45 protein-coding genes and 3 pseudogenes (1 of these 48 running past the window's edge) are annotated in these 57,671 nt (G+C 40.4%); 4 read left to right on the top strand and 44 right to left on the bottom strand.

Annotated elements, in window-relative coordinates:
- Positions 1–294 precede the first annotated feature (294 nt).
- The 7 genes from EV146_RS21695 to EV146_RS21725 form a co-directional block, all read right to left on the bottom strand.
- Positions 295–1,605, bottom strand: coding sequence for a 5-methylcytosine restriction system specificity protein McrC (locus EV146_RS21695; protein WP_132010693.1), 1,311 nt, complete (start codon positions 1,603–1,605; stop codon positions 295–297).
- Complete coding sequence (locus EV146_RS21700) at positions 1,602–3,323, bottom strand: AAA family ATPase (protein ID WP_132010695.1); 1,722 nt, start codon at positions 3,321–3,323, stop codon at positions 1,602–1,604. Before EV146_RS21700 ends, EV146_RS21695 begins: the two co-directional genes overlap by 4 nt.
- A gap of 99 nt (positions 3,324–3,422) precedes the next feature.
- Positions 3,423–4,502 (bottom strand): DNA adenine methylase, encoded by a 1,080-nt coding sequence (locus tag EV146_RS21705; RefSeq protein ID WP_132010697.1) that lies wholly within the window; start codon positions 4,500–4,502, stop codon positions 3,423–3,425.
- A 26-nt stretch (positions 4,503–4,528) separates the two neighbouring features.
- Entirely contained in the window at positions 4,529–6,400 is a 1,872-nt protein-coding gene (locus tag EV146_RS21710; RefSeq protein ID WP_132010699.1) for a TaqI-like C-terminal specificity domain-containing protein, read from the bottom strand.
- A 417-nt stretch (positions 6,401–6,817) separates the two neighbouring features.
- Positions 6,818–8,131 (bottom strand): DEAD/DEAH box helicase, encoded by a 1,314-nt coding sequence (locus EV146_RS21715; RefSeq protein WP_132010701.1) that lies wholly within the window; start codon positions 8,129–8,131, stop codon positions 6,818–6,820.
- Between the two features lie 280 nt (positions 8,132–8,411).
- Positions 8,412–9,725 (bottom strand): McrC family protein, encoded by a 1,314-nt coding sequence (locus tag EV146_RS21720; RefSeq protein WP_132010703.1) that lies wholly within the window; start codon positions 9,723–9,725, stop codon positions 8,412–8,414.
- Positions 9,726–9,737: 12 nt separating this feature from the next.
- Positions 9,738–12,767, bottom strand: coding sequence for an AAA family ATPase (locus EV146_RS21725; protein WP_241994007.1), 3,030 nt, complete (start codon positions 12,765–12,767; stop codon positions 9,738–9,740).
- A 1,190-nt stretch (positions 12,768–13,957) separates the two neighbouring features.
- Here EV146_RS21725 and EV146_RS27990 point away from each other — a divergent pair.
- Positions 13,958–14,908 (top strand): HNH endonuclease, encoded by a 951-nt coding sequence (locus EV146_RS27990; protein ID WP_132010705.1) that lies wholly within the window; start codon positions 13,958–13,960, stop codon positions 14,906–14,908.
- A gap of 362 nt (positions 14,909–15,270) precedes the next feature.
- Here EV146_RS27990 and EV146_RS21735 read toward each other — a convergent pair whose 3' ends face one another.
- Positions 15,271–15,762, bottom strand: coding sequence for a DUF559 domain-containing protein (locus tag EV146_RS21735; protein WP_132010707.1), 492 nt, complete (start codon positions 15,760–15,762; stop codon positions 15,271–15,273).
- Positions 15,763–16,367: 605 nt separating this feature from the next.
- On the bottom strand, positions 16,368–16,955 hold the full coding sequence (locus EV146_RS21740) for a hypothetical protein (protein ID WP_132010709.1): 588 nt from the start codon (positions 16,953–16,955) through the stop codon (positions 16,368–16,370).
- A 700-nt stretch (positions 16,956–17,655) separates the two neighbouring features.
- Here EV146_RS21740 and EV146_RS21745 point away from each other — a divergent pair.
- Positions 17,656–17,856, top strand: coding sequence for a hypothetical protein (locus EV146_RS21745; protein ID WP_132010711.1), 201 nt, complete (start codon positions 17,656–17,658; stop codon positions 17,854–17,856).
- Between the two features lie 101 nt (positions 17,857–17,957).
- Here EV146_RS21745 and EV146_RS28420 read toward each other — a convergent pair whose 3' ends face one another.
- The 4 genes and pseudogenes from EV146_RS28420 to EV146_RS28250 all read right to left on the bottom strand — a co-directional run bounded on the left by EV146_RS28420 (position 17,958) and on the right by EV146_RS28250 (position 19,663).
- On the bottom strand, positions 17,958–18,152 hold the full coding sequence (locus EV146_RS28420; RefSeq protein WP_373566081.1) for a hypothetical protein: 195 nt from the start codon (positions 18,150–18,152) through the stop codon (positions 17,958–17,960).
- Between the two features lie 672 nt (positions 18,153–18,824).
- Complete coding sequence (locus EV146_RS28425) at positions 18,825–19,169, bottom strand: Ldh family oxidoreductase (RefSeq protein WP_132010713.1); 345 nt, start codon at positions 19,167–19,169, stop codon at positions 18,825–18,827.
- Positions 19,169–19,475: pseudogene (locus tag EV146_RS28430) on the bottom strand (Ldh family oxidoreductase). The gene EV146_RS28425 and the pseudogene EV146_RS28430 overlap by 1 nt, the downstream one beginning before the upstream one ends.
- A gap of 17 nt (positions 19,476–19,492) precedes the next feature.
- Complete coding sequence (locus tag EV146_RS28250) at positions 19,493–19,663, bottom strand: Ldh family oxidoreductase (RefSeq protein ID WP_132010719.1); 171 nt, start codon at positions 19,661–19,663, stop codon at positions 19,493–19,495.
- Between the two features lie 298 nt (positions 19,664–19,961).
- On the opposite strand from EV146_RS28250, the gene EV146_RS21770 reads away from it, so the two are divergent.
- Positions 19,962–21,209, top strand: a complete 1,248-nt coding sequence (locus tag EV146_RS21770; RefSeq protein WP_132010721.1) for a YopA family protein — start codon at positions 19,962–19,964, stop codon at positions 21,207–21,209.
- An 831-nt stretch (positions 21,210–22,040) separates the two neighbouring features.
- Here the strand turns inward: EV146_RS21770 and EV146_RS21775 are convergent.
- The 25 genes from EV146_RS21775 to EV146_RS21895 form a co-directional block, all read right to left on the bottom strand.
- On the bottom strand, positions 22,041–23,084 hold the full coding sequence (locus EV146_RS21775; RefSeq protein WP_132010723.1) for an Ldh family oxidoreductase: 1,044 nt from the start codon (positions 23,082–23,084) through the stop codon (positions 22,041–22,043).
- 46 nt (positions 23,085–23,130) lie between these two features.
- Entirely contained in the window at positions 23,131–23,484 is a 354-nt protein-coding gene (locus EV146_RS21780) for a Rieske (2Fe-2S) protein (RefSeq protein ID WP_132010725.1), read from the bottom strand.
- 15 nt (positions 23,485–23,499) lie between these two features.
- Positions 23,500–24,582 carry an amidohydrolase family protein gene (locus tag EV146_RS21785; protein ID WP_132010727.1) on the bottom strand — a complete coding sequence of 361 codons (1,083 nt, stop codon included), beginning with the start codon at positions 24,580–24,582 and terminating at the stop codon, positions 23,500–23,502.
- A complete protein-coding gene (locus EV146_RS21790) occupies positions 24,579–25,592 on the bottom strand; it encodes an NAD(P)H-quinone oxidoreductase (protein ID WP_241994008.1) in 1,014 nt (337 codons plus the stop codon). Before EV146_RS21790 ends, EV146_RS21785 begins: the two co-directional genes overlap by 4 nt.
- Before the next feature lie 101 nt (positions 25,593–25,693).
- The gene (locus EV146_RS21795) at positions 25,694–26,056 is read right to left on the bottom strand and encodes a DUF3870 domain-containing protein (RefSeq protein ID WP_158287167.1); all 363 of its coding nucleotides are present in this window, start codon (positions 26,054–26,056) and stop codon (positions 25,694–25,696) included.
- Positions 26,057–26,098: 42 nt separating this feature from the next.
- The gene (locus EV146_RS21800) at positions 26,099–26,863 is read right to left on the bottom strand and encodes an SDR family NAD(P)-dependent oxidoreductase (RefSeq protein ID WP_158287168.1); all 765 of its coding nucleotides are present in this window, start codon (positions 26,861–26,863) and stop codon (positions 26,099–26,101) included.
- A gap of 11 nt (positions 26,864–26,874) precedes the next feature.
- The gene (locus tag EV146_RS21805; protein WP_132010733.1) at positions 26,875–28,380 is read right to left on the bottom strand and encodes a tripartite tricarboxylate transporter permease; all 1,506 of its coding nucleotides are present in this window, start codon (positions 28,378–28,380) and stop codon (positions 26,875–26,877) included.
- A 12-nt stretch (positions 28,381–28,392) separates the two neighbouring features.
- A complete protein-coding gene (locus tag EV146_RS21810; protein WP_132010735.1) occupies positions 28,393–28,839 on the bottom strand; it encodes a tripartite tricarboxylate transporter TctB family protein in 447 nt (148 codons plus the stop codon).
- A 56-nt stretch (positions 28,840–28,895) separates the two neighbouring features.
- Positions 28,896–29,894, bottom strand: a complete 999-nt coding sequence (locus EV146_RS21815) for a Bug family tripartite tricarboxylate transporter substrate binding protein (RefSeq protein WP_158287169.1) — start codon at positions 29,892–29,894, stop codon at positions 28,896–28,898.
- A 21-nt stretch (positions 29,895–29,915) separates the two neighbouring features.
- Positions 29,916–30,695: a fumarylacetoacetate hydrolase family protein gene (locus EV146_RS21820; RefSeq protein ID WP_132010739.1), complete on the bottom strand. Its 780-nt coding sequence runs from the start codon at positions 30,693–30,695 to the stop codon at positions 29,916–29,918.
- A gap of 263 nt (positions 30,696–30,958) precedes the next feature.
- A complete protein-coding gene (locus EV146_RS21825; protein ID WP_132010741.1) occupies positions 30,959–32,119 on the bottom strand; it encodes a M20 family metallopeptidase in 1,161 nt (386 codons plus the stop codon).
- Entirely contained in the window at positions 32,101–33,057 is a 957-nt protein-coding gene (locus EV146_RS21830; RefSeq protein ID WP_132010743.1) for a phosphoglycerate dehydrogenase, read from the bottom strand. Before EV146_RS21830 ends, EV146_RS21825 begins: the two co-directional genes overlap by 19 nt.
- A gap of 14 nt (positions 33,058–33,071) precedes the next feature.
- A complete protein-coding gene (locus EV146_RS21835) occupies positions 33,072–34,442 on the bottom strand; it encodes a hypothetical protein (RefSeq protein ID WP_132010745.1) in 1,371 nt (456 codons plus the stop codon).
- Positions 34,443–34,987: 545 nt separating this feature from the next.
- Positions 34,988–35,635 carry a sulfite exporter TauE/SafE family protein gene (locus EV146_RS21840; protein WP_132010747.1) on the bottom strand — a complete coding sequence of 216 codons (648 nt, stop codon included), beginning with the start codon at positions 35,633–35,635 and terminating at the stop codon, positions 34,988–34,990.
- A gap of 391 nt (positions 35,636–36,026) precedes the next feature.
- Positions 36,027–40,040: a glycosyl hydrolase gene (locus EV146_RS21845; RefSeq protein WP_132010749.1), complete on the bottom strand. Its 4,014-nt coding sequence runs from the start codon at positions 40,038–40,040 to the stop codon at positions 36,027–36,029.
- Positions 40,041–40,340: 300 nt separating this feature from the next.
- Entirely contained in the window at positions 40,341–40,505 is a 165-nt protein-coding gene (locus EV146_RS27220) for a hypothetical protein (RefSeq protein ID WP_158287170.1), read from the bottom strand.
- A 448-nt stretch (positions 40,506–40,953) separates the two neighbouring features.
- Entirely contained in the window at positions 40,954–42,717 is a 1,764-nt protein-coding gene (locus tag EV146_RS21855; RefSeq protein ID WP_132010751.1) for a Rieske (2Fe-2S) protein, read from the bottom strand.
- A gap of 486 nt (positions 42,718–43,203) precedes the next feature.
- The gene (locus EV146_RS21860; RefSeq protein WP_132010753.1) at positions 43,204–44,571 is read right to left on the bottom strand and encodes an MFS transporter; all 1,368 of its coding nucleotides are present in this window, start codon (positions 44,569–44,571) and stop codon (positions 43,204–43,206) included.
- A 53-nt stretch (positions 44,572–44,624) separates the two neighbouring features.
- Positions 44,625–45,380: a 2-dehydro-3-deoxy-D-gluconate 5-dehydrogenase KduD gene (gene kduD / locus EV146_RS21865; RefSeq protein WP_132010948.1), complete on the bottom strand. Its 756-nt coding sequence runs from the start codon at positions 45,378–45,380 to the stop codon at positions 44,625–44,627.
- Between the two features lie 12 nt (positions 45,381–45,392).
- Positions 45,393–46,403 (bottom strand): zinc-dependent alcohol dehydrogenase, encoded by a 1,011-nt coding sequence (locus tag EV146_RS21870; RefSeq protein WP_132010755.1) that lies wholly within the window; start codon positions 46,401–46,403, stop codon positions 45,393–45,395.
- Positions 46,404–46,590: 187 nt separating this feature from the next.
- On the bottom strand, positions 46,591–47,844 hold the full coding sequence (locus tag EV146_RS21875) for an enolase C-terminal domain-like protein (RefSeq protein WP_132010757.1): 1,254 nt from the start codon (positions 47,842–47,844) through the stop codon (positions 46,591–46,593).
- Positions 47,845–47,948: 104 nt separating this feature from the next.
- A complete protein-coding gene (locus tag EV146_RS21880) occupies positions 47,949–48,653 on the bottom strand; it encodes a FadR/GntR family transcriptional regulator (RefSeq protein ID WP_132010760.1) in 705 nt (234 codons plus the stop codon).
- Between the two features lie 647 nt (positions 48,654–49,300).
- Positions 49,301–50,482: a (R)-mandelonitrile lyase gene (locus EV146_RS28330; RefSeq protein WP_132010762.1), complete on the bottom strand. Its 1,182-nt coding sequence runs from the start codon at positions 50,480–50,482 to the stop codon at positions 49,301–49,303.
- Positions 50,483–51,130: 648 nt separating this feature from the next.
- Positions 51,131–51,538 (bottom strand): cupin domain-containing protein, encoded by a 408-nt coding sequence (locus tag EV146_RS21890; RefSeq protein ID WP_132010764.1) that lies wholly within the window; start codon positions 51,536–51,538, stop codon positions 51,131–51,133.
- A gap of 81 nt (positions 51,539–51,619) precedes the next feature.
- A complete protein-coding gene (locus EV146_RS21895) occupies positions 51,620–52,483 on the bottom strand; it encodes an aldo/keto reductase (RefSeq protein WP_132010766.1) in 864 nt (287 codons plus the stop codon).
- Positions 52,484–52,820: 337 nt separating this feature from the next.
- Here EV146_RS21895 and EV146_RS21900 point away from each other — a divergent pair, with 337 nt between their 5' ends.
- Positions 52,821–53,369, top strand: a complete 549-nt coding sequence (locus EV146_RS21900; RefSeq protein WP_132010768.1) for a TetR/AcrR family transcriptional regulator — start codon at positions 52,821–52,823, stop codon at positions 53,367–53,369.
- A gap of 385 nt (positions 53,370–53,754) precedes the next feature.
- On the opposite strand, the pseudogene EV146_RS21905 reads toward EV146_RS21900, so the two are convergent.
- From EV146_RS21905 to EV146_RS21930, 6 genes and pseudogenes are all read right to left on the bottom strand, one after another.
- Positions 53,755–54,203 (bottom strand): annotated as a pseudogene (locus EV146_RS21905) (cyclophilin-like fold protein).
- Positions 54,204–54,379: 176 nt separating this feature from the next.
- Positions 54,380–55,075: a DUF4405 domain-containing protein gene (locus tag EV146_RS21910; RefSeq protein WP_132010770.1), complete on the bottom strand. Its 696-nt coding sequence runs from the start codon at positions 55,073–55,075 to the stop codon at positions 54,380–54,382.
- Between the two features lie 85 nt (positions 55,076–55,160).
- Positions 55,161–55,922: a cytochrome P460 family protein gene (locus EV146_RS21915; RefSeq protein WP_132010772.1), complete on the bottom strand. Its 762-nt coding sequence runs from the start codon at positions 55,920–55,922 to the stop codon at positions 55,161–55,163.
- Between the two features lie 420 nt (positions 55,923–56,342).
- A complete protein-coding gene (locus tag EV146_RS21920) occupies positions 56,343–56,861 on the bottom strand; it encodes a cyclophilin-like fold protein (protein ID WP_199232703.1) in 519 nt (172 codons plus the stop codon).
- A gap of 92 nt (positions 56,862–56,953) precedes the next feature.
- The gene (locus EV146_RS21925; protein WP_132010774.1) at positions 56,954–57,532 is read right to left on the bottom strand and encodes a DapH/DapD/GlmU-related protein; all 579 of its coding nucleotides are present in this window, start codon (positions 57,530–57,532) and stop codon (positions 56,954–56,956) included.
- Between the two features lie 83 nt (positions 57,533–57,615).
- Positions 57,616–57,671, bottom strand: a pseudogene (locus tag EV146_RS21930) (PQQ-dependent sugar dehydrogenase) (its annotated part continues 124 nt past the right edge of the window); the annotation flags it as partial.

Consider the following 57,671-nt stretch of genomic DNA (forward strand, 5'->3'; position numbering starts at 1 on the left):
TTGTTTAAAATCCACTTTGGAGTCCTCCTTGGTTAACTAAGTTAGGGGTCATTTCGCCACACGATTTGACACCCCGCATCATACCAAGAGGGCTCCTTTTATTTCATGTCCCCGAAAATCCTTCTAACAGGAATGCTCCTTTTTTACCTTTTGTATATATTATAAACTAAATTCAGCTTGAATTCTGTCTTTCTGTGTTCCCTTAATACACATTCCTTAAAGCTTTTTTCTCTAAAAATTTTTATAAAAAACCATAAAATACAATAGTTAACAAATAAATAGGATAATAATTTTTTACCCACAAAAATGAAGAGTGTCTAAATCATCACTAAATTTTTTTACTAATGTGTTTAAACCATTAGCTAAAGCAAGTTTGGTTATATCCACAAAAATTACTGATACTACTTTCGGGAAACCGTCTCCTTCAATATTATATATGAGCGTATCCTCATTACCATTTTGAGGTAATGGATACACAAGTGAGGCGAGCTTACAATGGGTAACACGGGAACCAGCCATTACTTGGTACACATCATTGTTTTTGGGTTGTCTAGACCAAATTTTATATTTAGCATCAAGGAGGAATTTAGTACACTCCTTCTGTAAAATACGAATGTCCGGTGAAGTGTCAATTTTGTTTATCGCTCTTGTCGGAACTTCCCTACTTGCCAGTTGCATTAATGTTATTGGTTTATCAGAATATTGATATTTCTTACTTCTTAAGCAATATGTTCTAATAATAAGCTTCACTAGGTTTTCGAAAATTTTGGCTGAATCCCATAAAAAGCCCCTTAATTCCAGTTCTCCTGTATTATGTTCTAAGCTTTTATTTTGCAATATAAGCTTAGAAAGGTCCAATGCACCACTTAGATAACTATATTGTGGTGGAAGAAAAGTATTTTCTATTTGAACTATGCTTGGTATTTGGTAAGAAGCGTCGATTGAATTCCCCAAATCTGATAATCGTATCGCTAACTTAGAAGAATAGACTGTTTTTGACAATTCTATAGCTGCTGATTTTAGAATCTGATTAATGATGTTTTCTGTTGTATATTCATCATATTTGCAAGGGATTAAATGTGGCTTTAATAAGTGATTAATAAATTGGGTGGAATCATAGGAACCTCTGTAATAAGGAATCCTTTCCCGCGTTTCCTTATATGAACGAGGAAGGCCTATATTAATACCCTGTTCTAATGAGAATAAAAAAGTTTCAGCCATTAGATCTGGTAAGAACGCTTCGGATTGTTTTGACGAAGTAAATTTATTGTCAAAAAACTTTTCTTGGTTTAATAATATTAGCGCTCTAGTTAAAGCCACCCTCCAATCACTTGTTTTTTCTTTACCTATTAAAAATTTAGGTACAACTTCAATATGTAGATTATTCATTTTAATAAAACCTGTAATTCCCTTTGCATAGAGATAAAGTATACACTCAGTTTTAACTACTTCAAATGGTGCAAAAGATAAATTTAACTTTTTCTTCCAAGCAGCACTCAAATCTATAAACTCATTATAAACATTAGATGCTTCGTCTTCACTAGACAAAGTTATAATGAAAGGATCTTTACCATACTCCTCTAAAAGAATAGTTTCTTTACTCATGTTGCTAAAAACCTCATTATTTTTGCTATCTTATCTTTATCTTTTATTTTTTTTATTTTCCCTTTTTCAATAACTGAAATAGGACTACCGTTTTTTTCTCTAAATTTATATGGATAAAAATTATAAAAAGATGTATCGGACATAGCTTCCTCAATTTTCAAGAAATCAATTATCTTTTCTTGTCTATTTGCGAACCTCTCGAATAATTGAGGTAATATTAACCCATCCCAAGATGATGCTAAGCTATTAAACCCTTCTTCTTCCCCATCAGTATCTCCAACATTTAAAATGTATGCATGTCCCAATTCAAAGTCTAATCCTAACATTTCTGCAATAAAATCATTTACCCGCTTTAACAATAGATAAGCTGTTTCTTTTGCACTCCAATTATCTGGTTTTGTAATATCCAATGCATTTATGTTTATTTTAAATCGTTCTTCTATGAAGGGATAATCTGGCCCAAATTCAATTTTTTTAAATCTTCTTGCTAAGGCAGTATCTAAAGGAGCTACCGCGCGGTCAACTGAGTTCATACTAGCAATTATATAAATTGGAAAAGGCAAGTAATAAGGGAATGGTATTTCTAATTTACTACCATCGACTAAAATGACTTCTTCTGTTTTTTCTCCGTTCACTTTAAGTTCAGGAAGGGGAATTGGAAGTTTCATTGTATTGGGATTACCACTACTATCTATAGCCCTTTTATCTGCTTCTAAAAAGGTGAGAAACTGACCAAAAATCCTTGAAACATTCCCTCTATTCATTTCATCAATAAATAAAATACCTCGGTCATATTGACCTTTAGGACTAATACTGATAGCCATGTCCATAAATGTACCTAGTTTAGGTTTTAGGGTAAAGCCTCCAGCAACTGGCTCCATCTGCTTACCTATTACAAACTCCTCATAATTAAAGTTTTGATGAAATGTTAACCACTCTATTCTATTATTACCTTGGAATTTTTTTAAAGGGTTATCCTTTAATACAAAAGGATTAACTGCATCGTGTGTAAAAATTAATGAATCTGCAATTGGCTTTTTCATATTTTCCCATAACCATTGCATCGCAAATGTTTTCCCTGTTCCTGGAGGCCCATATAGTAGAACGTTTAGATTAGTTTCGAGTTCATCTAGTATTTCTGCTATGTATTCAGGGATTTGAGAACCATCATCATTAAAGAAAATAACCCCAGTTCTATTGCCAATAAACATTTGCTCAAGTCCTACGCCCGTTGGCCAAGAATGTGGAATTGTACTACTATTTATAAAGCCAGCATGATATTCGCCATCAATAGTTCTAACTATGTAGATTTGTAAATCATCTGCATTTGTAACCGAGGATGCACCCTTTGCCCCACTTGGCATTTGTGGAAATCCATTTATTGTATTATCCCAAGCTGGATGCCGATTTTGATGTATAGCTTGATTAGTTAATCTATAATCCTCTCTATTTGACCTTGGGTCAAATTCAATCTGAGAGCTTTTATCGGGCTGTCCAATAGTATCAGCAGTAATAGTAAAAGTACTTCTACCCTTGTGATCTAAAAGTTTGGGCGTTTCTACTCCAAATTTCAGAAATTCCATTAACCTTGCATGATCTATAGCTAAATTTAGCCAGGTTTGTCCTCCTCCACCTTTTAATGACCCTTTATCTCTATCAATATTATACAGGTCACTTGGTAATATTTTTTTATAAAAAATCGCATCAATAAATTTCATATTTTCTCTCCCTAAGAATTAAGTGGTAAAATCTTCCCATTCCAATTATACCTTTTAAATAACTTTATCCAAAACAAAAAGCTAAGGAATTGACCCACCTTAGCTTTTTTTTCTCACCCAAAACAAATATTCATTTATCTCGTTTTTTAATTTGCTTTTGTTACTTCTAAATCTTTTATAGGTAAACTTGCGTAAACTTACTTCTCCAAATTCAGAAAATAGTTCAATTAATTCATCTGCTGATAATAGTCCATCTTCACTATAACTAATTAAGAAATTAGGACAATCCATTTTAGAAAATATTTGCCTAAATGAATCCCTAATTTTTACCTTAGAACAAAAGTTAGAATATTGGTCGCGCCAAGGCCTTAACCCGCTGACTCCTGCTGCTTCGGGTTCGTCCCCCCTTGCTATTGTTTCTAATATATGATAGTTCGCTGCATATTGTCTTTTCATATAAGGCGGATCAATATAACATAAATCAGCTTTTATAATTGATGCAAGTTCCTCTGCGTAACCTTTATAAACTGTGTGGTCACCTGCATTGTTTTGTTGTGAAAATAAATTTTGTTTGTAACTTGGCTCCAATACGAAATTATCTAAGGCAGATTTTACTATATTGGAATGAAAATGGCCATATGTTCCTGATATATTTGCCACTGGATTTACACTTAAAATAACATCATGTTTTATTAATGCCAATTCTTTTTCATTAATTAGGTTTTCAGCATCCCATTCATTTATTTTTTTTATTATAGAATCAATTTTTTTTGCATTTTTGCTTGTAAAATACATCCGCGGAGCTTCACCATTAGCCGGCTTTCCTTCTGGAGAAAACTCCTTAAAAAAGTATCCTTCTATTGGTTCAAGAGTATTTAAAAGATCAATCACCGCTTCGTACCTTAACTCTCTAGGAACACTTTTTAGTAAAGATTCTTTTTGAGTCAACTTTGCAAAATCAGGTTGTTCATCGATTAATAAATTGACAATAGCATGATAGTACGAATATGTCATTATATCTGACGCAATAACATTGTAACCTTCATTCTTTAATGCAAGAGATACACTTGCAGTTCCACACATAATATCTGCTACAGTTCCTTTAGAGCCAATTATTTTTTTTACATCATTAAGAATTTCATGAGTTAACTTTGTTTTGTTTCCTATATAGCGGTACATATACAATTACTTCCTTTTTCTAATTTCTAGTAGGCTTTCTTAGGTGTTATGACTGTTCCATCCGGTAGGGTTAAAGCACTTATAGCTTTTAGCTGTTGTGCGTTTTTTATCGTTTCATTTATAATCATACATTCCTCTTCACTCAAATGATACAAACCTGCTACTAGCCTTTCTATCTCAAGGTCTAATTCGATATCATATGAATCTAACTTTAAGAGGTTGCTTACAGCAATGTGTATAGCAGTTGCTTGTTTTACTTGATGTTCAGATTTTAAATTGATTTTGGGAACAGGTAATTGCTTGATTATTTTTTGAGTAATATAAGCGTGGGATTTCCACTCATTGTCTCCATATTTTTTAAGGTAGTAATACAACATAACTCTAGAATTTAATACACCCAATAAATATTCATGCGAGAAAGCATTACTGTTATTCTCATTAATTTTAAAATGGAAAACAGTTTGAGTTGTTAAATATCCCGTATTATCATATGAAGCGTTTATCCCAACTCCTGTTTTTCTTATTATAATTTTAGGTGATAATATTTTTTCCTTTTGTTTATAATTAATCCCTGGAACTCCAGTCTTTATATAATGTGTTGGTTTGATATTATATCTTTTAACATCTTCTCCAGCAACCAGCGGAACCCAAGAATCATTCGGCACCTTCGAAACAATATATTCAATATTCTCGTTCCCTAAATTAATTAGTGCCCCACAGTTTTCACACTGTACCTCATCCACTACTTTTCTTGGTTTTGGTCTATAATGCTTACAAGTTGAACATTCTATAACAGCACCTTTTTTTGATAGCTCTACACCCCGACCTGTGGAGAGTAATTCCCAGTTGAGTTTATCCTTTTCAATTTTTTTTAAAATATTTTCCTCTTCATTTCTAACATCAATATCAAATCTATACTCTGAATCCGAATAGAACCTGGATTGTTTTACAGAGTGTTCCAATTTTGCTTCCGCTACACTCAGATCTAAATTTTCTCTTAATACCTCATTGCGTATACTCTTGTTTAATCTAATGCATTTGGTTATTGAATCTTTACTAGGTTTTTTCTTCTCCAATATTATTACCACGCAAGCTCTATAAACATTGGGAAAGAACCCTTCGCCAAGCCTAGTAATCATTTTTATCTCTGTATTTTCTAATAAAAATTTACGTAACCTTTGATGTTCAGGCAAAAAAATAGAATCCGGCAATATAAAAGCCATCAATGCATTATTAGCGACAATACTTATACTCATTTCTATGAAGAGTTCATAAATGTCAAATTGTCCTTTGGCAAGTGTATATCCATATTTCTCTAAAAAATCACGGCTATGTTTGACGTTTGCTCCCCATGGCGGGTTAGCTATTGATGCATTTATTTCAAAAAATGAATTATCACTTAATATTCTATCCCAACCTTCCGAAAACTTAGTTCCGCTTAAAGGAAGGATAGCATCAAAATTTAGGATTTTGTGATTTCTTACAAAAAAATGGTTAATTTGGTTAAGTTTTTTATTCGCATCGCTAACGGCATCAGAATCAATGTCTACCCCTAATGTGTAAAGGTCCTTAGTTAAATTTAAGCTTTTTAAGGACACCTTTTCTATTTTTTCAATTTCATCAATAACGACCTCATAAATTACTTTTTCAAAAGCCGATAGTAATGAACCATCGCCACAAGCTGGATCCAACACCCGTTGTTTTAATAATTTATTTATGACATAATACTTTCTATTTAAGATTGTTTCTTTTAGATTTCCTTCAAATACCTTAACAGCTTCTTGTTCATATTTTTCTTTCAGAAAACGAACCAGAACCTTTGCGACATACAATGCTAAACTGTCGGGAGTGTAAACTGCTCCTAATTCACTCACTTTATCGATTAATTGGTTCGGCATACACTTTACCCCCCGTTACTATAAATGTTTTTACAACTTTACTATTATATAATAAATCGACAATTAACGCACATATGTTTCATTATTGATAATAATTGACAATATGCAAACATCATAACGTAAATATTGTTTTGGATATCCAGAATTCTCCCTTAAAAAAGACATTATAATGTCCTTTGCTTGTGAAACTTAAGACTTTCCGTTAGCTTAGGATAAGCAGATTTTATTGTGATTCATTTCTTGAGCAGAGATATATTTTGAAATAAGGAATATTTATTTTGTAAACCACTCTTAAATGTATTTTACAAAAACCATATAAAAAGGAAATTGCCTTAGGGACAATCTCCTTTTCTTCACATTAACAAAAATATCGTCAAACTGAGTTCATGTTTTCACGAAGGTTATGAGAAAAATATGTTATTTCTTTTTTTGTATTCGTCTTTCTCGCTTTTTAATTTTATCTAATTCATTTTGCATCTTTTTCTTATAACCTGGTTTAACCTTTTTAGGTTTTTGTACTAAACTTCGTGTTTTTTCATCTATGTCGTTAGTTTGCTTTTCACGTTTCTTTCTTTTATTTCTATCATCCAGAACAATCCATTCATTATTTTTAATATCAACATGCTTAAATTGAATACCCATTTTTTCAAGTTTGTTCAATGCATCCTGATCCGATTGATCATAAATGGTTAAAGCTGTTCCTGAATATCCTCCTCGGGCTGTTCTTCCCACCCGATGGATATAAAAATCTAAATCGGAAGGTAACTCGAAATTAATTATATGACTTACCCCTTCAATATCAATCCCACGGGCTGCAAGATCAGTTGCAATTATAAATTGAAAATCCAGATTTTGAATTTGCTTCATGATTCTCTTTCGATCTCGTGGAGAAAGATTTCCATGAATCCTGCCAACTTTTAGGCCTCTCGCAAGAAGAGCATCAGCCAACTCGTCTGCTTTTTTCTTTGTATTCGTAAAAACAATAGCTAAATATGGATTAAACAAATTCAATGCTTTGTATGTTAGTTCAACTTTATCTCTGTGTCTTGAAGGTAATAAAGAATGAGTAAGATACGAAGCTGAAACCTGCTGAGGTTCAACATGAATATAATTTGGGTTTTCCATATACTTTTTTAAAAATGGTTTAAGCTTATCTGGAATGGTTGCAGAGAAAACATACATTTCTAGATCACTTGGCATTTTACTAGCTACCTTATCTACATCCAATATAAATCCCATATCAAGCATCAAATCAGCTTCATCTACTACAAGCATCTGTGCAGTATGAACAAATAATGCTTTTTCTTGGACTAAGTCATTAATCCTCGAAGGTGTTCCTACGACAATATGTGGTTGAATCTTAAGTTTCTCAATGGAACGAGCTTTATCAGTTCCTCCAATATAACAACGAGTAACAATTTCCTCATCGTCATTACCATATTCTGTTATCTTAAGGATTTGATGATATATCTGATTAGCTAACTCACGTGTAGGTGCTGTTATTACTGCTTGAACTTCTTTTTTAATTGGATCAATTTTTTGCAAAATAGGCAGTATGTAAGCGAAGGTTTTTCCAGTCCCCGTTTGGGATTGGCCGATTGCACTTTCCCTTCTTAATACAATCGGAATCACCTTCTCTTGAATTTCTGTCGGTTTTTGATAACCCATATCCTCGATTGCGTTGATTATAAAGTTTTTCAAGTTATACTTTCGAAATTGTGAACCTGTCATATTGTAACTCCTATCAGTTCTTATTTAATTCCATTCTGCCATTATAACCAATAGAAATAGTTATAGCGAAAAAATAAAATCGCATGCTCGTAATATTTTTAATTATAGTTGAATTATATTGGGGGTACTCAAACCCTTACAAGAAAACGGTCATGACCTTAGCCAAACAGTCAGAGAGATGACCAGGAGGCTACAACTCCACACAGAGGAGGGAGGGGAATATATGCACCGTATGCGAGATGGAGAGAAGTAAGAAGTAGCTGAAATATATTTAGCCCACCTACTCCTCCAGTGTTACTCCCATTATCAACTTCTCCCTCAAAGTCCTAAGACTGTCTTCAATATTCGTGACATCAACAAAAAACAAGCTCACCTTGGTTTCGACTCTATGGTTCTGGTGATAAGATTCAAAGCTAATTTCGGCGTCCTGTATTTCCTCGTTTACTGGGTATAGCAACCAGATCTCCGGTGTATTGTATTTCTTAGAGTATGCAAACATCTGATACATATCTGCTTGTGAGATTCCGTAATTTTGCCTAGGTTCGTTGGTTAGTAACTTCCATTTTGTATCTAAAACAATCGTACTCTGATCCTGACGTGTTATTACAAGATCCGGTCGCAAGGCAAATTGTCTCGGACGATTAAATAAATAATGCCCTTTATCCTGGGTGGATACTTCCCATGGAAGGTCAGCTAATGCTCGCTTTAGATTCTTAGCGACATAAGCTTCAAAGACTTTCTCCATTGGGAACAGGAGCGCTCTTGCTGTCGTATGACCAGAAAACGTCGTAAAGCTTTGATCTAATAGAAAAACCTTTGACCAGCGTATTAGCATTTCGTAATTCTTTGTGTTGCGATCGATGACAACACGGGAAAAATCCTTTGTATAGTTCTTAGAAGGTTCAACCATTTCAAAATGAGGGAGCAACTGCCTAATACCTTTGATGTTAGTGGAACTAGTTGATAATTTTTGCAATTTTAATAATGTAGCCTTAATTAATCGATTCTCAGCCCGATTAGCATCAAATTCATCATAGCTCATATAAAATTGTTCTTTATGAACCATATTTTTCTTAATTTGCTCCCGAACGATTAACTTTCCTTTATAATAGTTCAAGTTATCCTTAACTGGTATATAGGCTGAACTAAACCCTTTTTTGACTAGGTTACGCACTTCATGTATGTACATATTGATAAATATCTCATAAAGATTCATTTTATCCATCTTTAAATTAGAATCGTTAAATACCTTGCTCGGAAAGTCTTTCATACTCCTTAGCATACGTATAAAAGTCTTTTTTATATCCTCCAAGTTACTTGAGAAAACTTTCGGAAGAATCTGGACCTGAAACCCATTGCTCATTTGAATTAGTCCTACATAGTTTTTCGCCTGGATCACCTTGCCAACATGGCGCCGTAGGCTAATTTTCAAAAAGTCTATCGCATCAGCTTGGTCGTCCTTACTAAAAGCCAATATAAAGTTTTCAAGTTCATTAAAGGTTTCTTGATTTAAATACTTATAATGAGGATCGTTTCGATAATCCTCATTACAGGTTATGGACTCAAACTCACGAACTTCCAACAGCTTGTCCATTTTTTCACCACTTTAATAGATTAGTTTGTAACTTTCTGACTGATAAAAAGCATCCGTTTGAATTAAATATTTCTTTTCAGGTAAGTCAATATCGAGATTACCCTTGAACACTTCTTTTATCTTGAGGTCTGTATCCAAAATAAATTTATACGCGGGATTATCCTTAGCGTTATCTCCTAACACAAGTTGAACTTTACTATAATCCTCGTAAAAATACTCTTGGAGCAAAGGGATGATTGCATTCAAAAAGATACCTGCAAGGTTTTCTACCGACGGATCCTTTGCTAAAGAGGTAAAGTAGGCATGACCAATGGTATGCTCGCGGTCATATAAGTACTCAATACGTTCATTTATTGTTTTTAACATTTTCGGCACATCGATTCCTTCAATATTCTCGATATTTAAAGCCTTCAGGACGTTCTCATCTGGCATCATTTCAATGAACTTGAACCTTCTTCTTAAAGCCGTATCCATCAAAGCAATCGATCGATCGGCCGTATTCATCGTACCAAGGATGTAGACATTATTCGGAACGCCAAATTCATCTCCGGTATAAGGAAGAAGCGCGGTTGCAGCCTCGTCCTCTCCAATTCTTTTCGTTGGTTCAATTAAGGTAATTAATTCCCCAAATATTTTTGAAATATTTCCACGGTTGATTTCATCAATAATAAAAACGTAAGGGTCCTTATTTTCCTCCACGTTAATTTCGTGACTCTGAGTGTACTTCTCAATCAAAGAGGTCACCTTTTTCAGCTCCATCTTTCGTAGTGGATAGACGGTTTTTCGATCTAACTTTGTCTGCTTGTTGAGTTCGTAAATATCCTCAGCAATATTGGTTTTAATCCACTTTACTTTTCTCGTCCTTGGATATTTTTCATAGGATGGATCGTATTGATAAGGTCCCGTGATTACGCCAATGGCGTCAATTGATGTGTTGCTTCTTTGGATTAAAACAAGGTCTCCTTCCTGCATTTCCTCCTGAAAATTTAATAAAATTCGTCTTTCTTTATCATTCAACTTTTCCGTTTCGTCTGTTACTTTTTCATCGACATTTGCCCAACCAATTTTAATATAATCATTTTGAAAACAATCTTTCTTCAGGTCCGTTTGACCCGTGCCTCCGAGGAGAAGATTCCATACGACGGGATTTTCACGAATTTCAAGCGAGGAAGTCTGGACCTTTATTCCCTTCGCTTTTTCACAGAATTTCTTAAAGATCCCAGAAGCATACTCATATTTGATATCTGCTAAAGCATCCTCCCCCTGCTGACTAATCACAGGCTTAATACCTTCTATAAATTCTTCATAACTGTAGGATTGGTGGAAGGTGGTAAACGCAATTTGGCCTTCGGATTTGTAAGTTAGGTACCTTTCAAAAACGGAAGCATAATCCTCACTTTGAATAATTTCTAGAGGTTTATTTTCAATAATGGAAACCGCGTACGTAACTGTTTTGTAGGTCTTTCCAGTCCCAGGGGGACCATATAAAATCATATTCTTATTACTTTTCCCCATAGACTTTTCCCCTCCATTGCCCCCATCAATAGTTCTGGGCATAGTAAACCCCTCTTTATTTATATCAATCCCAAGTGCTAATTGATAATATGGCATAAGTGCTTCCACCGCTTGTAACATCCCACGAACAATTCCTGGATCGTTATGAAATTCTTCTTTAATATCACTTCTAGTAATCACACGGGCCATTTGTATTTTTTTATATGTACCGTCCTCTACTTTCTGCTTAATTTCTTTTGTAGATAGACCTAGCTCTTTCATTTCTGTTTCAGATTGGTTGCCGTTTAATATATAGAATAATTTATCCGTGGCATCGGAGATATCTTTATTTAAAAGCCAATGATGCTTCGTATAATCTTCTTTTGAACTTTTAGCTTCATTCAATTCGACTGAGAATTTGAAACGTGCCTCTTCATCCACAATTTCAGCAAATAAAGACAAACTAGTAGGGGATTCGTTATACCCGTCAAACTTAAGTTGCCTCCAAAGATACTTTCTGGCTCTGTTGTTCCCTCCGTTTAACCATTTGGAAACTCCATATTTCTTCAGCCCAAATCTGATTTCACATAATTCAGCCATTTTATCTAGTTCCATGACGGCAGCACCACCAGCAGCCTTAATATCCAAAAAATGTTGTTTTTTAGATCCTTCTGCTTTTTCAGGGCTTTCATAGACTTGCCCTCCATAGGTATCCAAATAATCTAAAATGGACATACATTTAATATTATTCATAAATTCATTTGAACCCTTGTTATTAAATATAGCGGTGTAATTCGTTACAATAAACTGTTTCACTTCTTTTATTGTCCTAAGACCGAAAGGTGTTTGTACGAGATTATCTAAATTTAGCTCTGGTTCTTCTTTCAAACCATTGAACTCACCATGGTATGAAAGCCGCCTAGTTGTCCCCTCTCCTTGTCGAAGATAATTATATGTATGGTTATGATGATCTGCATTACACCATTGAGAAACTCTAGCGCTGTCAACATTTTGTTTACAGAGCTCCTGAGCTTTTTTCTGAATCTCACTCTGTTTAAAATACATCATTTCTTTTGTAGGCCTGTCAGATCGATTAAATGTCTCATAGGCAAGTATTGCGGTTGCAAGCCATACCGCTGTTGGAGCGTCCTCTAGTTTTTTCATGATCAAGGGTTTAGAGTATTCCAGAGCCGGATACAACTCCTTTAATGCCTCTGCCAGTGCAGGCCTAAGCTTCCATTCGAAATTTCCCCTTTTTCGATCGTTTGCTTCTTGTCCATAAAAGAGAATATACCAATACACATCGGCATCAGATCCGTCTCTCGTAGGTAATTTTTCAATTTCTAGCTTCTTTGCTATTCTTCTGGCTAACCCAGTGGCTAAACCAATATAGTATTGAGGCGTCTCCCCAAGCTCTTCACTTACTTCCTTACAGGTAGCCGCATGATTGTCAAACGAATAAAGGCATTTCATATGCTCAAGGTTGTTCTCATTAAAAATGCTAGTGTCCAGAAGAAGCTCCTTCCACTGTTCTTTTGAAATATCCACTTCATAATTATAATACCGCGGATAAGCTTCATCGATTTTATCCTGTAAGTTCATCAAGGTCACCTCTCATTGGATTGATTCTGTCTATAAATATGTACTTTCAGGTATGGCCCATCACCATTCCATATTTAGGATATCTTCACTAGTAGAATCATACCATACTCCTTTTCTCCACACCGATGCTTTAAATATCGCATTTGTACCAATTCAATAACAAAATCCTACAGAAATACATCGGTCCAGTGTAATAGTTTATGTTACATAAATTAACACGTAGTGTATTAAGCCCAACCCCTTCAAATTATTAGTATAATCCCTATCAAAACGCGGGCCGCTAGCAAAACTAGTTACAACATAGAATACTCTCTATACTGCAACTTTTACATTTCCTTCGTATAAAATTTTTTCAATATCCTATAGTCACCTTTTAGACTAGCATATTGCTTCCTCCCTAGTTCAATTTATTAATCATCCAGCTGCTGCTCTCATAGAAATGCTATCTGCTTATTGGAGTGTTTCTACTAGTCCCATATTAAGGATATGAATTTTCACGCCTTTTGCAAATAAAACCTTAACTGTTTTGAATACCTTGCGCTGCTGATCTAACAAATCTATCTAGTTGGTTACCTACCAATTTGTTGCCTTCTGGTAATGCGTTATGAAGACTGTTGAACTCAGGTATATTATTTTAGTGCCAGTTAATTTCCCTTATGTATAACCTTGCATCCTTACGTTAGTAATTTTTGGTTTGAACCAATAAGTCTTGTGCTATTGTAGAAACCTTGAATATCATCATTAGGGCACTGCCTTTCTTCACATACTTTTATCTCGAAAGTTTAAAAACTAGACCCCAAAAGGTTGTTTTCACTCTATCTATTGGGGTGTAAAACAGACTACTTTTTAGCACGTTTAACGAAAATTATGTTAATAAGTTATACTGGATTATTAACTAGCTAGAGGTTAGTGAAATAGGGGTAGTTAGGTCTTTTATGAAAAGAGGACAGTTTTGGAACACTGGATTTTGGTTTCAAGCCCATAACTTTATATCACCAGAGTTAAAAGAAGAAAAGGTAGTTCTCACTATATTTTACAATATATGTTAGATTATTTAAAATATAAGAGGATAAAATAAAAGAGATACATTATTTTTAAGGGTATCATTTAAGATCACAACTTCGAGGTGAGATAAATTGAATCAACTGGAACCAGTTACAGTAACTAAATATGAAAAGGTAAAGCCAACGGATTATTGGACTTTTTTCTGTAATCCAAGGAAATGGTATATTGATGAATTTATATTATCTGGAGAAATTAAAGATAGATTTACTGTTTCTGATTATCATAGGAATGATTTCAAGGCAGGACAATTAGGCGTTATAAGGGTTGGGACCGATAGGAGAACAAAAAAACAACTTGCTGGTAAGAAAAGGCTGGATAGAGGTATTTACGCAGTAGTAGAAATATTAGATGCAGCAAAACTAATGAAAGGTACACATAAAGAATATTGGGAAGATGAAGGAGATGCTGATAAATTAAGATATAGAGTGCCAATACGATATATAAAGAGATTATTAAGGACGCCCATCCTTTTAGAAAACCTAGACCTTTCGGCAGATGAATATGATAAATTCTTAATTGAAGGTCAACAAGGTTCATCCATGCCATTAAACCCTCTGGCTTTCGAAAAAATAATAGATATAGTTGATGGATCAGAAACCTTAGAGTTTAACTTTAATGAATCCAATAATGACACTATTAGCATTGCAAAACTAGAGAAAGAATATTTTGACGCTGTTCCTGTGGTTAAAGAAAGAGTGAGTAAATATATTGAAAGAGGATCAATAGCACAGGAATACAAAAGAAGAACAGGCTTTAAATGTCAGGTTTGTGAAGCTTTAGGTCTTAATCCATATTCCTTCAAAAAACCTAATGGTGAGTACTACATTGAAACACATCATGTCATTCCTGTATCAGAATTGCAGGCGGGTTCTTTATCAGTGGATAATCTAATAACTGTATGTGCCAATCATCATAGGCAGCTACATTATGGGGATGTTCAACTTATTGAGAATACTGATGATAAATTTGCTTTTAGTATTGATAATAGAAGATTAGAAGTTAAAAAGGTAAAAGGTGCATAAACAAACTGATCTTATTTTCAGCTTGTTGTCTCTAAAAAGTCCAGGAATACTTTGATAGTTCTGTCTCAGGCAATTACAATAGGGTAGAAACAACTGCTAGTAAAAAACACCGATAGGTAATCATCCTTATTGATAAGTATTGGTACACTATGACTAGCGGGAAAGAAAAAAGCATTTGTTGCCATATTGCAACGAATGCTTCTAATTATCTATGCCTGTTTTTGCTTATTATAAATCAAAAAGATATAGATGATTCTGCAACAAGGGGATTTACTTAATTATTATCTGTGTTTTAAGGTTAATTTACTCCAGGATCCAAACCATGTCATATAGTTACAGTGAAAAACAAATATTGCCAACCCTTAAGGTAAAACTCCATGAAACAGCAAAATGAAATAGTAGGTATTGGGTACAGTCCTAACTTTGTTGTCCATATGAAGTAAGGTTGGCTCTATTCCCATTTCCACAAGCTTTTCCCATAAAGATTCCATTGCTTTTGATGGATTTGCATAAAAAGCACTTCCTCGTATCCGCCAAAATGTCCAACCCACTCTTTCAAGCACCCTCTGTCTATCCATGTCCTCTTCCCATTTATCAAGGCCGTGCCACTGATCGCCATCACACTCAACAGCCAAGCGTGTTCGCATACCTTCAATTACTAGGTCAATTCGCTTCCCAAGAGTTCCAACTTTTACTTGTGGAATCACTCGATATCCTCTCAATGAAATTAAAGAATACACGTCTCTTTCAAAATTAGAGTCGAATTGATGTTCATATTTGTTTAATTTTTCCTGCACTCTAAATGGATTTTTACAATACTGCAGTAATTTGAATCGAACATCAGTTGGATTCAACTAAATTTTCAATAATTCTCGCTTGGTCATGCCCCTGAAGTGAAATCACACCAAAAGTCTTATTCTGATATTTCCCCACCACATGCCGGATTTTCCTTGCTAAATTAAATCCAGCTTGCATGTGTTTTGCAAAAAATAGGAATGTAAAAATTTGGTTTTCTATCCAGAATATGGACAAGGCTGTTTAATTTATGAATTCCATACAGACCATCCTTAAATGTAAATCCTCCAAAACTTCTCTAAAATGGCAGCACCATTCGATCTATTTTAATACTACAGGTGTTTTTCCTTTAGTTCAATTTCATAACCCTTCAATTTTATATAAATGTTAAGCAAAGTTTTTCGGACATAGAACCTTCCACAAAAGCAGTTTAATTACTTTTATTCTTCCATTTCTTATTGAACCAGCCATAAAGTGTAATTGAGTATGAACGATTAATTATCATCCTCTGTTTGTATTCAACTAAAGCTACCCACCAATTGAAAAAGCCATACGGTTTTATTCAGTAATTTGTATCGTTCTTTATCTTAACTGCTCTAAAAAAATTTAAAAGTTTTTGAACAATAGATATACCTTCCTGAAAAAGGAGTAAACTGCCATTATTTTAGTCGTTTAGTGAAAAATCCTTTTTGATTTGTTCAATTCCTCTATTTGTTATTTCTGCAATATACTTCAATAAATCATCATATTTCTCTCGATTATTTAATTTTTTAAATTTCTCAGCAACACCCTCAAAACCTTGAAAATATTCACTATGATAATTTGGATTATTATAAATTTTAATATATTCAAGATAATCTTTTGCATCCATTTTATCTTTAATTTGAATAAGAATATCATTCCAATTTTTAATTCTATTTTTATGAATAGGCTTTTTTACTCCCAGTTCCTTATTTTCTTCATTTTTAATCTGTTGAATAAATTGTTCTACTTCCAGTATATATTGAAAAAGCTCGTTTCTGTTTTTGCTATCCAATTCCATTAGTATTTTTTTATATTGATTATAACGCACTTTCCTATGATGCAATTTTTCTTCTGTTTTGTTTGTTTCTTTTTTGTTATCAATATTTTCCTTTATAACCTTTCCTCCAGCACTCAAAGCAGTTATTGCTGCCGTAATTTCTTTGCGGTTTTCTATAATTAGTTTTCCTACTTTTTTCCCATTTTCAATAATTGGTCCGATTCTACCCATATGCCCCACCTTTTATTAAAGAGTTAGTTTTATTTTTATGTAATTAAATTCGACGGTGGATAGACCGTTTCCTTTTTATATTAACCTGCTCGTTACTTTAAGTACACTCCTTCACAATCTATCACTTGGAGTAAACACTTCAGCAAAATTGGTGATGATAAAGCGTGTTGTACCAAGCCATATAATTTTTCCTGTTGAATTGCATATGCTACTGAACAATATCTCCTACTATTGTGACTTGTTCATAATATAAAGAATGGCGCTAATATTGTGCTCATGGTTTTTTATGGAATCATCTTTGTCATTGCAAATATTCAAGAGTTATCTAGCCAATCATATATATTACTATGTGGCTATGCCCACTACACTCAAAAACAAATCCGGAAGGCAAAAGCTGTTTGGAGAATTTTTAGAGTGGAACATGATAAGAAAACCGAATAAAAAAGAAAAGCGTCCGGTGGTTAGTCATCAGCTGCAGTACCGTGATTTACGGAATATAATTTTTAAAACAGATTGGAACAAAGATATGAATTAAAGTGCCGGTTGCAACTAGCAACGGTCGCCCAAAGGTTCCTTCAGAATGGTTGGAAATCATTCGGTGAAGACACAAGGGAGCTAGACTGCAAATGCAGGGACGAAAGTCGGGGTTAGTGCGAAATTCTCTTGAACATTTTGTCCTCCGAAAATAGGAGGCAAAAAAATGAATCATCTTTTTCAACAAATTCAGGAATTTGTACAACAATATGGGGTCTTTGGTGTATTCGTTGGATTTGTAACAATCATGGCTGCCTTTTTCCCTAAACAAGGACAACGTATAGGAGAAAGCTTCAAAAAAGAGTTCAGGAAAAATCCCTGGTTGTTTTTACTACTATTCCTTATAATTATCTTGCTTGTTCGTTAAACAAAAGGCTCTCGGAATAATTGAACTATACCCCAGATAGCGGACACTGATAAAAAAGTGCCCCTATCTGGGGTTTTTTGTGTTTCAATAAATTTAGCCAACTACGAACGAAAATGATGTGTAAGAATATTTATACCGAATTCCAAATTAATTTTGCCAAGCAGTTCAAATAATTCATTCTTATTAATAACGGGCGTGGTAAATAAAGGTTCTTTGTGGACAACCTCCCAATAACGTCCAAGGTTAAAATCATTGACAAATAAATACCCTTTTGTCCATCCATCTAGATGAACAATGTTATCCGCCGGTTTTTAGATGAGTAACTCTCCTATAAAGAACGTTGGTCCATGCTCAATGGAAAGATCCTTGTCAAAATCAAGCTGGTTTACATTTCAAATACAGCGTCCAGTTAAGCAGCAACTTATTATCTAAATATAAAATAAAGCGGTAATCGTGCCCCACTTCCTCCATTGTTTTAGGAAAAACGGAAGAAGTCGGCAGATATTCACCTGAGGTAACAAGCACTAATGAAGGCATTAAGGGGAGCTAAGCTTCCGGATATCCAATTCCAAGATCTCCGGCATTTCACATCCAACCATTTTACTTACCGAGATTGTCCATCCCAAAATTGTCAGTGTGAGATTAGGCCATTCCCAAAATACAGTTGCGATCGATATCTATTCACACTTGACGGACTCAATTGAAGGAATTGCAGTTGACCTAAACGTGTTACTCAATTGACCTAATAAAATAAGCCTTACCAGAAGGATAAGGCTTTTTAAACGTTTATTATCTTGTTTTAAAATGGGTAAATTTTATATTTATTCAAATGAAAAATAACCAATGCCTTTACAGATCCCAGCCATGGCAGTCCTTGGCAGGATGTTGACAGTATCCCTCTAAAGGTCTGCCTCTTGTAAGAAAAGACTATCGTCATCTCGTCCCTTCACTATACATTTTAATGAGATTTAAGCGGACAGTGGATGAATTCCCAAGGAAGCGGCCAGTCTGTTCAAATCATCCAGAACCCCTTCTGAAACAGGGATCCCGTTTTCCATCCGGGAAGCTTCCACCCCAAACTCAATTTCCCCAGGAAGATACAGTTCCTCTACCCCTGAGGCACGTTCTGCCTGTTTCACATACTCGGCTAATGTGGAACTCAAACGCCTGAAAGTTCCCACCTCCATGAAGGAGGAGATGTCGATTGCGATCATTAAGTGGGAGATGCTCTGCTTCTGGGTTGTATCGTACATGCTTGGGATCATCTTCGAGAAATCCCCTCCTGACAACACCCCCGTGAGAAGTTCTACCATCAGGGCGAGCGCCCGAATCTCTTAGGCCCTCCAACCGGTAGCACGAATCCCCCATCGAGGACAGCTGATGGGTCGGTTGTGGGGGACCCGTTCTTGTCGGCTCCCCACCCTTCAGGGATGGATACGCCTTTGTTCTTGCAAAGATGATTTTCCGAGGGCCACGTTTGAAAGGGCCATGTCCAAAAGGATTGGGTTCTTGCCATCCGACGGGGCAGCGATGGCCAAGGGATTGTTCCCAAGTACCTTCTCCGCTCCTCCAGTCGGAGGCATGAGAGGGGCAGTGTTGCTCATGACAATCGCAATCATGCCCTTTTCCGCTCCTTTTAAGCATAATGGGCGGCAATTCCGAAATGGTTCGAGTTTTTTACCGAGACAGCCGCAATTCCGAATTCCCTTGCTTTCTCGATGGCAATGTCCATTGCTTTCGTCGCCACCACCTGGCCGGCCGAGTAATGACTGTCTAAAAGGACCGTATCATTCCCTGACCAGAGCATTGGCGTTTTTTTCTTCTCCTGTTTAGATTTTTCGTCATCATCTTAGCTTTTTGAGTTTCTCCATTTTGACAGCAACCTTTTATACTGCTCTTCATTGACTATAGCCGCACAAGTACTTATAAATATAATAACTCTGTGTTTTCTTTTAAAGAGTGTGGTAAATAAGTATTAAATTAAGTTTATTAAACAACGTACATTTTAAATATAATTATTAAACCCTTGCGAGAATTTCAGGAATAGCTATTAAGCTTTCAGGGGAACAATAAGTTAAAAAAATACTAATTTTGGGGGATTTTCAATGATTGAAAAATTTCTATCAAATTTGAAGGCTTGTAATAGCTTTGAAGAAATCACTCTTTATTCAGGTAATCTTTGGTTTTCGGAAGATTCCATCAGCTCTAAAAATAAATACTTTGTCGAACAGGGTAAGGTTTCTCTAAAACTATTACCTACCCCTGAAGTAATATTTGAATCTGATAATTACGACTTGATGTTATTTGAGCAGAAAGGTGCAAGTATTGTTAATAAAATAGGTTATTTAGAAACGGAAAGTTTTTTGGTTGGCAGTATAGATGGTACAAGAAGTTATACATCAGGTATTGGCAAACTTAATACAATTAAAAGTCGAGAAGAAAAAGAAATTACATCTTTAGAATTTTTTATAGTTAACAACTCGGGGATGAATAGTACTCTTATAAACATTGATGATTGGATAATTGAAATAGAACCCGTTAGAAGAGGAAGTCAGGACTCCTTTAATGATTCCTTTGATATAACAAGCATTGGTAAGATTATAAAAAAAGATGGTTCTGTTTTTAAGCCAAAAGAAACTAATTTACTAATGGAAGCTTTAATATGGTTATTTTCATTTGTACACGGCAGATTGATTTCTATTCCAATCTTACAAGGCTTTAATCAAAAGGACTTAATTTGGCATTGTTATTCTAGCGACAAAGTTGATATTTATGAATATCATCATACATGGTATAGGAGTGTAACACCTGAACCTAAAGAATTTAATGAGTTATTTGTTGAATTGAATTATAAGCTTAAGGATGAGTTATGGGAGAACGTTTTAAAACAAGTTCTTAATTGGTATCATACGATTAATTCAAACAACATGCCAGAAGTGAAAATTGTTTCAGCTCAGGTGGCTCTTGAGCTTTTAGCTTGGACATATCTTGTAAAAGATAGAGAAGTAATTGAAGAAGAGGGTTATAAAAAGTTACGAACTTCTGATGCTTTACGTATTTTGTTTTATGATTTAGAAATTAATAAAGAAATAATTACTTTTAACAATGATAATAGGTTAACAAAGTACAAGTCAGATGGTATATACATGTTTACTGACTTTAGAAACAATATAATTCATGCAGATAAAAAGGAAAAATATTTTTTAGATTCGGAAGAGTTATTAGAAACAGTTGTTGGGCATGGTATTGAATTCGTTGAATCAGTAATCTTAAAAATATTAAACTTTAAGGAAGATATCCGTTTTTCTAAAGAAATAATAGAGTTATTGAGGCAGATAGAAAATATGGATTAATAGCTATATATTTAAAACTCTTATGGCTAGCAGGCTGCGAAACAGTAACCCCTTACAGGCTGTCCTGCTCCGGTATCCTACAATGGTGACAGTGGTGAAAAAAGACGGTGCAAAGTATACAAAATAACTACAGGAGATACCGAATTGTTGGAAGGTGTAACTAACAGTTACATCTTTTTTATTTTATTGTCATATATGGTTATGCATCAATTGAATATAGTATTCAAATCTACCTCCGAAAGTACTTAATATGTAAACACTGAATTTTCAGCAACGTTGACACTAATGGGTTTCTAAAATGAATTGAAAGAGAGAGCCAAATTACCCTACGCTGGATTGTATTTAAAAGATTTCTGAAAAAATGTAGGATTTCTAACTTTTTTAACGAGTTTTAATTATATGAGAAGTTGTCACCAGTGACAGGTCTAGTGAGAATCGATAAAACTATTATCGTAAAGAAAGTAGAATAATCTAATCTATTCCTAAAACTAAGCAATATATTTAATTTTTTGTGTGAATTTGCTTTTTATATTTATCGCAACACATTAATTAAGTATCATAAAATAAAAGAAGGCACACCGAGAAGTAGATCGGCTTTGTGCCTTTTTTAACTTGGCATAGCAGTCTCAGCAAACGTACTGCAGTTTCTCAGTCAAAGCGCTTTACATTTACTTTTAAAAAAAAACCGTACCTTTTTCACAACTAAAAAGTACGATTTGGGAATTTCTTATTTACATACATATTTTCTGTTTTGCCAATCTTGTAAAACTGATTATCATTTATTAATCTATGAATCCTTATTTTGTTCCTTCTTTACATTTTTAATGCCATTTATTCGGAAAGTGGTTGGACTCCCAAGGAAGCAGCAAGTCTGTTCAATTCATCCAGTACTCCATCTGAAACCGGAATCCCGTTTTCCATCCGGGAAGCTTCCACCCCAAACTCGATTTCCCCAGGAAGATATAGTTCCTCCACGCCTGGGGCGCGAGCTGCCTGTTTTACATACTCCCCAAGGGTAGAACTCAAACGCCCGAACGTACCTACCTCCATGAAAGTGGAGATGTCTATTACAATCATTAAGTGGGAGATGCTCTGCTTCTGGGTCGTATCGTACATGCTCGGAATCATCTTGGAGAAATCCCCACCTGACAACACACCCGTGAGAAGTTCTACCATCATAGCGAGCCCGAATCCCTTAGGCCCTCCAACCGGTAGCACGAATCCCCCGTCGAGGACAGCGGATGGGTCGGTTGTGGGTGACCCGTTCTTGTCGGTTCCCCACCCTTCAGGGATGGATACACCTTTGTTCTTGGCAAAGATGATTTTTCCGAGGGCCACATTTGAAAGGGCCATGTCCAAAAGAATTGGGTTCTTGCCATCCGACGGGGCAGCGATGGCCAAGGGATTGTTCCCAAGTACCTTCTCCGCTCCTCCAGTCGGAGGCATGAGAGGGGCGGTGTTGCTCATGACAATCGCAATCATGTTTTTTTCCGCTGCTTTTAAAGCGTAATGGGCGGCAATCCCGAAATGATTCGAGTTTTTGACCGACACGGCCGCAATTCCGAATTCCCTTGCTTTCTCGATGGCCATGTCCATTGCTTTAGTCGCCACGACTTGGCCGGCCGAATAATGACCGTCTATTAGGGCCGTCCCCTTGTGTTCCTTTTCTACCGTAATATGGGCTTCCTTCAGAATATATCCCTTCTGAATGCGTTCAATATAAATCGGGAGCCTCATGAGTCCATGACTGTGGATCCCTCGTGCATCAGCCTCAATCATGGTTGCAGTGATGACGTCGGCTTCATGATCCGGAACCCCTGCCTTCTGGAGAATGCTATTGGAGAAATCTCTCAAATGAGAAGCTTGAAAATCCATATGTATCCCTTCTTTCTTCTATTCAGTCTTATTTAATGGGCAAATTCTACATGTTTACGAATACTTGGTCGTTCTCGACGGACACCTCGTAGGTTTTCACTTTTACTTTCTCAGGGGCAAAAAGAGATTTCCCTGTCCTGATGTCGAATTCCCAGCTGTGCCAAGGGCAACGAAGGACTTCCTTTTCCTTTTCAAAGATGTATTCCCCGACTTCATTGGATGTGCAGCCTTTATCCATCATCCCATCCGACAGGCATGGCCCCTTGTGCGGGCACACATCTCGTAGGGCATAGACGCCCCCGTCCTCGGAGCGGACGACCACGACCGCCTTCCCGTTGATCTGGACCGGCACTTTTTGAAACAGTTCCAATTCCCTCACCGTGCAGACCTGATGCCTCATCTCATCCACCCTTTCCTAAAGCCCATAGAAATTCCGGGCGTTCTCAAACAGAATTTTATTCTTGAGCGTTTCGGACACCCCTCCTGGAATGGTCCTTTCCGGTGGATCGAAATCCCAGTGAGGATAATCCGACGCGTACATGATCATGTCCTCGGAACCCATCATGTCGATTACGTTCAAAAACTGCTTTGGTGTAAGGTCATCCCATGGCTGAGTCGTAAACCTCATGTTGTCACGGAAGTAATCGCTCGGCATCCTCTTGACCCAAGGTGTCTCCGCACGGAGCGCCTTATAGGCGGAATCCATTCGGTGCATCATAAACGGCACCCATTCAAACCCGCCTTCCACAAGTGCCACCTGAAGGTCAGGGAACTTATCAAACACGCCGTTGGTAATAAGTGAGATGGTCTGGGTCATGTAGGCCTGCGGGTGGACAGATCTCCATGCCACATAATAACGGAGGAAATCCCCTCCCTGAGCAGTGATGGTGGCGGACAAATGCATGGCAACCTTTAGTCCATACCGGTTCGCTGCCTCAAAGATTGGGTGGTACATCGGGTCTCCCCAAGCGAAATCCGCAATCGGCAACATCACCTGTACCATCTGAGGATGAGAGGCAACACGTTCGATTTCTCTAACAGCGGCAACCGGATCCTGTGGGATGGTGATGCTCCCAAGCAGGCGCTTATCCTTCGAGAGCCATTGCTCAATGGTGTAGTCGTTATAGGCGGATGCTCGAGCGGCGGCAAATTCATACCACCCCTTTGCCACACTTGCCTCGTAGAACCATCCTGTCAGGACGGCATAGGTCATATCATGCTTATCGAGTAGCTGTTCCTTCAGGAGGTTAAAGTCGCTTCCCGGTGTTGACCCGTCTTCCGGCCTCGTGTCCATCCGATATTTTGTTTCTTTACGAATCTGATTGAATGGAATGCTCCTCTCGGGAACCCACCCATAATCGCGGATATACCGCTGCCAGTGTTCACTCATATAAGGAAGAAGGTCCCTGGTGGATTTGATTTCATGATGCACATCTGTATCAATAATGCCCTGGAGGGTCTTCTTTGGTTGTTTTTCTAATTTTGTTTCGGTACTCATGATTTTTCCTCCTCATTTATCGTCATGACAATTTTTCCAAGGTTCTTGTTCTGTTCCATATAGGAGTGGGCCTCATTGGCCTCCTTCCAGCTATACACCCTGTCTATGACAGGTGAGAGATCTCCATCAATAAAGCGTTTCCACGAAAAATCTTGGAAATGTTCGATCAAGGAAATCTTGTCTTCCGTCCTCCTTGACCTTAGCGTGGACCCGATGAGGGACGCCCTTTTCCTCATTAAGGAACGTAGTGGTACTTTTTCCACTTCATATCCTCCCATCCCGCCGATGACAATCCACCGGCCGTCCACGGCTACGGATTCTAGGTTCTTCTCGAAATAAGAGGCTCCGACAGGATCGAGGATGACGTCCGCCCCGTGCCCCTGCGTGAGGTCCCTCACCCGTTCGGCAAAATCCTCTTCCCGGTAATTAATGAGGTAGTGGGCGCCTAGCTTCCGGCATAACTCAAGTTTCTCGTTGCTTCCTGCCGTCGCAATCGGAATGGCCCCGGCTGCTAGGGCAAGCTGGATGGCGGATGTTCCGACACCGCTAGCGGCAGCATGGATCAGGCAGAAATCTCCTGACTTTAGTCGACCGAGTTCAAAAAGGTTGAGATAGGCGGTGAGGAATGCTTCCGGGATGCCTGCTGCTTCCTCGAAGTCCATCCCTTCCGGCAACGGGAGGCACAGCCCCTCATGGACCGCTACTTTTTCGGCATATCCCCCTCCCGCAAGAAGGGCGCACACGCGGTCCCCCGGCTTCCACCTTGTGACCTTTTCCCCTGTTCTTTCCACCACTCCCGCCATTTCAAGTCCAATGATAGAAGATTCTCCTGGAGGAGGTGGGTATTTCCCCATTTTCTGAAGAAGATCTGCCCGGTTCAGGGCTGTCGCCTTCACCGATACCAGCACCTCTTCCTCACCTATGACGGGATCCTTGCACTCCCCTATGTAAAGCGTTTTTGTTGTGTCCTTTACCAGCAAGGCCTTCATTTTCAAGCCTCCTTTTTTCATATAAAAAAACCCAGCAACAAAGAGAGGTCCTCTCTTGTCACTGGGTTTTACCTACTTTCCGAGACCAAATTTGGGTTGGCCCCCATAGATAACCAGCTTTCTTATATCCTGACCAGTCGGCTTTCCTGATACCGATCCCACGCAGACCGGATGGCCTGCACTACGGCTCCCTGGGAAGGAACCAGACAATGCTTCTTCACTTTCTCCAATAGCGGGTTGATGCCCTGGGTTGTGTCATACCCCTTGATGAGCGACGAGATATAGGTATCCATCAGGTCCGTCAGCACGGTGAACTGGGCGTCTTCAATCACACCGGTCCTCGTGTTGATCACCAGCACGACACCAATTGTTTTATACGTCTCATAGACGGTTGTCCCCTTAGGGCCTTGCGCGAATCCTGTCACAAGGATGGTTTCTTCTGTTTTCATGGGCTCCCCTTCTGTCAAAATATTAATTATGTTCAAATAATATTATATGACAGAATAGTAGGGGCATTCAACCGCTTTTTACCCCATGAACCGGCCGCCATTCACATCCAGGACCGAACCCGTCATGTAGGAAGAATCACCACTCGCTAGGAATGTAATGGCATTCGCCATCTCTTGTATGCTGCCAAGCCTCCTAAGCGGGATGGCATCTAACACTTCTGCCTGTTCGCCTTCCGGCATGTGGTCCCATGTTTCCTGTAGGCGTTCCCCGGAAAGGACAAGGCCTGGAGCGATGGCATTGACCCGGATCCCGTAAGGGCCGACCTCCTTGGCGAGCCTCCTGGTGAATCCGACAACACCGGCTTTTGCCGCCGCATAGGAGACACCCGTCACGATGCTAGCGGTCCTCCCGCCGATGCTCGAGAGGTTGATGATGCTCCCTCCCTGTTCCTTCATGACAGGAACGGCTGCCTGTGAGACAAGGAACGTTCCCTTCAGGTTCACGTCGAGGACGAGGTCCCAATCTTCCTCTGTAATGTCTTCCAGTTTTTTCGGAGTCCGAAGGGCGCCACCGGCATTGTTGACAAGGATGTCCAGCCGGCCGAACGTGTTCATCACATGGTCGACCATGGAAATGACCTGTTCCTTGTTGGTGACATTGGCGGCAAAACCGTCTGCCTTTGCTCCTTTGTCACGGAGTGCGGTGACAGCCTCTTCCACCAATTGGCCGTCGAGGTCGTTCACGACCACCGCAGCCCCTTCCTTCGCCAAGGTCTCGGCCATCGTGAAACCGAGCCCTCTGGCTGCCCCCGTAATCAGGGCTACTCTCCCTTCTAATCTCACAACGACTCCTCCTATATTTCAATATCCGTCCCGAAAAGTTCCTTTTTGTTTTTCATCCCGGCAAGGATCGTTCCGACGAGAATGACCGCAGTGAGGATGAGCAAGGTGACCGAAATCGGCCTTGTGAAGAAGATTCCCGCGCCCCCGTTCGAGATGGCCAGAGACTGAAGAAGAGACGACTCCAGCTGGCTTCCAAGGACAAGGGTCAGAACTGTCGCAGCGATCGGGAGCTCAAGCTTCTTCATGAAATAGCCGATCACCCCGAACACCATCATGAGCCCGATGTCAAAAACGGAGTTCTTGACGGTGTAGGCACCCACCATCGTAAACATCATGATCAGTGGGAGTAGAATCTTGTATGGCACCTGTGCGACTTTCGCCCAAAGGTTGGCAAGTGGGAGATTCATGAGCAAGAGGATGACGTTCCCGATGAACATGCTCGCAATCACCGCCCAGGCGAAATCTGCATTTTCCCTGAAGAGTTTTGGCCCAGGCTGAAGGCCATGCATGATAAAGGCCCCTAATATGACCGCAACGGTCGGCGAGCTCGGTAGTCCCAGGGTGAACAACGGGATGAGGGAGCTTCCGCTGGTCGCGTTGTTTGCGGTCTCAGGACCCGCAACGCCTTCAATGGCCCCTTTCCCGAAGGAATCGGGATTTTTTGAAACTTTCTTTTCAAGCGCGTAGGAGGCAAGGGCCGATAGGACCGCGTTTGCTCCAGGGACGAGACCAATAAGGAATCCGAGTCCCGTTCCCCTTCCGATCGATTTCATCGTCGGGGCCCATTCCTCCTTGCGAGGAAACATTCCCTTCACTTTCGCCGGCTTTTCCGCCCTGTGCTTCTGATCGGCATTGTAGAGGATCTCGGATATCCCGAAGAGGCCCATAGCCACAATGACGAAATCAATTCCTCCGAAGAACTCTGGAAGCCCAAAGGTGAAACGAGTGCTTCCTGAAACCGGGTCAATCCCAACGAAGGAAAGGAGAAGTCCGAAAATGGCGGCGATAAAGCCTTTAATCAATGATTTTCCCATAAGCCCGATCAACATCATAAGGCCGAGAAGCATGAGTGAGAAAAATTCGGGAGGTCCGAATCGCAGGGCGAAATCCGCAAGAGGCGGCCCGATGAAGGCTAGCCCAAGAAGCGCGGTAATTCCCCCGACAAAGGAACCGATTGCCGATACCCCAAGGGCGACACCCGCCCTTCCCTGCCTGGCAAGTTGGTGCCCGTCGATGCAGGTGATGACGCTGGCTGCCTCCCCGGGGATGTTGATGAGGACCGATGTAATCGTGCCTCCGTACATAGCGCCGTAATAAATCCCAGACAGCATGATGATCGCAGATGTCGGTTCCATTCCATACGTTAGCGGGATGAGGATGGCCGTCCCTGCTACAGGGCCTAGTCCTGGCATGACACCTACGAACATTCCTACTGATACTCCGATAATGCAAAACAAAAGATTCTGCCAGGTAAGGGCCTGAGCAAACCCATTCAGCAACAAATCTAAGGATTCCATGATATCACCCCTTTACCATCCAAGTGCGTTCACTGGCAACGGGATAGCCAGTGCTTTAGCGAATATGAAAAAGATTGCGAGTGTGATTCCGACGGACAAAGGGACTGTGTAATACCATTTGAACGTTCGAATCAATAAAAGGATAAGGCAGATGGTGCCGGAAAGGACAAAACCGACCCTTTCCAAAAGAAAGACGAAGACCGCCATGGAAAGGAGGATGAGAAGGAAGTCCACCCATGAATTCCCCTCGGGGAGGAGTTTCCTTATATGTATCTTTTCTTTCAGTGAACTGAATAGGTAGATCACCGACAGGACCAGCATGATGATGCTCAGCCATAGCGGGAAAAATCCGGGCCCGAATCCAAGTGCTCCATCATAATCCACCTTTGTGCTTTGATATAGGAATGTTCCGGCAAAAGCCATACTCACGATGGAAGCCCAAATGCCAGCATTTCGCATGATGTCACCTCTCCATTGGAGCTGGGCGGACGGTACCCCGAACGCCCCCACTCTTTTTATTTCAACCCAATCGCCTCAAGGACTTTTCCGTTTTCCTTGTAGTCGTTGTCAATGGTCTTCTGGAACTCCTCACTGCTCTTGTAGACAGGCTCGGTTCCAATCTTCTTAAACTGCTCAATCACAGCAGGATCTTCTAGTGCCTTCTGGAACGAGTCGTGTAGGACCTTGACGACATCATCTGGAACTTTGGATGGTGCCATAAGGCCTGTCCATACATCCGGTTCCACATCCACTCCCTTTTCCGTCAGCAACGGAACATCCTTGAGTTCTTCCGGCTTAAAGGTTCCGGAAATCCAAATCGGACGGAGCGATCCTTCCTCAATATGGGGAATCGCTTCAGGTGTCTGAACGAGCGCTCCCTCGAGGTTCCCACCGAGGAGGGCGGTCAAAGCGGGTGCGCCGCCCTTAAATGGAACATGCTTCACCTTTACACCTGTCTTGGTCATAAGGTTTTCCATCGTGATATGCTGAGTCAGCCCGGCACCACTTGTTCCGTACGTGAACTTATTGGGGTTCTTTTTAACATATTCCAACCAATCTTCATAAGTCTTGATTGGAGAATCCGATTTTACGACGAGTACGTTCGGGGTCGCTACCACCTGAATGATCGGCTTAAAGTCTTCCGGCTTGTAAGCCACTTCCTTCGAGTGGGTCTTGATGGTGATCGGACCGGATGTCGCCATTCCTATGGTGTAACCGTCCGGCTTCGCCTGGACCACATCATTCATCCCGATGGTCCCGGCCCCTCCGTCCTTATTGACAATTGCCACTGTTTGCTCGTTTGGAAGATACTTGTTGGCCAAGCCTGCAAGCGCGCGTGCAGCACTGTCAGTCGTACCTCCTGGCGCAAACGGAACCACCATGGTAATAGCCTTTGTCGGATAATTGGATTTTGCCCCTGCCTTTTTCTCGCCTGTTGCCTGGCTTCCGCATCCGGCAAGGCCCATGGCCAGGACTGCTGCGGCAATCGGGAAAAACAATGCTTTCTTTTTCATAAACATCCCCCTTTTTTCTAATTAGATGGTCGAGCCTACCGTTTGTTTGACACGGACCGGATTGGAAAGGATTCCGATATCCTCTATTTCTGCTTCCATCACATCCCCATCCTGAAGAGGTGAGACGCCGGATGGAGTTCCTGTAATGATGATATCCCCTGGCTCCAGCCTCATGACATTGGATACGAAGGAAATAATCTCCGCGGTAGAAAAAATCATGTCACTAGTGTTTGAGTCCTGGCGGGTCTCTCCGTTGACCCTCAGCAAGATTTCAACGTTGTCAGGGTTGATGTCCGTTGAAATGACCGGCCCGAGCGGCTTATAGGTGGAAAAGCTTTTCGCCCGAGTGAACTGTCCATCCTTCTTCTGAAGCACCCGGTCCGAGATGTCGTTGCAGATGGTGTAACCGCATACATATTGAAGCGCATCTTCCACGGATACCTCTTCGGCTTCCTTTCCAATCACGATCGCAATCTCCGCTTCATGTTCGGTCCGGTTCTCCGGGTTTGCAATCACGACTTCCTCATCCGGTCCTACGATGGCGGTCGGAGAGACCAGGAACATCATTGGCTCGGAAGGGAGAGGCTTGTTGACTTCCTCCGCATGCTTCTTGTAGTTAAGGCCAATGGCGATAACTTTGCCAGGCTGAATCGGGGCCAAAAGTTTTGTATCCGATAATGATACTTTTTCATCTGTGACAGTGTAATCTCCGAAGATATCACCTTTAATTTTGTTAAGGACATCCCCTTCAAGTACCCCATAATGAATGGAACCGCTTTCTAAAAAACGCGCAATTTTCAATTTCCTTCCTCCTCTTTTAAAAAAGTCCATGAAAAAGACCCAATGACAAACAACCCCATGATGCCGGGTATGGTTGCCGCTGAGTCATATCTAGGAATTGAGAAACTATTTTAGTAGCTCCCCAGTAGATATTCAGCTGATAATATATTACGAAAGTTTTAATTATCTGAATCTTACCACGACTAAAAAACTATTGTCAACATGGAAATGTTGTTTATTATCGAAAAAAAGGGGATTCCCCCGAAGAGGATTCCCTCAGGGGATCATCGATTTTGGGCAAGGGATAGGATGATCCCATAAAGAAGGGCCGTCCTTTCCGCAAGGCTGTCGAGCCATAAGTATTCATCTGGGGAATGGGCGTATCCTCCGACTACCCCGAGTCCATCCAGGACCGGGGCTCCTGCACTTGCCGCAAAATTCCCGTCCGACCCTCCTCCCGTCGTGACTTCTGTTAAGGATAGACCAAGTTGTTTCCCTACCTGGGATGCAATGTGAAACAGTCTTTCGGTCTCCTCGCTTCTCGGCATGGGCGGACGGTACATGCTCCCCTTCACCGTCAAACGAGTTTTGGTGTTAAAGGAAGAAAGGTTCTTAAAGGCTTGTTCCACCCTTTCCCCTTCCTCATGCTCCAACACCCTCACATCTACTTCTGCGGAAGCAAGTTCTGGGACCACGTTGAAGAGGGTCCCGCCTTTGATTTCTCCTATATTGATGGTGGTGCCGATGGAGGGGGCTGCAAATCCAGTGATTTCAATAAGCTGGCGGCATAATTCCTCAATGGCATTCGCGCCGTCTTCGGGGTTCACCCCTGCATGAGCGGCGATTCCCTGAACCTCGACAGTGAATTTGCCTCCACCCTTCCTTGCGGTCTTAAGCGCGCCACCATGCCCAGAGGGCTCTAGGACGAGCACCGCTTCACTTCTGGCCGCTTCCTCCATTGCATGGATTTTCCCATGGGGACTCCCAACCTCTTCATCGGAGGTGAGGAGCCATAAAATTTTAAGATCGACAGGAAGAGAGCCTTCCTCCAGGAGATTGAAAAGGTGGTACATCATGACATAAGAGGCCTTCATGTCATATACTCCTGGCCCATACACCTTCCCTTCCTCGAACCGGAAAGGCATCGATTCAAGAGTACCCCGAGGATAGACGGTATCCAGATGAGAGAGGATCGTAATTTGCCGGGGTCCTTGTCCCCATTCTATTTTCAAGTGGTTTCCTACCTCTTGTTCTACAACCTCCTGTATCTCTACTGGAAAGACTTCGAAGGCTTTTTTCAAGATGCCGACCAGCTTGTTGATGCCATCCTTGTCATGGGAAAAGCTCTCAGTTTCCACGAATTTTTTCATTAAGGTGAGGGAGTCCTGTTCCTTTTCCAGCAATTGCTTCAAGACCTCTTCCACTCTCATACCGGCACCTTCCATTCGTATTCCGCCCTCTTTCCATTCAGCACATTGATAATGTTCCTCGCTGTAATCAAGCCAACTTCCTCCAGGGCTTCCGTGGTGTAGCCGGCCATGTGGGGCGTGGCGATGAAGTTCCCGAGCGTAAGAAGGGGAGACGTGTTCGCTGGTTCCCGCAGGAATACATCGAGGGCAGCCCCTGCAATCTCACCCGCTTTCAACGCTTCATAGAGGGCTTCTTCATCGACGATGCCGCCCCTAGCCGTATTGATGAGATAGGATGTCTTTTTCATGTTCCGAAAGGCGTTCCAGTCAAACAGATTTCTAGATCCTTCGTTGAGGTCGGTGTGGATAGTAATGAAATCACTGGTTGAGATCAGGGTATCCTTGGATACATACTGGACTCCGGAAGCCATCAATTCGGAATCCGGGAAGGGATCCAGCGCCAAGATGTTCATGGAAAATCCTTTTGCTCGCTGAATCACTTCCTTTCCAATTTTCCCTGTCCCGATGACCCCTAAGGTCTTTCCAAATAATTCAGTTCCGATCACCCTCGGCCATTCTCCATTAGAAACCTCCTGGTGTGCAGAGGGGATATCGCGCGCAAGGGAGAGCATGAGTCCCAGGGCAAGGTCGGCGACGGCATGTCGGTTGGCTCCAGGGGCGAAAGCGACAGGAATGTTCCGCTCCTTCGCCGCAAGAAGGTCAATGTTATCCACTCCTGCTCCGTGCTTGGCAATCACTTTAAGGCTTTTGGCCCCCTCCAATACCTTCCTCGTCACTTTCTCCACTCCGACAATCAGTGCATCACAATCCTTAAGCGCCTCAGCGAACTTTTCCTCGTCATCCGCCACCCCGGGTTCCAAGATGGTCACACTACAATGTTCCTTTTCAAGGTATGTAACGGGTTTATTCGAATACTTTCCGAACGTCGGAGATGATGAAACGATTTTATACATGTGTCTTCCTCCTTTTAAATGCCGACCGCCTTAAGGTAGATCGGGATGATGAATAGCATGACCAAAGCAAATTTCAGGTTCCAGTGCATCGAAACCTTGAATAGGTCCTCCTTCAACAGTGCGGAAAGCAGGTTGTTGACGGCAGTTGCTGGTGAGACTGTGTTGGAGATTCCCCAGCTTGACAGAAGGAGGATGGCAAAGAATTCATGGGAGAATCCTAGTTTGAGAGGATCGATGCTCGTTGCCACTATCGTTACTACTACAATGGGATGTAGGCCCATCACGGCTGTCGCCACAATGGAAAAGGCGATGAGATAGGCAATTAGGATCTGGTACTGGGAAAACGCTCCGTTGAGCCCTTCCACAATGGCATTGCTCCATCCGCTCTTCACAAAAGCCCCGCTGAAGAAACCCGCTATCAGGAAGAGGACGATTTCCTTTTTCATCCTCGGGATTCCAATGAAGACATGGTTCTTAAGCTCTTTTTTATACGCGGCTCCCTCTCCCTTCAGCAAGCACCAAAAAAGCGGATAAGTGGCGGAAAGGACGCAAATGATGAACGTCATGGTCGATGATGTCAGCCTTTCTGCGAGCAGCACCGTGGCCACCATGATGAATAGGAGCAAAAACAGCTCCATGACCTTCCACTTCGCCTTTTTCCTTTCCCTTTCGTCGTGGTGTTCCTCCCGTTCATCTGCTTCTTTTTTCAAAGCATATGGTCTTTCGAACAGGTAACTCACAATAAGGGCGATCAAACTAAGACCCAAGGCGTACAGAAGGACGTCAGTCCACTTGACAGAAAGGCTGCTCAAAATGAGTGCCATCGCCGAAAAATAAGGAGACCAAAAAATGGTGCTGACGAACCCTCTGTTGATGCTGGCAGCCACCAACCTCTTGTCTTGGATTTGGGAGGCTCTGGACAGTTCATGGACAATGGAGATGGCGCCAATGTTCAAAACCACCCCAAGTAAGTGGGAAAGGAGACTGGATCCCGCAAAAAAGAAGTTAGGATTATTCATTTTCCGTGCCAATAAGGTTTTCAGGGCTTCCACATAACCTCCAGTCCTGACAGGAATCCCAAGGAGAGGGGTAAATAGGAAGATGGCGACAAGGGTAAGGTTTACCCGGGCAGCCTTCAGCCATTCCTCCAGACTGGCGTGGTACAGGATCATCAGGAGGATTCCCGCGGACAAAAGGGACAGCGAAATGACCATAAAGGATCCCTGTACCCGTGGGAGTACCCAAAGAATGACCAGCATGATGACAAGTGATACCACCATTTTGACTAGGTGTACCGGAATCAGCTCTACCAGCATATACCCGACTGCCAACAGGCCAATCATGATCCCTTGCCGGTCCCGTGCAGGTTCTGCAAGTGAATTCATGTTCATCTTCCTTTCCTAGACATGAAAAAAACTCAGTCCTATAGCAAGGGACTGAGTTTTTACTAAATGACAAGGCTTTGATTAGAGCCTTCCCGATAGAAACCCATTGATGAATTCATTATAACGAGGAATGTGCAAAAAAGGGAAGCGTTTTCTTTTGTTAAAAAACGATTTATTGCTTAGTAGAAAAATTTAACGCTTTTAAAAAGGAATTGAATCCCTTTTTCCTTTTAGTTTCGCATCCATTTTGTATTGTCCAAAATTCCGCAATCTTTTTCTTATTGTTGGGCAGAAGTTTTGAAGACAGTTCCAAGATATAAATATTATTATTTATAACTTTATTAATAAATACAAAATTATTAGTGGTTCGAAGTGTCCTATGTAAAAGAGACTACCTAAAGATCTGGCAGCCTTCCTTATTTTATTTGCTCCAATCACCACTGATAAATTACTTAAAGAAAGTTAATTAATAGCAAGATGGCACTTGTAATTGGTGTGAGAACCATTCCAGATCGTAAGACGGCCCGCGGTAGTTCCTGGTTAACTTAGCTCCCAGGTATGTACCAATGATTGTCCCTGAAGCAACTTTTTAAGAATAGCGCCCCTCCCAAATAGCCATTTTGAAAAAAGCCAAAGGATCCGAATAGAGCAATTGGCAGAATGACAAGCATGGCAGTTCCCACAGCAATCCTAATCGGGAAATGAAGCCATTTAATCAGGGACAATGGGATAAATGGGGCAGCACCTATTCCATAAATCCCGGATATTAATCCATTCCCCATTCCAACGGCCATATATTTCATTGTTTTCAGCTCGAATTCCTGGTTTTGTTCTTCTAAGTTTAAATTCGTCCTCAGCCAAAGTAGCAGTCCCGATAAAGCTAAGCCTCCCACAGTGAAAAACATTAAAACATTTGGATCTATAAACGGCGTCAACTGGGTGCCAAGATAAGTGCCAATCCCTCCAAAAAAGCCCACTTTTAAGTCTTGCTTTAAATTTAAGTTTCCTTCCCGAAAATGGATCCAGCTTCCCGTCAATGTACTTAAGCACATGGCGGCCATTGCAGTCCCTAAAGCCGTATGGATTGGTACGCCAAATATCGTAACAAGAATCGCAATGATAAATCCGGATCCCCCTGCCTCAATAAATCCTAATATGATCCCAAGAAAGAACATTGTAATGGTTATACTCATTATTATTTAACCATCTCGAGTAAATTTAATGCCAATCTGTTTGTTTTTGATATAAATATCCAGCATCTATGAGCTTTTGCTCCTCCTTTGGATTGGGGGGGCGATTTTCGGGAGTTAAAAAAAGCATGCAGACAAGATTGTCTGCATACTCCCTCACTTAATAATTTGCAGTTTTATTACCCGCAATAATCGAGCGGAAATCATAACTTCCCGACTCTAGTTCATAAACCGCTTTTCCCTCCTGTTATTTTAAACAAGGCATTAGCCTTGACGCGGGTATATCTGTTTATATTTTTTTATGTTAGCTTACAAAATCTCTGCATGATGATGTACATGATAGCTGCATTCCAGGCAGCCAAGCCGACCTGAATGCCACGTTTACCCATAGTGACTATTTACTTGGATTCAAAACAGCTGTAGCACTTTTCTTATATACCTCGCCGCTTGAATACACGATATACGCGTAGTAAGTTTTGCCGTTGGTCAGGCCCTTAACGTGAACCCCCTTCGAATTGTAATTGACGTTGGAATACTTTTTAAAGGAGTCGGCTTCGCCGGTTTCTGAAATATATAACATGTAACCCTTTCCGTTGGCCGACTTGATTTCGAAGTCGATGTTGCTTTGCCTGTTTCCGTTGGACACGACCATAACAATTTTAATCAAAGCATCAATAGCAGCCTGTAAGGATGCCTTTGCGGAAACGATAGCATCGTGGGTAGATTTATCGTTGGCCACTACTGTTTTCGCAGCTTCCAAAGCAACTTGAAGAGCTTGCCAACTGTCATCCGTATAGTCTTCTACCAACAGTTTTTCCGCTTCTTCAATCAATCCGCGCAGTAGCGCTTTGTCTTTCTCCGCAACGCTATCATAAACAAGGGCTTTTGTATACGTTACTAGCTGCGTGTCGCCGACCATGCCGTAATCAGCTGGTGGCATTTTAATGGAGTACCTGCCACCATTCGGGGGAGGCGGACCACCAGGAAGATTATTACTATTAGGATTCATGCCCGGATATTTAAGGTCGATCAAGCGGTTTCTCAGGGTGCTGGACACCTCTACCTTAATGGTGTTAACACCCGGCTGGAGCAGCTCACTGACGTCTACGGTGCCGGCAACGATGTCTAGACCCCTCGCCCTCTGTCCGTTGACCCACACGTATGCGGTGTTACGAGAGAGAGATTCTATATCAAGATACGCGCCGTTGGCGTCGGACCAGTCCTCTGGTAGCTTAAAGGTGGTAGTGTAGGTCCCTATTCCGGAGACTTTATCCCCCACAGCCGGAATGTCTTTCCAAGGGATCAACGAAGTTTTGCCCACTACGATGGGCGTCTTTTTAGTCGTCCAGTAGGATTCGGTCGTTGTATAGCCCTTGCCCCGGTTCTCTGTGATATCCACCAGTTCACCTCTGGTCCAGTCTTCGACCGTCAAATTCCATTCGGGCAAGCTGATGTTGGCTGGCGCCTGGATTTCGTTAACCACTTCAGTTCCGTCACTAAGCACCGTTTTGTAAGTACCGGTTTCCGTGGCGTACACGGACAGGGCGCCATTGTTTAGCAGCGCTTTATCGGCATTTGTGGAGACGGCGTGCACCCCATCGCCAGGGTTTTTCAGATCGAGCGCGATGACAGTGGTTTCGCCGGGCTCAAGGGTCAAGTCGAAGCTGATACGGCCATCTTTAATAGTATAGTCGCCCAGTTCGGCGATTTCGCCGGTCCATGTGTTGATGGTGTAGGGCTTACCTATTTCACTTACGCTGATGTTTATGTCATTATTTAAGTCGAAGTTTACCTTTTGGGGTTTAAATTCATCGTCCGACATGAAATTGTACGCCCACAGGTAAAGCGTATCGTCGGTTTTGCGCATTACAGTGAAATAGTTCTTGTTGGATTCGGTAAACTCAGCGCGCGGACGGATACCCAAGTCTTGCAGTGCTTCGAGAATGCCAGTCTTGTTGTAGAAGTATTTGTCGTCATAGCCCCATCCCTCTGGATCCGGATTGTGCGGATCGGTCGGCAGATCATCCGGACTAAGTTCAATTACATTAGGCAGTGCCTTTAGCTTAGTTACGATACCTTTCAGTTGGGCATCGTCTTCGCCAAGACCCAAAGTATAGGCAGCGGCCTGCTCGTGGATCTTGCTGACGGACCATAATGCTTTGCTGACAGTGTCAGCATTCGGGCTACTTGAGCCTATCGCCTGGCCCCAATTGTTTGTGCCCTTGGTGAGCATATGTCGAACGTTAAGACCATTCACGAAGATGATCGGCAGGCCTTTCTCGGCCAGCTCGAGCAACTTCTCGGCGCTTTTCACTCTCATGTTTTCCTGATAGACAATTACAGCCTGATAGCCCACATTCTCGGGAATCAGACCCTGGTCTGGGTCGTAATCGACGATGCCTTCAGCTTCCAGATTTTCAAGATTTTCAGGTGCCAAGAAATTATAAGTGTATCCGGCGTCCTGCAAAGACAGATCCTTCATGAAATTGGCCTTGCGGTTGCGCATCAGATCTACGTCCGTGGCGGAACCGACGTAATCGTGGACAGTATAGTAGTCGGTATGCATGATCGCCAGATCGACCTGCGCCTTGCCCTGCTGGAGGACTGCCTGATCGCGGGAGATCTTGGTCATGAAATCGTCATAGTGATCAAAGGCCGGTTGACGAGGACCTAAGCGATCACTAAAATTAGAACTCATCATATCGTTGCCGGGCCAGTATGTTGGAGTCCCTTGTTTATCATCAATCGGCTTCACACCTGAGAGGCTGGAGTAACCGTGCCACACCGTGTGCTGGATGCCGCCGGCAAACTGAGTATTGACCATCCTCATGTACCGTTCCAGACCGTGCGCATAGGTCTGACCGTTAAGAGCTCCAGTCTCGGATGAGAGGCGGCGGCCATAGACGTTAGCCGCTCCGGCAAATCCCCGGTAGTTTTCAATCTGCTCGCCGAAATCCAACGATTCAGCTTCAACGTAATCTACACCGCGACCTGACAGGGAGAGCTCATAGGGCAGATTGAAGGCAATTTCGGCACGAAGCTTCATGTTTAGCTCTTTGTTTAGCCATTTTTTGAGCGGAAGAAGCACATTATTAACATAAGAATCCGTCATGACGGCGTACAAGTCGGCGCGGATCTTCGCCTCCTTCACATCATTGTTGCCCAGCATCTTTGTGAGATATTGCGTATACTCAGCACGAGAACCGGTACGAATGATGTAAGGCAAATAGCGAGTCAGGTCATAACCATGACGCTTCTTGAACTCGTCCATAAGGGTATATCCCCAGAATTGACCTGTCTGGCCATTCGAGGTGGAGACTTCAAGAGAATCCATGTAGATCTCACCCCGGCCATTCTCGCGGATGATCTTTTTAAGATCGTCAGTGAAAAAGTCTTTTTCATAGAAGTCGATAAGTGCTTCTACTCCGTAAGGATCTATATAGTTGATGGTGTAGTTCGTACCTGATGATGGCGTCGCGCTTTGGCCGGTAGCCTGTATCCAGAAGGAGTAGATGTCATAGGTGCCGTTGTCAGGTGGTGACCAATTCAGCGTGAAATCTGCCTGGCCGGTGGGGTCTTTCATTTTCTCTTTCGTAACGGGTGCGCCGTCGCGTTTGACCCTGTCAGTTAGTACAACTGTCGCCTCATCGTCATACACCATGGCCCTTTCCGGGTCGGACGTGGCGTACGCAATATTGCCGGCCGTGTTTATAGCGCCATCCGAAGAGGGGTCGCGTTTCATCGCGACGACGGCGACCAAATCCTGTCTGGACACTTCACGACCCGTCTTGCTAGACCTGGTAAGCGTTCCGTTGAACTCCTCGCCGCCGGTTACGGTCTGGATCCGATAGCCAAGTGACTTGCCAGCCCCATCGTCATCGGGTTTGAGATGTGTATCGGGTAAGTTAGCGTTTGACCAGTTGGTGCCACTTGTCATGCTGAAACCCATGCCGTACTTTGTGGCTTCCTTGATGATCAGCGATGTATCGTGTTTCCATTCCTCCGAGCCCCAGGCATAAATATTCGCAGGTGTCGTGTCGGATGTCCAACCATACTTTCCACTCGTGTCTAGGTCTGCAGGCAATCTCTCGCCTCCATCTCTGTATACGATTTCGACAACACTAATACCCATATCGTGGAGCTCTTTAACGCCAGCGATGATGGTTTCATCGGTGTGTAAACCATTCGACATCCACCAGCGGCTCCCTGGCCAGTATTCTTGATCCGGCTCGTCAAGGAGTTCCTTCTGGGCAGCAATAAATTCATCAATCGGATCGGACACCGCTTTTTTAGCGGTTTCGGAGCCGTCCACACCGGTATCCTTAGCATAGGAAGTTACTCCGGAAGATGCTGTGGTAATGCACATGATCAATGCTAATAAAGTTGCTAGGAACCTTTTGCTTCTCAATTGATTTCCTCCCTTTATAAAATTTGTATACAATACAGTGAATACTGTGTTGCATCAATCTAAGAAAATAATAATATCCTTCCAAATGGTTGCGATCAGCCCGATGCATACGCTTACATTAAACATACCTAGTAATCTTTATAAGAAAAAGGAGACAGACTTCGGAATTAGGGGTCGATTTTCGGGAGTTTTCAAAAATTTAAAAAACATTAATATTGGGGGTGTCTATGTCAACCAATTATTATCACTTTGTGATTTAAGAATTTATCAACAATAAAGAATCCATATTGGTGCCTGATACTACAAAGTAGGGGTCAACATCCCGGCATCCCGGCAGGTACCTACATCCTGGAAAGCCAGGGTTAAGGATATGTGGCCGCCATGACCGGTCCAATCGGGAACGACGAAATCGTCCAGAACGACAATTCCAACGGCCGTTACAGTATCACGGTCTCCAAAAACCAATACTTCAAGTTCTCACGTGCGGTCATCTCGCAATAGGAAAAGAGCGGGCAACAAAAAAGAACCTTCCCTTCCGAAGGTTCTTTTTGGGTTCCTGTGCAAGGATGTGCAGCCGTCACCCTTTCAACCCGCTGGTGCTCATCCCTTCCACAATGTAGCGCTGGAACAGGAAGAGATGACGAACACCGGAATCAAGGTGACGACGGATATCGCAAACATCGCGTCTCAGTTCGACACAGTCTTATTTGAGAGGAGCGCTTCTACATTGTTCTTATCATCAAAATGTTCTATTAGCTTTGAAAAGTCTTCAAGATGGGCATTTTGCACCTTTCTCTCAACTCGAGTACTAACACGAAATCCGCAATTAGAAAATAGTTCTCAAGGATATCATCTATGTTTAATTGCAAATCTTTTCTATCTTCATCTCCCAAAGTAGGAGTAGTCCAATCGATCAATCATCTTCAAATAATTTTTCTCCTCGGTGGAGGCGCATTGCAATTTGTGCTGTATGTGGCATTTCTCTAGCAGTTGGGGCATGGCCTGCTAGATAACGTGTTACTGCGAGGATCAATGTTTCCTGAGCATACCTAGCAAGCTTGGACTCCTCTTTTTCCCAATGATCGTGTTCAATCATTGCTGCTTCATACATTTGAAATGAATGAAACTCTGCATCCTCTCTTAGTAAAGCGTGCCCGAGCGTATTGTAGAGTTCACTTTTATCACCGCCGCGTGCCAGGTAATTCACTACCCATCTTGCTGATTCTGCAACCTGTTGTTGTTGATTCATCATCTCCAATAATTCTGAAGGGTTCTGCGGTTCAGTTTCTACATCCTTTGGTTCCGGTCTTCTTGCAGACGGTGTATTAAGAAAACGATCAAGATACACACTCATTGCTCCATAAAAAACAGCTCTGGTCAATTCAGGTGTAGCAGAGCGGCGTAACGATTCATGTACCGCATGTGCGTGAGTAAATGTATGAAGTACGGTAATCCAATCCCTGAAATCATTTTGTACATGGAAACGGGAAATTCGATCAGCAGCCGCTAAAGTTACCAGCTGGGCCAAACGGGATGGAGTAACGCCGTTTTTAAGTGCATCCAACATCGTATTTACCGTTTTTATAGGGTCATCTGATAAAATTTGTTCAACCAAGGCTGTTTCATCTATATCAGCGCCCCCTCGTAATGTGACATTAGCAAGGATATCAGATAATTTTGGGAACGCCTCCATTAATGGTTTGACCAAGTTCACAGGAGATTGCCAGCTATGGGATTCTTCATTGCGGGTTACATCCCCGATATCAGGTAGCAATGATGACAATATATAGGGTCGATGCTCAAAACCAATCTGATTTAGAATCTCGAATGCTTTATTATGAAAATCAAGAGTATGACCTGTATTTACATAAAAATGATCCGTGACTGCAGTCATCATCATGTCAGCAAGCTGCTCGTTCGAGAATCCCAATTCTATCGCGGTCAATAGTACCCGCTCAGCCCCCTGTGAATCCCGCACCTCCACACAATGACGATACCATTCCGATAATTGTTCGAATGATTGGGTATTCTTTTCATTTGATACAGGAAGGGACCCAAGTAAAAAGCGTGTTCCCATTCCAGAACTTTCCCTTGCAACATGAACCAGGCCTTGGAACAGGGCTAAAACCTGTCCAGTTTTATCCAACTTAGGTAATACATTTACCATGGCTGTTAAAATCGTTAATCCCGATCCCCATCCACTGCTCCGATATGTAGTCCCGAAGTCGACGCCGATTTTTGCAATCTCTGTCGATGGAAAACCTGCTTCCATCAATCCGACAACCGATTTTGCGATGACAAGACTAATATTTTGCTCAAGGCCGTCGCGTAATCGCTGCCTCAATTTTTCGATTGTCACCTTATTAAAAGGAACTGGGTGAACCCAAACCTCATCTTCCTTAATCTCGACAGGATAAGTAGGGACATCATCTGCCCATGGATCCAAGGTTCCTCCGCTTTTTATGTCAAAGCGGGCATGATGCCAGTGACACGTCAAAATCCCATCACATAGGCTTCCTGTATGGAGGGGAAAGCCCATATGCGGACAACGGTTATCCACCGCATAGACTTGTTTTTCGTAAACAAATACTGCAATTGCATGACCTACACCTTTAATTACCTTTGCACCTTCATCTTCAAGCGTCTTTAATGAACCTGCATAAATCAATTCTGACAATGGTATCACTCCCAAAAATGAAATTTCAATGGACCCTCTAGATAAGAATGAATAGAGGGCATACAAAAATTGTTATCTACTACTTTATATTATTGATGGAATACAAGAATCCTTCATAAGTGTGGGCTTTTCTCATCCAAAAGGCTGATAGATAAGTCCTAAAAGAGATGGATTAACTTCGTCGTGCTCTCCCCACAAAGGGCCTTTCTTTCGCTGATTTCTCTTATAAAACTGTTTCGGACCGGTCCTTAGTACATTTTTGTCTAGTTAGCTCTAAAAGGCTTTATCCCTGTTTCCGGGGATTAGGACGATGATTTCACCAAATGGTACAATTCTTTATTCTAGCTTCCGTCCAATAATTTATTAGTCGTTAATTTGAAAAGCCTATTCGGATTTTAGTCGAATAGGCTTTTCAATAAAAGATTATAATCTTACACTAACTAAATGATAACCCTTTCAAAAGAGGGCTTCCGAGTGGAATTACTTTTAAATAGAAGGATTGCTTAATTCAACACGTTTAATTTCACCAACGATAAATAGGTAACTAACCATAGCAACAATCGCATTAATTCCTACGAAAACTAAAGCACCATTATAGGAACCTGTTGCAGCAATGATATAACCTATAATAATAGGTGTAGTGATACCTGAAATATTTCCAAAAGTGTTAAATAAACCGCCGCTTATCCCCCCAATTTCTTTTGGGGAACAGTCAGCCATGACAGCCCAGCCTAATTGCCCGAATCCTTTACCAAAGAAAGCTAAAGCCATAATCCCAACAACAAGCCATTCTGCATCGGTATAATTACATATAATCATACTAGCTGAAAGGATCATACCGATAATAATAGGAGTTTTACGGGCAAAAGTAAGAGATTTTCCTTTTTTCAATAAATAATCAGAATACACACCGCCTAAAATTCCACCTAAAAACCCACTTAGTCCAGGTAATGTCGCTACAAAACCAGCTTCAAGGATAGACATACCACGCTCTTGAACCAGATAGACAGGGAACCAGGTCATAAAGAAATACGTAAGTGTGGAAATACAATACTGACCGATATATACTCCTACAAGCATACGGCTTTTAAGTAGCTGTTTAATATGAGACCAGTTAATGCCACTTGTATCCTTATTGGCACCCTTATCCATCATTTCTAATATGCCGCCACCCTGCTCTATATAATGAAGTTCAGCTTGGTTGACTTTAGGATGGTCTTTGGGGTTATGGATAACCTTTAACCAAACAAAAGAAATGATTAATCCTAATGCACCCATGATAATAAAGACATATTCCCAGCCCAATGATTGTGTAATCCAAGACATAAATGGGTTGAAAATAATGATAGCAAGGAACGCTGAGGCACTAAAAATAGCTGATGCTGTTGCACGTTCATTATCAGGGAACCAAGATGCAGCTACTTGACTATTTCCAGGAAACGAAGGAGCTTCAGTTAAACCTACAATGAATCTAAGGATAAATAGCATGACAATAGCTGTACCCGCATTAAAAAAGCCGATAAATCCTTGTAATAAGGTGAAGGTAGACCAAAGAAATAGACTCCAGAATAGAACTTTCTTTGTTCCAAACTTATCTAAAATCCATCCACCTGGAATTTGACCGAGAGCGTAAGCCCAACTAAAAGCAGAGAAAATATAACCCATTGTTACAGCATTAATCCCTAAATCACTTTGCAAAGGTGAGGCTGCAATAGAGATAGTTGCCCGATCTGCGTAGTTAATTGTGGTTACCAAAAAACACATGGCTACAATCATCCAGCGAACATTAGTTTTTCTCACAGCTGGTACTGGAATAGAATCTTTTATAGATTGAATATTACTTCCTAAACTCATCCCATTCTCCCCCTTTTTAGACTTTTGAAATTGGAGATGTTAAGGCGTTTTGATTAACGCCCTAACCACCCGCCATCAACAGCAAGTAAATGGCCATGCACATAATCGGAAGCATCTGATGCTAGGAATACAGCCGGCCCTTTGAAGTCTTCTGGGTTCCCCCATCGCCCAGCAGGTATTCTTTCTATGATTTGCCTACTCCGTACAGGATCATTGATCAAGGCAGTATTCATTTCGGTCGCAATATAACCAGGAACAATGGCATTCACATTTACACCTTGTGATGACCACTCATTTGCAAGTGCTTTTGTAAGTTGCCCCACAGCCCCTTTTGCTGAAGCATAAGCTGGGACATACAGCCCACCTTGAAACGAAACAAGTGATGCGATATTAATAATTTTCCCTCTCTTTTTCTCAACCATATGTCTTCCGGCTTGCTGGCAAAGGATCCAAACCGCTTTCAAGTTGACATTTAAAACGTCGTCCCAATCCTGTTCAGAGAAATCCACTGCTGGGGACCTTCTTTGTATGCCAGCGTTATTTACGAGGATATCAACTGAACCCATTGCCTCAATGGCTTTTGGGATTGCTTGTTTCACTTCATCAAGATTCATAAGATCACACTGAATAATTTCACAACGCACGCCTAATGATAGAATCTTTTCTTGTGTGGAAGTATCCTCTGAACGTTGCAAAAGTACAATATCTGCCCCTGCTTCTGCGAGACCTAATGCAATTCCTTGACCAATCCCGCGTGTTCCTCCAGAAACTACGGCTACTTTCCCTGTTAAATCAAACGTTTGAGTCATCATAACCACTCCTTAAGGTCGAAATAAGATTTTTAATGATTCGTCTGGTTTTTCCATTAATTCAAAGCCTTTTTTAATATCCTCTAATGGGAGAACATGAGAGACTAGTGGATTAAGGTCCAATTTATTCTGTTCAAGTAACTTAATTGCTTTTGTAAAGTCTTCTGGACTATAGCATCGTGTTGTCTTTAGTGAAATTTCTCGAAAATGCATGTTTGCCAGATTAATAGTAGGGGGCTTTTTGTAGACACTGACAACGGTGATTTCACCTTGGAATCTGATACAATCTATCATTTGATTGGCTGTAATCTGATTTCCAGCTACTTCAAACACCACATCTGCACCTACACCATTTGTTGAATCTTTCACTACCTGGACGATGTCCATATTTTTTGCATCTATCGCTTCATAGCCCATCTCTTTTGCCACTTTTAGACGCATCGTACTTACATCAGAAATGAACATCTTCCCTGCTCCTGCTCGGTCCGCTATTAGGGCAATTAACAAACCAATGGGTCCAGCACCCAGAATAGCGATTGTATCCCCGACTTTCATATTTGAACGTCTAACGGTATGTATAGCAACAGCCAAAGGTTCAAGCAAGGCAGCTTCTTTCTCTGTAACTCCATCCGGCAGTACCCTTAGCCTGTTAATAGGAATAGTAGTATACTCTGCAAAACCACCATCTTTATCGATACCTATGTATCTCAATTTTTCACAAACATGCATTTGTCCATTTCGGCAGGCTGCACACGCTCCACAGCTTAAGAGAGGCTCAACGGCTACCTTTTCCCCTATTTTGATATGTTCATTTCCCGCCACTTCCTCCACAACACCGCTAAACTCATGTCCTAATATCAGTGGAGCTTTTGCTCGCGGATGCAAACCATGGTAAATCATCATATCCGTTCCACATATTCCTGCATACGATACCTTAATTAAGGCTTCCCCGTCCTTCGGAGTTGGTCTTTCTCTTTCCGTCATTTCTACCTGCAGAGGTGCTACATAAGTTCCTATTTTCACTAAAACTCACTCCTATTTATCCATTAATAGACTAAATATAAAATGTTAAAATCGATGATTTTTTAGAAGATAACCATCTTCGTAAAAAATTCGCCTTTTCAGATGACAATGTTCTCATTTTAACGGGGACTATAAATCCAATAAATCTTGATACAGGTGGACCTATTGGGTATCTAAGTTAGTGCTTTTATGGTCTTACTGCAGTTCCATCTGGTATACGAGCTAAAGTCCAAGATGGTATTCCACCTACAACAGGGAATTTCTTTGCTTTTTCTTCGTCAATTTCTATCCCTAATCCAGGTTTTTCATTTACATAGGCAAATCCATTTTCAACTTGTGGACAACCTGGAAAAACTTCCTCTAACGCATCATTGAAAGGCGTCCATTCTTGAATGCCCAAATTAGGTGTACTTAAATCTAAATGAAGGTTTGCTGCGACTCCTACAGGTGAAATATCACCAGGTCCGTGCCAAGCAGTACGTATCCCGTATAATTCACTAAAGGTGGCAAGTTTCTTAGCTGGTGTAATGCCGCCAATTGAACTAACATGGCATCGAATAAAATCAATTTGTTGATTAACGATTAAACTTTTCCACTCATTCACATTCGTGAACAATTCACCCATCCCGATTGGTGTAGATGTCTGTTGTCTTATCATTTTCAGCCATTCAATGTTTTCAGGTGCAACAGGATCCTCCAGGAAAAAGAGATGATAAGGTTCCAGTTTTTTTGCTAATCTAACAGCTTCAATTGCCGGGAGTCTTTCGTGGATATCATGGATGAATTCCATATTGTATCCAATCTTAGAGCGCAGATGATCAAATAATTTATCTATACTCTTTGCATATGCCTCCGGATCAAAATAGCATCCGGCTAATGAAATTTTAGGAGAACGTTTAGGAACAATTTTGTTAGATTTCTCATAAAGTGTTGCGATTAATCTCGTATCAGTAGTACCACTTCCACCGTACATACCCATTTGACAACGAGCATACTGATAGCCTTCTTCCATAAGGGCTAAGATATTTTCCTCCACGGCTACTTCATCGGCACCGTCTGCATGACGATAGAGCGGGATCCCATCCCTACATTTACCACCTAATAATTCATATACCGGTAGGTTAGCTAGCTTCCCTTTAATGTCCCAAAGTGCCATGTCAACCCCAGATAAAGCATTATTCATAACCGGGCCATTTCTCCAGTATCCGCTTACATTCGCAGACTGCCATATATCCTCGATTCTTCTAGGGTCTTTCCCGATAAGAAAAGGTTTAAGATAATCCTCAACTGCAGATTTTACAGGGAGTATTCGTTGAGTAAAGGTTGCGCATCCTAAACCATATAATTCTGGTTCATTTGTTTCAACCTTGACAACGACTAAATCGATTCCTCCAGGTGCAGTTAAAATTACTTTTACATCACGAATCTCTAGGTGGTTCATTTGTTTGCTCCTTTCTAATTTTAAAAGATTTAACTCGGCCAACTCATTAGTTGTCCTACAAGTTTATTTTGTAAAATAATTACCTCTTCCAGTTAAGAGGTAAATTATTTTCTTGAATCCTTGATTTTCTTAATGATTTCAGTGTTATTTTCCATCGATTTACTAAGACTATTTTTTGCAGCCTCAGCATCTCTATTTTGAACGGCTCGGAATATCTGTAAATGCACTTCAATACTATCTAAAGTTATCCCTATCACTCGGTTTAATTCTTCTAAATAATAATAGTAGAAATCCCGAATAGAATGCATGACTCTGTAAAAAACTTTGTTTTTTGATGCCTTGGCAATAGCTAGATGAAAATTAAAATCCAATTCGGAATACTTCTTGTAATCATCTCTGTTTCGGAACATATCATTCAGAGTCTTTTCAATTTCTTCAAGATCTTCTTTTGTTGCATTCTTTACGGCTAAATCTAAACATTTAAATTCGATGGTTTGACGAAATTCCATCATGTCTAAAAATTCTTCCTCGCTAAGATGCATAATCGGAACAAAATCATTGATGCTTTTCCCAGTAATATCGTCCGATACAAAAGTTCCCTTTCCGTGATAGGTAACGACAATTCCTAAATCCCTTAACCGCTGTATGGCACTCCTAATACTAACACGGCTCACATTAAACATTTTCTGTAATTGCGTTTCGGAAGGAATTTTACTTCCTGGTGGCCAAGCACCATTTGCGATATGTTCTTTTAATTGTTCATAAACCGAATTAACTATATTTTGTTTGTCAATGGAGTTAAGTCCCATTCTTTTCCCTCTCTTGTAACATGTCCTACAAGTTATGAACTTATATTACCATGAAGTTTCATCGGTGTAAATGCTTTCATAAATATTCTTGAAATTTCAGAAGGAACTTTTACTGAATAAATAAATATATAAATATATTTAATAATAATATTATTAACAATAATGATGATGAAATGTATTAAACCTTATTTTTTCATCCAGTATCTTTCAAGGTACTAAACTACTGCTCATATTAATCAGCTATCCTTACTTTTTTCTAAATAAAACTTGTTGCGACCCTATCATTAAAAAAACGCCCTTAAGGCGTTTTTTTTTAATGATAACAAATTTAAACTAGAAACCTTGTTAAACTTCATGCTTACTACTCTGTAATACGCCCTTCTTGCGTCACTATACCGTAAAAAAAATCTTAATGCCTATTTTCAATTAAAAGATATATGTATTAGTAGATATTAAAATTTTTATTAACGGTCAAAACCTATTGTTTTATTTTTTTCCTATGAAGTTTATATATTTTTTCTCCATTTTTTTGCATGGGTCACTACTCTGGATTTGGCGGATACCCTGCAAAGAGTTGTGGAGCTAATTCCGGTTTTACCACGAAAGCAGGCAAGAAAATGTCAAAATGTTTTAAAGCTAACTTATACTTACCTGTTGCTCAAAACCTGACCTAATACCTCGTCAGCATTTTTGGCTTCTTTCTTGCCAACTTCTGCATCAAGAACGGATACCAGACTTCTCATTTGATCCTCTGTCAACCCGGTATTAAAACCAATGTTAAAGTGAGCTTGCAGTTGAGAGTTGACACCCTCTATGTTTGCCAAAGCTGAAATGGTTGCGAGTTCTCTGCTCTGATAATCCAAGAGGTCTCGTCCGAAGATGTCTCCGAACAGGTGTCCTTTTAGAAACTGATCTATCACTGGCGCAAAGGTATATGTCGGTCCTGTAACCGGTGCTCCGACTAGGCTTGTCTGAATTTCCGTTCCAAGTTCGATACTACTTTTGTCGGTAGGCAGCGGGCTTGCTTCCTTACCTATCTCGTCCTTAATACCATTCGCTTGCCGTTCTTCAATAACTTCCATAAAAGTGTTGATACCATTTAGGCTTCGAGGGAATCCCGCATAGGCATACATCTGAACGAGCACTTCCTTGATCTCATTGACAGTCAAACCTGCATCTAAACCTTTATTGAGTGCCGTTTTTAATTGTGACAAATCGCCATTGGCTGTAAATGCCGCAATGGTAACTATATTTTGTTGTTTAGCGTTTAGGGCTAGTACTTCATCTTTCTGTTTTTTATCCTTTTGTTTTTCATCTTTCTTTTTTTCATTTTCTATACCGTATTGCTCGTCAGTGACCTTCTCCATCCATTCTGCATTTTTGCCATCTTCAACTCCTGTGAGAGCGATATGTGTCATAGCTTTAGTTGGTGAAGCTCCATGCCAATGTTTAACACCAGGTGGAAACCAGACCACATCGCCTTCGTGAACCTCCTCAATCGGTCCGCCCCATTCTTGTACCCATCCAACACCTTCTGTGATGATTAATCTCTGCCCTGTCGGATGGCTGTGCCATGCAGTTCGGGCTCCTGGCTGGAATGTAACATAAGCACCAGAATAAGGTTGCGAATCGTTTTCAGAGAATAAAGGTTCAACGCGTACATTCCCCGTAAAATATTCTGCGGGTCCCTTATAGGAATCCTGCGAACCACTTCGAATGATGGTCATTGAATTTTCGTTTCCTTCAGCGGCAATTGTCTGCCCAACAAAACCACTTCCTGAAACGAACAGGGAAAGTGACAAAAACAGTACTGTAAGTATTTTTTTCATCTTTATCTCCTTTTTAATATATTTCTCTCTCTTTGCAGGGCATCCGCCTAATCCAGAGTGCAGATTTCCTTAAGGTCGAATTAATCAAAGTACTTTAACGATTTTTTTCATACTTGTAGGGTGAAAATTTTGTTTTGAATCCCCCTTTCATACAACCACCTTTACCAGTCTGATTTTTCAAATAAATAACTATTAATTGATTAACGAACAACTGTTTATTATTATAGAGAGTTCATCACGATGCTTACAATGGTTAAATCAACGCTATTTGTTCATTATTGAACAAAACATTCCAAAGTGTTTATTTATTAATAAAATTCGGTATATATGTCATACATTGGAAAAAGCCTGTTATTCTTTGTTAAGATTCCCAAAGAGTAACAGACTTTTGTTTGTTAATGGATTTATAATTTTAGACCTTAAATACAAGTAAATGCTCTCCCTGTTTTTGGAATTCTACTAACGAAACACATTATTCATGATTCATCCCGAAAAATAAGTAAACACGGCAATGAAAAACTACGGAAACAGCATGTGGCATATGATATTTCGTCTTTCCAAAAGTTGTTGCTCCTCACTATGCTTATAAGTGATATTAAAATAGCCCTGATACGATTAACATAACAGGGCTATTCTCAACTTCAACTATTATCTTACTTTGTTATATGCCTCATCTGATACTGGTTCCAGCCATTCAGGCGTACCAGCAGTGATTGCAATGTGTACGAACCAGCTATCTTTTGCAGCGCCATGCCAATGTTTAACTCCATCGTGAGTGACTATAACATCACCAGCTTTTAAGAATTGAGCAGGTTTTCCTTCTTCTTGGTACCAACCTTCTCCACCGGTTACTAATAGTATTTGAAATCCATCACGATGGATATGCCAATTATTTCGGCAACCCGGTTCAAAAGTCACATTCCCGACACCAACACTCACATTAGGATCAGAAACTAATCCTTTAAGATAACTTTGTCCCACAAAGAATTGTGAAAAAGGATTTTTTTCGCCTACGGGGAAAATAACGCCCTCTTTAACTTCTTCATGTTTCGCCATTTTGGTTCCTCCAATAACTATCATTAATATTTGTATCTTCTGGCTGATCAATTGCTATAAAAAGTCCCATGCATTACTTGTTTACTTTAATTTCCCGCCAAATACCGGGAAGAAGCTATGCTCCCCATAATTCTGGATTGGCTCTACATTCTTTAAAGCTTCCATATCTGCATCGCTGATAACAAAATCGAGTTCTGCATTGTTTCTCATGTGATCTGGATTAGCCGTCTTAGGAATTACAACAAGACCAAGCTGGATATCATAACGGAGGCAAAGCTGAGCAACAGATACTCCATACTTATCAGCTATTACCTTAACCTCTGCATTATCAAGAACTGCCCCGTGTGCAATAGGTGAATATGCCTCTACTAGGATGTCATTCTTTTGGCAGAATTCAATTAGTTCAAAAGGAGTATTGCTCACATGTGCCAATATCTGATTTACCATAGGCTTAATCTCACAGCTTGCAAGAATATTCTCTATATCATCCTCAAGGAAGTTAGAAAGACCGATTGCCTTTACCTTGCCTGTCTTATAAGCATCCTCCATTGCTTTCCATACTTCTTTGTTCTCTTCAAAGTAACGGTTATCCTCACGGAACTCCACCCAAGGCTGTGGGCTGTGGATAATGAGAAGATCAATGTAATCCAGTCCCATCTTTGCTAAAGACTCGTCAATGGACTGCGTAACTGCATCATAGGTCTTTGCTTCTGCAGCAACCTTGGTCGTAATGAAAAGTTGTTCTCTTGCGAGACCACAGGAACGGATACCTTCGCCTACACCAGCTTCATTCATATAAGCCTGAGCAGTATCAATATGGCGATATCCGATAGATATCGCATCACGGACTGCCTGTGCTGCCTGTGCATCGTCAAGCAGCCAGGTACCAAGACCTAATGTTGGAATTTCTACTCCATTTAAAAATTTGTAAGTTTCGTTAAACATGTTTTTGTCTCCTTTGCATCGTTATATTTTTTGTAGACCTTGTTTTATATACTTGGTTTTTCCATTTCTCATTAGGAATTTCCTCAAATGAATATAGGGTACTTGACTCTCCAGCGTTTACTAAGCCCCCTGCTTGAAGTAAATTTAACTTTTATTATTCCAAAAGTTAGTTAAACATGATGCTTTAATAATTAATATTGATTGATTAATCAACATCTGTTTATAATTATAAAAAAGCCCTTCATACTTTCAATAGTTAAATTAACGCAATTTGTTGATTACTCAACAAATCAATTGAATTTGTTGAGTATTTATTTAGAAAGATTGGTGAATTTAAATGTCAAAAGTCGATAGAAGAATAGCCAAAAGCCGAGTAGCTATAAAAAAAGCTGTAACTGAACTGATGGCTGAAAAAAGTTTTGACGACATTACCATTCAGGATATTGCTGACAGAGCAGATGTTAATCGAGGAACCATTTACCTTCATTACACGGATAAATACGACCTCCTGGATAAGATGATTGAAGAACATATAGAAAGTCTACGAGAACTATGCCAATCTGCATCTGAGATGACTTTTCAAGAAGGGAATTATGTCTGGTACGAATACTTTGAGCGTAATTATTTATTTTTTTCAACGATGTTAGCGAGTAAAGGCGCACCATATTTTCGTAGTCGTTTTCTTAATTTAGTCGTCGAAGAATTTAAAGCCGAAGGTGATGTAGTAGTGGGACAAAACCACGGATTGAATGAAGAAGTTATTCTTCAATTTTTTGGATCAGCGGTGGTTGGGGCAGTTGAATGGTGGTTCAAGAATGGTATGCCTTTGCCGGCTCGTGTCATGGCTGAACAAACGGGGGCATTGTTAGATAGGAATTTTGAGTAAACCATAAAGCTTTCAAAAGAATCAAACCCTGAGTCCATTTCTATACAGGACTTAGGGTTTTTATCTCGGAGGATTTATATTAAAACGGAGTCTTTTACAGGAACATTCAGACGTTATTCACTGACGGAAAATGTAACCTTCACACTCCCTGAACCAAGCGCTTCAGTAAGACCTGTCGTGTTTTCTAAGTGAGAGCGCTCGATCTGCGACAGTCAAGACCATACCACGATTTAACCAACAATTTATAGACAAATGGCATTATAACTCAATAAAAATAACCCATCGAGTCAATTGATTCGATGGGTTATTTCCCTAATTTTTTACTAACTTTTTCAATGTGAACAGTAAAATGTCTTTCATCGTTTCTAGCTATTCTAGTCCAGATTCAATTTTTCCCTAATTTTATAAGTTCATTTGAATACCCGAAATCTTGATAATATATAGCTATATTCCCCCAGGGTGCATAATAGGCTAAATCCCAACCGAAGGGTCGCTGCCTGATGGCGCTTCTTCAGTAGAAAGTTTTTTGGAAAGGTAACTTATTTTTTCAGTTCCTGCATAATCTTCTAAAGTTATTGTTAACGGCAGTTGTGATAAAAAATCTCTGCTTGTTGGATTATCATATATATTCACGATAACTTCCTCGTTGTTAAATGTGAATTTTACTTTAACATCTTCCATAAAAGCTACACCTTCATTATCAATTGCCGAATCCTCACTATTCTGCGTGTCCGGGTCATTTTCTATTTGTTCAGCATTTGAATTTTTATTTGTAGTATCATCAACATTGTTTATTTCTGCATTATTATTACTTCCGCAAGCCGTTAGAAACATTGAAATCGCCAATGGAATATAAGTGACAAAATAAGCTCTTTTCCCATCAAAACATCTCCTGGATACAAAACAAATAGAAAAATTAATAAACTGATAATAGGCTAAATTATTTATTTAAGTATCTTATTAACTATCTTTGAAACCTATCCAAAAATTTCCTAGGATATCCTTCTCTTTTAAGCTATTTCAGACTGTTTTTCTTCTCTTTTTTGCTGCTTGTGAATAAATTTCAAAGTATAATGTGTCCCACATACATAGATTCCCATTATAGATAGGTGGTCAATTAAAAACCTGAGAGTGGAATTATCAGTGAACCAACCAAATGGGTTGTAGATAAATAACTTAGAACCCATTTCTCCCTCGAAAGAAGATTGCACCCCGTAGGCAACAATTAATACCGCCAAAATACGCAACGCAATGGTACGAATACGGCTAGTACCGGTGATTCTTGTCATCCTCCGTACTGAATTGATTATGATTTCCCATGATAAACCTATATGTACTGCCATGATGATAAACCCCCAATAGGCAGTCTGTACATGTATTTGCCGCAGTATCATGTCATTATTTATAGGAATAAAGGGAAATAATTCATTGGAAATTAACAAAGCACTTATCATCATCACAATCATAGTTACCAAAAAAATCAAATTGATTCCTATTTGCAGTATCCGCCGTAAATTGTGCTTTCCCTTAAAAATTGATTTATACCAGCGTCGATTTAAAAAGTTATGGACGATAAATAATAAAAGCACCACAACTCCAACGACTTCGTGGACCATATTTCCGGTAATATAGTAAGCCATTGCAATTAACATTAGTAATGTCATAACAAGGTCATTGACAAGTCTGAATAACATCTTACGATTCAACGCACTTTCCTCTTTTCTATACTAATTTTTATTGGAGGTGTTTCCTTAGTGGGCCTGCAAATACCTTTTAATCCCAACACACCCATTAGCTTTCAAATCGCTGTAAATACATCCTCAAGAGAACGTCCTGAATGATTTTCGCTTTATCCTGACCATCTATTACATTACTTTCTTCTTTATTTACATCCTTAGCATCATTCATATGAGCAGATATCTCACTTACCTTCCAGTCCTGTGTATGGATAGCAGCAATTGAGGTTTCTGTGCCGTTGGTCTTTGATTGTGCAACCTCTTCTAAATTAAACTCTTTCATCTGATCCATCGAATTCATATATTGATCCCTTTCCTGATTTGCATGGCAGGTATAACATCGTCCAATAGCTGGTCCACCAATGCCATCTTCCATCACTTCTCTGTCAGGAGTAAAAGCCTGGAATTCCCATTCCCCAGTGCGCTCTTCAGGCGAGTACTGGGAACCCCAGCCGGTACGCTTCTCCATGACTAAATAATGCTCAATCTCTCCATCTCGAAATCCTTCGAGAGTGATAACAGTGCCGCTCGGAAGCTCCTCTCCTTTCTGTACTGCTTCAATTGCTTCCTTACTATTTACATAGATATTTTCATGAATATCTCCTCGATCATAAGTGGCAAACACAATTCCCTTTTTAAGGTCTTCAGGAAATTTAACAAGATGAGCCCCAGAACCAATCTCGGCGTATTCTCCTGATTTAGCCCCTGAGGAATTCTCTTCTTGTTGAGAAATGCTCTCTGTACCAGTATCATTGCTGCAAGCTGTGAGTGTGATAGCTATAAGTAATGCAAATAAATGAAATAATCGTTTTTTCATCCAGTTTTTCTCCTCCGAGTTTCATTTTATTGTCTTTACTTCATATTTGATCTTCTATATAAATCCCTACTACATATAATCATGTAACTAAACTTACTATTTAGACTTAACTATAGGTCAAGTATTTTGATAAAGTTTTTTATGTTTTCCCTTTTTTCCTATTCTAAAAAGGTGAAATAAGAAAGGATGTCCTAAAAGCTAAGCTTTTAGACATCCTTCCTGTTTTACACAACTCACATCGTGCTAATGTCAATAACGAATCGATACTTCATCTAAAGCTAATTCTCGTTCGTATGGTTCGTCAATTTGATTGGCCATATCCCTTCAATTCTATGAAAAATATTATGTTCTGCACTGAAGTCCAACATCTATTAATATGGAGAAATATAATCAGTACGTGCTTCATACAAAAACTACATATCAATCTTCAGTTAAATCAAAGCTAATACGTATATCTTCGTCGCCTACTGCTTGAGCAAATCTTTCCACATCCTCGATATAGCCGAGACGAGTGTAGCTATAGGAACTTGAGATACTTTCATAGAACAGTACCAAGCAATTGTCCCCATAAAGCATAATATCTCCCGCATTAATATTTCCGGGTATCTCAGATTCTGTCGGGAGTTTATCTGAAAAGTAATAGAACTTTTCATTTCTATGAAGATCCTCCATATCTATGCTTAAGGGGAGTTTTTCAATGAGTGCATGTGTTGTTTGGTTATCATAAAGCCTTGCTAAGAATACTTCGTCGCCTATTGTTATGTTAAGCTCAATAGTTATTGGGGGGGACATTTCAGCCTCATCCCTTTCTTGGTTAGTTTCACTACTTGGCATTTCCTCTACATTCATATCTTCTCTTTCATATGTTTCACTAGTAGAACAAGCAGTCAGACCAAAGCTTATAATAAACATACATAGTATTAAAAGCACTTTTTTCATTACCGATATTCCTTTCTTTATAAAATTATTTAAGTACTTTTAATTCAATACAAATCACCTCGTAATCTGCAGATAACATGAAAACAGCAGGATTACTCCGTGCTGTTTTCGATTTTTTTAAGAGTTTTTGCAGGTACACCGCCAACAATAACGTTAGGCGGTACATCCTTGGTGACAACAGCACCAGCGGCGACTATAGCACCGTCACCAATGGTCACACCAGGTACAACTGTCGCGTTTGCTCCAATCCAGACATTATTACCTATCACTATGGGTGCAGGATGCATCGTACTGCGTTTGTTGGGATTAATGTCGTGGTTAAGGGTAGCCAAAACAACATTGTGTCCAATGAGCGCCCCATCGCCAATTGTAATGCCGCCCTGATCTTGAAAACGACATCCTGAATTGATAAAGACATGCTTTCCCACTTTGATATTTTTACCACAGTCTGTATAAAAAGGGGGAAACAAAGCAAATGTCTCATCCACTGGACTGCCTATTAAGTCAGAAAATAATTTACGAATTTCTTCAGGGGGATGATAGCTTCCGTTGATCTGGGCAATCATTTTCAGGGCTTCCTGTGATACTGTATGCATCATTTGATGTATTTCTGATCCCCCCTCAACCGTCTCACCACGGTTCAAGTGTGCTAAAAAATCATGAATTTCCATTGACATTCTCCTTATCCATATGACCTCTTAAGATGTCGTTTTGCTTCCATATCATTCCCTATTTTTACTCTACGAAGATGATATTATAATGTACCGACAGACGACCAAGTAATACCTTGGGAGTTTCGGTGTCCATAAC

It is taken from the genome of Mesobacillus foraminis (assembly GCF_004340465.1).
GTDB lineage: Bacteria > Bacillota > Bacilli > Bacillales > Cytobacillaceae > Mesobacillus_B > Mesobacillus_B foraminis.

Bases quoted from the DNA above. Each gene is read 5' to 3' on its own strand.
- EV146_RS21695 (WP_132010693.1), bottom strand. From the start codon at position 1,605: ATGAGTAAAGAAACTATTCTTTTAGAGGAGTATGGTAAAGATCCTTTC.
- EV146_RS21700 (WP_132010695.1), bottom strand. From the start codon at position 3,323: ATGAAATTTATTGATGCGATTTTTTATAAAAAAATATTACCAAGTGAC.
- EV146_RS21705 (WP_132010697.1), bottom strand. From the start codon at position 4,502: ATGTACCGCTATATAGGAAACAAAACAAAGTTAACTCATGAAATTCTT.
- EV146_RS21710 (WP_132010699.1), bottom strand. From the start codon at position 6,400: ATGCCGAACCAATTAATCGATAAAGTGAGTGAATTAGGAGCAGTTTAC.
- EV146_RS21715 (WP_132010701.1), bottom strand. From the start codon at position 8,131: ATGACAGGTTCACAATTTCGAAAGTATAACTTGAAAAACTTTATAATC.
- EV146_RS21720 (WP_132010703.1), bottom strand. From the start codon at position 9,725: ATGGACAAGCTGTTGGAAGTTCGTGAGTTTGAGTCCATAACCTGTAAT.
- EV146_RS21740 (WP_132010709.1), bottom strand. From the start codon at position 16,955: ATGGGTAGAATCGGACCAATTATTGAAAATGGGAAAAAAGTAGGAAAA.
- EV146_RS21745 (WP_132010711.1), top strand. From the start codon at position 17,656: ATGAATCATCTTTTTCAACAAATTCAGGAATTTGTACAACAATATGGG.
- EV146_RS28425 (WP_132010713.1), bottom strand. From the start codon at position 19,169: ATGGTAGAACTTCTCACGGGGGTGTTGTCAGGAGGGGATTTCTCGAAG.
- EV146_RS28250 (WP_132010719.1), bottom strand. From the start codon at position 19,663: ATGCTCTGGTCAGGGAATGATACGGTCCTTTTAGACAGTCATTACTCG.
- EV146_RS21770 (WP_132010721.1), top strand. From the start codon at position 19,962: ATGATTGAAAAATTTCTATCAAATTTGAAGGCTTGTAATAGCTTTGAA.
- EV146_RS21775 (WP_132010723.1), bottom strand. From the start codon at position 23,084: ATGGATTTTCAAGCTTCTCATTTGAGAGATTTCTCCAATAGCATTCTC.
- EV146_RS21780 (WP_132010725.1), bottom strand. From the start codon at position 23,484: ATGAGGCATCAGGTCTGCACGGTGAGGGAATTGGAACTGTTTCAAAAA.
- EV146_RS21785 (WP_132010727.1), bottom strand. From the start codon at position 24,582: ATGAGTACCGAAACAAAATTAGAAAAACAACCAAAGAAGACCCTCCAG.
- EV146_RS21790 (WP_241994008.1), bottom strand. From the start codon at position 25,592: ATGAAAAAAGGAGGCTTGAAAATGAAGGCCTTGCTGGTAAAGGACACA.
- EV146_RS21805 (WP_132010733.1), bottom strand. From the start codon at position 28,380: ATGGAATCCTTAGATTTGTTGCTGAATGGGTTTGCTCAGGCCCTTACC.
- EV146_RS21810 (WP_132010735.1), bottom strand. From the start codon at position 28,839: ATGCGAAATGCTGGCATTTGGGCTTCCATCGTGAGTATGGCTTTTGCC.
- EV146_RS21815 (WP_158287169.1), bottom strand. From the start codon at position 29,894: ATGAAAAAGAAAGCATTGTTTTTCCCGATTGCCGCAGCAGTCCTGGCC.
- EV146_RS21825 (WP_132010741.1), bottom strand. From the start codon at position 32,119: ATGGAAGGTGCCGGTATGAGAGTGGAAGAGGTCTTGAAGCAATTGCTG.
- EV146_RS21830 (WP_132010743.1), bottom strand. From the start codon at position 33,057: ATGTATAAAATCGTTTCATCATCTCCGACGTTCGGAAAGTATTCGAAT.
- EV146_RS21835 (WP_132010745.1), bottom strand. From the start codon at position 34,442: ATGAATTCACTTGCAGAACCTGCACGGGACCGGCAAGGGATCATGATT.
- EV146_RS21840 (WP_132010747.1), bottom strand. From the start codon at position 35,635: ATGAGTATAACCATTACAATGTTCTTTCTTGGGATCATATTAGGATTT.
- EV146_RS21860 (WP_132010753.1), bottom strand. From the start codon at position 44,571: ATGAGTTTAGGAAGTAATATTCAATCTATAAAAGATTCTATTCCAGTA.
- kduD (WP_132010948.1), bottom strand. From the start codon at position 45,380: ATGACTCAAACGTTTGATTTAACAGGGAAAGTAGCCGTAGTTTCTGGA.
- EV146_RS21875 (WP_132010757.1), bottom strand. From the start codon at position 47,844: ATGAACCACCTAGAGATTCGTGATGTAAAAGTAATTTTAACTGCACCT.
- EV146_RS21880 (WP_132010760.1), bottom strand. From the start codon at position 48,653: ATGGGACTTAACTCCATTGACAAACAAAATATAGTTAATTCGGTTTAT.
- EV146_RS28330 (WP_132010762.1), bottom strand. From the start codon at position 50,482: ATGAAAAAAATACTTACAGTACTGTTTTTGTCACTTTCCCTGTTCGTT.
- EV146_RS21890 (WP_132010764.1), bottom strand. From the start codon at position 51,538: ATGGCGAAACATGAAGAAGTTAAAGAGGGCGTTATTTTCCCCGTAGGC.
- EV146_RS21895 (WP_132010766.1), bottom strand. From the start codon at position 52,483: ATGTTTAACGAAACTTACAAATTTTTAAATGGAGTAGAAATTCCAACA.
- EV146_RS21900 (WP_132010768.1), top strand. From the start codon at position 52,821: ATGTCAAAAGTCGATAGAAGAATAGCCAAAAGCCGAGTAGCTATAAAA.
- EV146_RS21915 (WP_132010772.1), bottom strand. From the start codon at position 55,922: ATGAAAAAACGATTATTTCATTTATTTGCATTACTTATAGCTATCACA.
- EV146_RS21920 (WP_199232703.1), bottom strand. From the start codon at position 56,861: ATGAAAAAAGTGCTTTTAATACTATGTATGTTTATTATAAGCTTTGGT.
- EV146_RS21925 (WP_132010774.1), bottom strand. From the start codon at position 57,532: ATGGAAATTCATGATTTTTTAGCACACTTGAACCGTGGTGAGACGGTT.